Origin of the sequence: Vibrio sp. sp1 (assembly GCF_016920955.1) — a bacterium.
In the GTDB taxonomy this organism is placed as follows: domain Bacteria; phylum Pseudomonadota; class Gammaproteobacteria; order Enterobacterales; family Vibrionaceae; genus Vibrio; species Vibrio alginolyticus.
Map to the genome: position 1 here is coordinate 2,998,645 of NZ_CP060589.1, position 57,671 is coordinate 3,056,315.

Below are 57,671 nucleotides of genomic sequence, written 5' to 3' on the forward strand. Positions count from 1 at the left end.
GAGCAACCAAGTTTGAGCGCGCTTACATCGGTCGGTCAATCTATAAATGTTGTTGTTGCAGAAGATGGGTTGAGCTTACAAGGAACATCGACTGACGACCGATTAGTTTTCTCAGCAGAAGTCAATGATGATGGTACGGTTCAAATTACTTTTTATGAAGCGATTGATCATGGTGTAGGTCAAGATGAGCTGGTGACTAACGTATTGGTTGAAAGCATTCAAAGTGATGCTGACGGCACACAAGAGGCTGTTGTGGCACCGTTAACGATTACTATTTATGACTCTGATCCGGTGATTAGAGATGACACATACTCAGTCGTAGAAGAGCAAACAATTACGGGCAATGTACTTGAAAATGATATTGATCTTGATGGAACACTTTATGTGAAATTTGTAGAGGCTGGCGGGGAGCAGAAGTCAATTCTAGAGGGGGGATCCGTAAGTTTTAGTTTAGAAAAAGGCGAATTAACCGTATTTTCTGATGGCTCTTGGCAGTTTGATGCAGGTCGAAACCTAGATCATTCGGTCGAGCAAAGTGTTTCTTTCAGCTATTTAGCTGCAGATGACTCCCAAGACTATGGCTTGGCTAACGCGACGATTGATATTAGTGATGGACAAGCAGGTTACGTAGGCAATGCGACTATAGACGTAACAGAAGTCCCTTTGGATGGCCCAATATTGAACTCTGAAGGAACTGTTAATATTGTCGCGGGATCTGACAATCCGGATCCGAGTAGTTTGTATTTCGGTGGGTCATCTATTACTAAGTTAGAAGCATTAGGGCTTACAAGCTCAGTCTCTGATAATGAGCTTAGCTACACGTTAAGTTCCAGTGGAAAGCAAATTACAGCATTTGCGAATGGTGTCACTGTATTTACGTTAACATTGAGTGGCGTTGAGTCGGGTAACGATGTATTAGCATCAATTTCGCTTACTCTTGAGCACCCTATCGATCAATTCAATAGCAGTGATATGGTCACTTTCCCGTTGACCATTGGTGGCGTAGATTTAGATGCCACACCGCTTGTAGAGAATGAAATTGACTATGTTCTAAAGGATGGCGCAGACCCAACTTTAAATAATTTGAATGGGGTAGAAGTAAAAGAATCTGATCTCGCAAATGGAAGTGTGTTGAGCTCAGGGAATTTTCAAGTTGAGGTTGGCAGTGATTACCTCGAATCTTTGTCGTTCATCGTCTCTGAACAACCCTTGTTGACGAGTGGTGAACAAGTTGTGCTTTATCAAGTCTCTGCGGATGGCAAAACACTTGATGGTTATATTCTTGACGAAGATGGGCAAACTCAGATTCCCATCTTTCAAGCTACCCTCAATGCTTCATTACCTATTGATGCAAATAGCGACATTACCTACTCCTTTGAGCTTTTTCAGGCTCTCGACCAACAAGAAAATACTGATCCAAACGTGCCTCTCGTTGTTACTGCAATGGACTCAGACCAAGATAACACGTCGGTCGTTTTAGACATTAATGTGATAGATAACGACAATGAACAAGCGCTAATCAATAGTGGCAATGTCGAGTTAACCGAAACACCTGTCGATACAAACATTGCTCCTGATGGTGTTTCAGCCATAGCGAATACGGATGTGATAGTTACGTCATCATTCGATCCGATTGTGTATCTGGGTGTTGACATAAATGATGGAGATACTGTCAAAACTACGCTTGGTGATGCTGTTACTTATAACGGAGAGGCTGCCACTTGGTACGATAACAATGATGGAAGCTTTGACGCAATTTCAGACACTGGAGACGTTGTATTTAGGGTCACGTTACCTAGTGACTTCTCTTTGCCATCAAATGATACGTCTACCGTTAATGTAACTGTAGAGCTTTATCACTCGCTTGACCATGTTTTAGGTGATGGGACGCAATTGTCGATCTCTATGCCCATCGTGGCGAGAGATTCTGATGGAAGCGAGATCTCTACGGAGTCCAACATACTGGTCTATGATGGCTTGTTTCCGGAACTAGTAATTACAGAGGGAATCACAGTCAATGAAAGCGGGTTGAATGATGATTCGCTTGATTCTGGCATCGAGGGCTCGTCACCATCCATTACGCTATTACAAGGTTCAGACTCTATCGCCAGTGTGAGCGTGAATATCGATATGTTCAATGCGCTCGGCTATAAAACAAGTAGTGGTAGCCTGGTTTCGCTTGATTCACCGGACTCGAATGGTTGGTTATATGCAAGAGATGAAAGCGAGCAAGACGTCTTTAGAATTAGATTTAATACCGATGGGACTGCCGAGTTTGATCTATACCGTGCACTTGAACACGATGAACCTGACGGTGTTCCAGCGGACGAGAACACATTAGAACTCAGTTTTTCAATTTATGCCGTTGATAAGGATGGCGACCAGTCTGAAGCTGAGACATATACCGTTAGTGTAGTAGATGATATCCCTGAAGACACAAGCTCACCAATAGAAATTGAACTTACCGAGGGGGATGAGTTTTCGGGAAACTGGTTTAGCAATAATGCCGACTTAATCAGTTCAGATGGCACGTTGATTTCAAGTTTGACCTATGCAGGTGAAACATACGATACGGCGAGTTCGGTATTTAGCAATGATGCTTGGACCATCGATTTAATCAATAGTAGTGATGGTAACTTAAAATATGGAACGCTGACTATTGCTCAAGATGGGACATTTACGCTAACTACCGAGCTTATTGTTAATACGCCTGTAGGTGGTTTGCTTGATGATCTAACGATAACTGTGACGGATGCAGACGGTGACCAAGCAAGCAGTGAAGCTCAATTAATTCTTGATGATGCTAGGGGCTTTATTCGAACCGTTAATGTAGATACGTTAGAAGATAATGGCGCGAATAATAGTGGAGACCCTACGCCAGTCGCGTTACCGATTAGAGTTTCTCCTGGGGATACGGAGAATAATGAGCGTGTTGAAGCGATAAGGATCTCTGTTGAATCTCTACAAGGAGGGGCTCTGTTTTTAGACGGAGCGCGCCTTGAAGATGATGATAATGACGGATTTATTAGTCTTTCTGGTACAGAGCTAATGGGGGTGGGTATATTCACTGTTCCAAATGGTGATCTCACTTATCAACCAGCACTAAACCTGTCGGGCAACACTATCAAAGTTTCGTTAGCAGTGTCTGCATTAATCGTATCTGATGTCGAACCAGATGGTTTTGTATTACAAGGCAATAATACGTTAAATGTTAACGTTTTACCGGTTGCAGATTTGCCAGAGTGGTCTAATGATTCGGACTTTTCTTATCAAAGTGTTGAAGATTCCGCTGAATCACTTTCACTCAATATTGTCGCTGAAAAGTTTGACCAAGACGGTTCTGAAACGCTCCACTACCAAATTTCGAATATTCCAGATGGACTTATATTAACACTTAACGGAAGTGCTATTGAGGAAGGGAAAGCGTATAGCCAATCCGAGTTAGATCAAATTGAAATCACATCTAACGAAAACTTAGCCGGAAGATTTACTTTTGATGTAACGGCAGTAACGACTGAGTCGGGTAGTGTGTTTGCCGATGAGCAAGATAAAACAGCGGAGATCACTGAGCAAGTTGTTATCGATATATCTCCAGATGCCGATGTGCCTACGCTGACCGTTAAAAACATTCAGGGGCTTGAAGACCAAGCGATTGACTTAAAAGAGTACATCTTAGGGCGGCTCACTGACACAGATGGCTCGGAGTCTCTGTCTTATCGCATAGAAGTTCAAGATGGTTGGACATTGCCTGTCGGAGCTGGGATTACGCTTATCGGTATTAATACCTACCTAGTGACCTCCAATGCTCTAGCCAATTCGGAGGCGTTACTTCAACCAAAATCGGATATCAGCTCATTTACTGAATCTCTATCCCTTCAAGTAACCGCCATTTCAACAGAGTCGACTATTGATGGCTTAGCACCTATTAATGAAACCGCCGAGAGCCAATCTGCAACCATTGACATTAAGCTAAAAGGCGTGGTCGATGAACCAATTGTTCTAGATGGTGGACAGGGGAATTGGCAATATGATCAAGCGACTAAAGTAATTAGTAATCTCTCTACGTTAGACGAAGATAACCTGATACAACTGGATTTTATCATCCAGACATCAGACGACGATCTATCAGAAGAAATTAATATCTTGCTTCAGAACATCCCTGTGGGAACACAACTGACAGATGTAAATGGTGACCCTATTGTTCTTCCAATTGCTTACGTGGACCCAATAACGGGGCCAGTTTATCAGGTCTCAAACGCTGTTCTTGAAAACACTTACCTCAAAACAGAGCAAGATTTTAGTGGAACACTGAGCATGGATGTTATCGTCGTTTCAACAGAGCCGGATGGTGATTCTGCTGAAACCCCTCTTAAAGTGGAAATGGAAATCTCACCTATTGTTGATCAAACTGACGGTCAAGAATTACAAAGCAATGGTATTGAGGACAATTTCATCACACTAAATCTTGAGCCTGTCGTTAATCAAGATATAGATTCTAGTGAGTCCTTGACAGGATACACCATTGTATCCATTCCAGATGGCTTAACACTTTACTTTGATGGTAATGCAGTAGAGGAAAGTAATTTACCGTTAGAACTCAATGAACTACTCGATGGTAGCTCGGCAACATTATCTGAGTTGTTAAACAGTGGACGAATCACTGTAAAAGCTAATGAAGACCTAAGTGGGACGTTTAGCCTGGAAGTTCAGTACGAAGTGACAGACACGTCTCCTACGCTGGAGACTGATGTAAAGGCAATCAACGGTTCTTTGAGCGTCGTGGTTTCTGGAAAAGTGGATATTGGTAATGAAGATATTGACAAAACACGTTTAGAAGGTGCGACTGAAGTATTCACAAGTACCGATGGGTCTGCTGTCGACGTGAGTGGAGGCATTACATTTACAGAAGCGGATATTGATGGTTCAGAGTATCTCGATTACATCGTTTTACAGATACCGCAGGGTCAAGACCTCATTGTTACTCATCCGAACGGTGCTTCTCAAGATGCCGATGGGAACTGGCTGATTCCAATGGAAGGAATCACAAGTGATAGCGTGTTGGAAACCGCTCAAGATTTGCTTGCTAGCGCATCGATTTATAGCCCATCTAACACAGAGATACTTGATGTGAATGTGTTAGCGTATGTTCGAGATGGAACGGATGCTCAATACATCACTGGTCAGTTCCAAATTCAAATTACTGGCCATGAAGGAGATGGAGACCAGTGTGCTGATCCTGGTGAACCAGGAAGCGTTCAAAGTGGGGATATTGTAGGTAAAGAAGGTGAAGATGTCTCAATTGGGGCGTTTTTAAACCCTGATGTAGCGAGTAGTGACGGTAACTTAGTTTCCTTCTTTGTCGCCGCAGATTCTTTACCTGAAGGAGTCGAGCTTACTGGCGAAGGTGTGATACCTGCTTATGATAATGCGGGCAATCTGTTGGGTTATTCAATTTCTAGCGCTGGATTGTCTTCCTTGACGCTTACTGGCGTGGATGAGGACTTTGCTGGATGCATTACTTTCAATTTAGAAGTGACAGAAACGGCCCCATGCGATGGTGACTCGAAAACAACCGCTCAGACCATTACGGTACAAATCTCTCCTGTTGTCGATGATATCGCGATAGCACCAAGCCAAGTTACGGTTCAAGAAGATACTATAACCAACCTGAATCTTGCTCTTGTATTGGGCGATAGTGAAGGGCCAATGCAGTCCATTACTGGAGAAGGTGACGCAGCGACTGGCCTTGAAAGTGTCAATTGGGTTTCTTTATCTGTGTCTGACGAGAATGCGCGGTTTACTGCCGTGGACCCGAGCCTACTCATTGACAACGGTGATGGAACATGGGTAGTGACAGATGTTACGCGTCTAAACGAAATTCAGTTAATCCCACCTGAAAACTACAGTGGAGAGCTTGTTATTTCCGTTGACGCAAACATTACTGATGAAGTCACGGGAAGTTGTTTAAGTACTGACAGTGCGAAAGATACTCAAACTAAATCAACAGAAGTTACCGTTACCATTGCCCCAGTGGTTGATAAAGCGGTTCTGGAAACAGAAGACGTAGTTGGTAATGAAGATAATTATATTTATTTAGGAAACTTATCTGCATCATTAATCGATCAAGATGGTTCTGAGTCGATGTCTTTGGTCATGACAGGAGTGCCAGACGGAGCCGTGTTGGTTTGGGACAATAATGGGACGTTCGAATTACTCCCTGATAACGGTTCAACGGATGGTGAGAGCAAGGAGTGGCAGCTAACTCAAGCACAACTTGATAAGGTTTACTTTCTACCGCCACTAGATTTTAGTGGGGATATTTCATTAACACTGCAAGCTATTACCCAAGAGTCTGGATCAAACGACTATAACTATACCACTTCTCAGTTCAACGTCGGCGTAAAACCGATTGGCGATGATGTATCGTTGAATACAACCTCTAACACGTTCACTGGAGATGAAGGTGATTCCATTTCGATTGACTTTTTAGCGAGCGGTTTTGAAACAAATAGCAACGAATATATAGAAGTGTCGATGTTGATCAAAGCAAGCTCTGAACCCTCTGCATTGGAAGGCTTAGGTAGGATTCGTATTGGAACTCAATTCTCATCCTTTACCTTCGATGACGCGGGCAATGCCGTGGCGACGGTATTAGTGCGAGCAAATGAAGTGTCAGGTTTGGAGTTCATTCCGAAGGATGCATTTGGAACGATGGATGTTGCTCTCAATGTTAGAACGTTTGATCAAGCGATAGTGTCAGAGACACTCGAAACCGATTTTGGAGATGTGCAAACTACCGATCTAACCATTGTTGTTACCCCTGAAGCTGATGAGCCAACACTAACGGCCGATTATCAGTCTATTGTGTCTGAAGCGTCTGGGAGTATTCCTTTGGGGTTGAGCATGAATTTAGTCAATCCTGCACCCGAAGAGTTTGGAAGTGTGGAGATTCGCGGATTACCAACAGATCTAGAGTTGAGTCATGGTGAAAGATTGAACGGCATTTATACTGTTGATCAAGAGGATGCCGCTGATCTTTCCATCGTTGGCGGGTTTAGCGGTGCAAGTGATTTTACGTTGTCGATAAAACCGATTGCAACACTGGGTGCTACAGTCGCAGAAGGTGCTGCTCAGACAGTCAATGTTACCTTAGTGGAAGAAGGGGGCCAAACATTACTTGCGACAGATGCTAATGATTTGCTTATTGGAGGAAGTGGCAGCGATGTATTCCAGTTTGACAGTTCAGGGCTCGGTAACGAGTTAAAGCCCTCGTACGATGTGATCAACGATTTCCAAATATCCGTTATTGGTGATGATAATGACACAATTGACATCGCCTCGATAATCACCGCTACCTCGATAACAGAAGTCGATAATAAGCTCGATTTAACAGAGAATGATGATGGCGTAACGCTTCACATAAAACCAGAAGAGACGGGGACAAAACAACAGATTCTTATGCAGGGCGTCACTCTTGATCAGCTTTACAAAGGTGACTCGACTGGCGTAGCCGAAGAAAATGTCTTACAGAAGATGATTGATGACAACAACTTGCTAGTAGGTGGTATGTCATGAAGCATCACTCATCCTCATCAAGTGAGCTGACTAACGATCCTTGGGGGCAATCGTTAACTTGGTTGATGCGTTATTTTGAGGTTAGACACCATACAAAAAAGGTGCTTTCTGGATTACCTCTTGTTGAGGGTAGATTGGATAGTGACTTATTCATCAGAGCCGCTGAGCGAGCCGATCTTGAACTCACATTAATCGATTTAAAATCCACCGCAATGTTGAGCTTTCCATTGGTGGGAATCAATAGGAAGACGTTACAACCCGCTATTATATCTGAGCGACATAACAGCGATTATCAAGTCACGTTATTTAGTGAAGATCAAGGTGAAACGCAATACGTCACGAGCGAGGAGCTGCATAATCAATTCCAGCCTCAAGCATGGCAAGTTTCTATGCGTCCAGAGTTGGACAAACGGATAAGTTCTATTCAAGCGGATTATAATGAACATTGGCTTTTCGCCGTAGTGAAAGAAATGTCTCCGTGGTATCGAGATCTTTTGATTGCCTCTTTCCTTATCAATACGCTAGCGCTAGTTATTCCGCTTTTCACTATGAACGTTTACGATCGTGTAGTGCCTAATCAAGCTTTCAGTACATTATGGGTTTTGGTCGCTGGTGTCTCCGTCATCATTATTTTTGATTGGCTATTGCGTAAAGCAAGGGGAGTTGTCACTGATACCGCGGGTAAGTACATCGATAACAAGCTTTCTTCGATACTTTTTTCTAAAGTTATGGGGATGAAACTTGAACACCGTCCTGCATCAGTCGGTGCATTCGCTCGACAACTACAAGATTTTGATAGTGTTCGCGATTTTTTTACTTCTGCATCTCTTGTGACCTTAGTTGATCTCCCATTTACGTTGTTATTTTTAGTCTTAATAGGTTGGCTAGGTGGGGCAATGATGTTCATACCTATTGCCGTCATGTTTATCCTGCTGATCCTTGGCTTTGCGGTAAAAGCAAAAATAGAACAATCACATACGGAAAGTGCTGCACTATCCATGAAGCGACAAGCTCACTTGTTTGATTCATTGTCCTCTTTAAAAGAGATTAAGCAAAATAACGCTACGGGAGAAGCACAAAAGCGTTGGGAGCAGACGGTATCCATGCTTTCTGATTGGCAAAATCAATCGCGAAACTATTCGAATATCGTTGCTTACTCCATTCAATCTAGCCAGCAGATAATTACCGTAATGTTACTTGTAACAGGCGTGTACAGAATTTCTGAGGGATTGCTCAGCATGGGGGGGCTCATTGCTATTGTCATGCTTAGCGGTCGTGCTGCAGGGGCGATTAACCAGTTAGCTATGCTGTTACTTCGCTATCAACAGACAAAAACAGCGGTTGAAGGCTTAAATTCTATCATGTCTTTACCTCAGGAGGTGCAACGCAGTCAGGTCATTACGTCTGCCGAATTTACAGGGAATATACGTTTAGAAAACGTGAGCTTCCAATACCCAGATGTTGATATGCCATGTTTGAGAGATATTAATCTTACTATCAAGCAAGGCGAACGCGTTGGCGTTATTGGTAGTGCAGGAGCAGGAAAGTCTACACTCCTTTCTATTATTACCAATCAACTCAGTGCCTTACAGGGTAGCGTTTATTTTGATGACATTGACAGTCAGCTTTGGCCCGCCGAATTGATAAGAGAGAAAACGGGTTGGGTTGGCCAAGATTCGCATCTTATATACGGCAGCATTATGGAAAACATAGTATTAGGACATCATGTTATTGATCAAGAACGTTTACGCCGTGCGATAGAATTATCGGGTTTGAACCAGTACATGAGCCGCCTTCCTCATGGTCTAGAAACGCAAGTCGGAGAAGGAGGGCGTTATTTGTCGGGGGGGCAAAGGCAAGCTGTAGCGATTTCAAGAGCGTTTTATCGAAACCCTGCAGCATTAATTTTAGACGAGCCAACCAGTTCCTTAGACCAGCCAGCTGAGAATGCGTTGTTTAATGCTCTTAAATCGTTGCCGCACTCGACGACGATGATTATTAGCTCTCATAAACATTCCTTATTATCGCTTTGTGATCGAATTGTTGTGCTTGATAAAGGCACAATTTTGAGGGAAGGAGCGCCCCAAGAAATTTTTGCTAAACAACAGTCTAACGCGAAAACGAACAGAGTACGCGCAGTATCAATTGTACGCGAAGGAGGTCAATGATGAGCACAGTTCGTTGGAGTAATGCTCATTTAGCAAACCGTTCGAGAACGTTGATTTGGTTGTCTGCCGCGTTAGTGCTAAGTGTGATTATTTGGGCCTCGTGGGCGAGGTTAGACGAAGTGGTTGTCGGCGAAGGAAAGGTTGTTCCTACTTTGTCTGTTCAGACGATTCAGAGCTTAGAGGGAGGCATTCTAAAGGAGTTACTTGTCATGCCTGGTGAAAGCGTCACTAAGGGGCAAACCATCGCTATTCTGGATGATACAAGGTTTAAGTCGACCTATTCGGAGACCTCTGAACAAGTTGAATCTTTGCTCGCCAGAAAGCAGAGGCTTCAAATTGAATTAGAAACGGTAAAAGTGAATAGCCTCCAACTGGATTGGAAACAACAAGTGAGTATCGAGCCTCAGCCATTTGATATTTCGATGACCGGCCACTCTGCCTATCTGAATGCCAAAGCAAACTATCTTGAGCGGTTGAGCCAACTGGAGTCTGAGCTGGAGGAGGCTAAATTGCGAATTGAGCAACAATCGCAAGCTTATCTAGATACCTTGAATACCATTCAAACACTAAAAAGCAGTCTGGTTATTGTCTCGAAAGAGCGAGATATGTTGAGAGAGGTGGTTTCTAGTGGCGCGGTGGCTGAAGTGGAATTATTAAAACTGAATAGAGACGTTATAAAGCTCAAAGGAGACATCGCGAGTTCACAAGCTGCTGCCCAAAAGCAAAGGGCTGTGTATTCTGAATCCATCGCAGATTATCGTGGTACTGCGCTTGCTTTTAGGGCAGAGGCACAAGGGCAGCTCAATGAAGTTGTGACGCAACTAGCGCAGCTCAATGAAAGTCGTCAGGCGATTGCGGATCAGTTGAATCGAACGCAGTTACTTTCTCCGGTCGATGGAACCATCAAAGATGTTTTTGTCAGAACCATCGGAGGTGTGGTTAAGCCGGGTGAGCCTATTTTAGAAATAGTCCCTCGTAATAGCACGTTAATCGTTGAAGCGAGAATTTCTCCTCAGAATATCGCCTTCATAAGGCCTGGCCTGCCGGCAACGGTAAAGTTGTCTGCCTATGACTTTGTCATTTACGGAGGCCTAGAAGGAGAAGTGACCTACGTAAGCGCCGATGCACTTCAAAATGAAGAGGGCAATGCCTACTACCGTGCCAACGTTACTTTCAAGGTTGATGATAAGTTTACGATCATCCCGGGAATGCAGGTTGTGGTAGACATTCTTACAGGAGAAAAAACAGTACTGAATTATTGGTTAAAACCTATATTACGTGCGAAAGAGAATTCGCTCAGAGAAAGATAGACATAAGGATATAAGATGCGGCTTAAATCAACGTTATTGGTCTTGTTTGCAGTATCATCGTCGCCAAACGCTTTGACTTTAGAAGAGTCAGTTACGTTATCTCTCGATAGCTCCCCCAGTTTGCTTGCTCGCTATTCTCGCTATGAGTCGATGGTACGAGACCGAAATGCCATAAATGGTTCATTTCTTCCTCAGGTTAATTTGTATGCAGCAGCAGGGTACGAAGGTACTCGATATAACAACGGAAACTACATCGACAGTGAAGATAGAACATTAGAAAGAACGGAGATGGGCGTAAGAATCTCCCAACTGTTATTTGATGGATTTAAAACAAGTGCTGATGTTGATCGCCTATCTTACGAGGCTGAAGCTGAACGCTTGGACTTATTGGCATCTGCGGAAAATGTTGCATTAGATACTGTCAGAGCGTATGTGGATGTTTTACATGCCCGAGAGTTGATGAAACTGACAGAAAGAAACCTAAATGAACACCAAGAGATCTACCGTTTCATTCTAGATAAAAAAGAAAAAGGTTTAACCAGCAACTCCGACTTAGCGCAGGTTTCTTCGCGTGTCGCGACAACACAGTCCTCATTGATTGCCGCCCAAAACAATCTTTCCGATGCTAGAACAAGATTTGTACGTTTGGTTGGTCGAGCGCCGCAAAACTTAGTTGAACCTGTTTACCCGCAGGAGTTGCTTCCGAATAAGCTTGACGAAGCACTCAAACAAGCGGTTAGGTTGCACCCATCCATACAGTCAGCGATGAAAGATTTAGAGGCGGCTCGACATGAAGTAAAAAGAGAAAAGGGGGATTACTACCCAGAGCTCAAGCTTGAGCTGTCAGCCAACAAAACAGACAACGTGGATAATATTGAAGGCATTAACGAAGATGCAAAGGTTATGCTGACGGTCAACTACGATCTTTTTAACGGCTTTTCTACAGACTCCCGAGTGGAGTCATCCGCCTGGAGAGTAGAGGAGGCGAGGGCTATTCGAGCAAATGCAGAACTAGATGCGAATGAAGGTGTAAGGCTAGCATGGGACGCACATACATTGCTTCAACAGCAAATGGAGTATTTAAAAGTCAACGTTGATGCGGCGAAAGTAACTGAATTAGGGTACATCCAGCAGTTCAATGTAGGGCGACGCAGTTTGTTAGATGTATTAGATGCCAAAGTTGAAACGTTTGTTGCGAGACGGAACTATACCCGAACAAAGTACGATCATTTGGTTGCCACTTACCGTTTATTCAACTCGATGGGGATTCTGACTTATGCGTTGCGAGTTGAGTATCCAGAGAACTGGAAGGAGAACAATAATGGATAAATTCGCAGTGACGAGTCTTCTAGTTTTTATGTTAGCAGGCTGTGCTGAATCACCGAATACGACGTTGACCACTTACCAGTACAACGACCTTAAAGACAATGATAGTGATGGCGTGATAAACCAACGAGATAACTGCGCAGATACGCCAAAAGGTGTCGTTGTTGACAGTGAAGGCTGTGCGAATTGGGTCAACGACTCGCAGACACACCTGATCAGTTTTTTCTTTGCGATGGATGAGCATCAGGTAACGCCATTTCATGATATGCCGCTAAGCGAATTGAAAGCACTGCTTCAGAGTAACCCAAATGCGCAAGTCATACTGATAGGAGACACAAGCCCTGAAGCGTCACTCGAATACAACAAAGCGTTGGCAAAGAAAAGAACGGCAGCTATACGAAAATTGCTAGTGAGAAACGGCATTCAAGATAATCGAATTGAAGAGCAAGAGTTTTATCAGAATACGGCATTGACGGTACAACTAAAAAAACGGGAAAGGCGCACAATTGCTGTTGTAAACACGAAAGCTGAAAGTACTGAACAAGCGTGGACTATATTTAGTTCGGACAGCGAGTTGACACCTAATTCGAAGTTGGAGTTGAATTATGAAAATTAAAGTATTGCCTTTCTTTGCTCTAGCTTCATGTTTGATTTCACCGCTGGCATTTTCTGACTCTGAGGCTCGAACATCGATTTTTGTCGAGCCAGAGATACTAGAAACGATAGAAACATTGATAGATGAGCCAAGTGTAAATGTAGCGCTTGCATCTCAGTCTGGTGGTTTTAACGACATGCTAAATGACGGAACCTCTATTGCGATCACATCTAAGAAATGGTCAGATGAAAACATCTCCCGATTTCAACGAGAAAGAGGCCACAGGCCTACACGTTTGTTTTTAATGGCAAACGCTATTGTCGTAATCAATAGTCAAAAGAGTACGGTAGATAGTGTTTCCGTTAGTGAATTGAAACGCTGTGATGCAAATACGTATGCTTTCGGGGAGATGCGTTTAAGTAACCCAGGTGTGAGCTCTAATGGTTGTCAATCATCGATTCAAATGCTTGATGAAGACCGATTGAAACGGGCTTTAAGCGACGACTTGTCAGCCAAAGCTTATATGCGATACTCCGATTTTAAATACTCAGAACAGTGGTCGAGCTACAAGGCTCTCTCTGTTCATCATAACGATGACTCATGCTCTTTGAGCACAGATTGCATCTATTCTCTTCGCTATCCATTTTCCGTGGTCTATTACGTTTATATAAATAAACAATTCGACACTAATCAGAAGATCAAAAAATCAAAGCTATTTGAACTCCTTACAACCGACCACAATACACAACAGGTACGAAATGCTGGGTTTATTCCACTACCAAAAGCGCTTATTAAAAGAAATAGAGTGAAGTTAGGGCTAGATGAGCCAGTTGTTTTAAACGGGTATAAATAAACTTCATACGCCTAACTATGTGGGCTGAGTGAACGTACCGTCCTAGGAAGTTTTGCCTTGCTGCTCATTTATCTTTGGTTAACCTTTGGTCAATTGAGTTGGTTGTAAGTGGTTTTGTTGGTAATTTTTCTATTATTGTGGCAAATTCACTTAAAATCACTTAAGTGAATTTAAGTTATGACACAAGAAGAAAGACTCGTAGCACTCAGAGCGAAGCTGGAGCAGCAAAACAAAGTAACGTTGTCTGAAGTTTGTGAGTACTTTGGTATCTCGCGAGATTCAGCTCGCCGAGACTTAGTTAAGTTGAGTCAGCAACCTGGGTTACAAAGAATACGAGGTGGTGTCATGCTTGCGCCGATCTCTTCCCATACCGAGGCATACGCGAGTCGACCCGTGAGTGACGTTAAACATCGACTGGCTCAAGCTGCCGCAGCGTTGTTGGATGAGCGCGACCATCTTGTTATTGATACCAGCACCATTTTATCTCTGCTCCCACTCTATGCAGGAAAAGCACATTGTGGAGAAAACAAGCTCAACGTCGTTACTAACAGCATTGATGTGCTGACCGCTGCTGAGACAAACGACACAATGGACGTTTATTTCTTAGGCGGACACTTTGACCCTTATGCCAGAGCAGTTTTAGGGGCGCAAGCAGAGCAGCAAATGCAGCATTATCACGTGAACAAAGCGTTCATTGGCGTGTGTGCATTGTCATCCCGGGGGCTGACAACAAATAGTTTGTTAGAAGCAACAATGAAACAAGCGATGATTGCTCAAGCTCAGCAGGTCATCGTCGTTTGTGAATCCCGAAAAATTGGTAGCGACAATTTCCACCACGTATGTGATTTGTCAAAGATCGACATCATTATTACCGATCATCCTCCTCAATCAGATTTTCAACAACTCCTCGATCACAATGATATTGAATGTATTGTTGTGTCACCGAAATAAGGAATCTTAGAATGGCTTACGATCCCGTAAAAACCGCTGTGATTGGTTACGGATATTCAGCAAAAACGTTTCATTTACCCTTCATTAAAGCGCTACCAAATTTAACGCTGAGCGCGATAAGCTCGCGTCAACAGGAGGCGGTTCAAAATGATTGGCCAGATGCTAAGTGGTTTTCTGATGCGAATACTTTACTCGATGATAGTGATGCAGAGCTCGTAATCATTACTGCGCCAAATGACGTACATTACGAACTTGCAAAGCGTGCGTTGAACAATGGGAAACACGTCATCGTCGAAAAACCGTTTGTTACTCGGATAGAAGATGGTAATGAACTTATCGCCTTGGCGGAAGAGAAAGGTCTGGTGCTGAGCGTTTTTCACAATAGACGTTGGGATGGAGACTTTCTCACGGTTAAATCTCTTATCGAACAAGGTAAGTTAGGTGATATAAAGCTGTTCGAGTCACACTTTGACCGTTACCGCCCTGAAGTTCGTCAACGCTGGCGAGAGCTAGCTCAAGATGGTGGTGGTATTCTATTCGACCTTGCTCCTCATCTTCTCGATCAAGCATTGGTGTTGTTTGGCTTGCCAGATGCGATAGACGCACAATGTCGAATGATGCGTCCGGGCGCGACGACGATTGATTATTACAACTTGATACTTCATTACCCTGAGCATATTGTGCACTTGCATTCAAACTTGTATAGCCCAGAGCCGAATCTCCGCTACAAAGTATTGGGTACGGAAGCTAAATATGAAAAGTTCGGATTAGATCCTCAAGAGGGCTACTTAAAAGAAGGCCGTTTGCCGGAAAACGATGCTTGGTCGGAAGAAGATGAGGTGTTATACGGCGTCCGTTACGACGAAGACGGTGCGCAAACTATCAAAACGGAGAGAGGCGAGTACCAAGCTTACTTTGTTGGTGTGGCAGACGCCATTCGTTTGGGCACTGATAACCCGGTTCCTGCCGCTCAAGCAGTACAGAATATCGCTCTGATTGAGATGGCATTGGAAAGCAGTAAAACGGGTAAAACGATTCAGGTGAAACCATGAGTTTGACGCTTGAACTCGTGGCCCTGCAAGAGCATGAACTTCAGTTGGCGGAATTTAATCACCATATTGCGTGGTCTATCGGCCTCGCTCTAAAAGAAGAGGCTGAAGCTCGCGGCGCGGCTGTTGCTATTGAGGTTTACGGCTTTGGACAAACGCTATTTCAATACGCGATGGCAGGAACCTGCGCTGATCATGTAGATTGGGTCCGTAGGAAGCGAAACTCAGTGTTAAGGTATGGCCACAGCTCTTACTATCTTTCTCTGTACAACAAGCAAAAGCAACGTGATTTCGAAAACCAGCCTCATCTCGATGCTCGTGAGTACTGTGCTCATGGTGGCGCGTTCCCAATTCGGCTTTCTGGGTCTGGTTTGGTTGGGGTTGTGACGGTATCGGGTTTACCGCAGTTAGATGATCATCAGCTAGTTGTGGAGATATTAAAAACGATGACAGAGACAAAACCCTCTTAAACGCCAAATATGAAAGTAGCACGGTTTCTTTATCGTGCTACTGAATTCTCTTTTTAGCTCATAAAGTGTTCTTTAATGTGAGCAAATATTAACATTGATCCCAACTTACTACCTGAAAATCAAATCAATTTCATATAACCTATACGCTCATTCATATAGAAAGCCTTCAAAGTTGGCCATTGGCAATGTCTTTTAGAAGAAAAGAAAAACTCAATCTTAGAAATCTTATTGTCACCCTATGTGTGTTCAGTGTGCTTGTCACTTTGATCAACGCATTCTACTCGATTTATCGTGTTCAAAGGGATCTCATCATCAATAACACGTTAGAATCAAACCGTGTTTACGCCCAAAAAATGTCTGAAATGACAGACTCTTTCATAGAAAGCTCAATGTCGCAGCTAAAATACAGTGCGAACGTGCTAAAAGACAAGATGCATGACGCTCAGCTTCTTGATAAAGAGGCTGAGAGATTAAGAACGCAAACCAAATCATTTAACTCCGTGGTTGTCGTTAATGCAAAAGGGGTTATTATTTCTGTATCACCTGAAACACTTCAGGTGAAAGGTGTAAGGTTAGTGGGTGAAAGAAAACGCCAGTCTTTAAACGCTCAAGCACCGGTTGTTACTGAACCATTTATATCGCCCGCTGGAAATTACTTGTTAACCATCTCATACCCTATATTTTCTCAATCTAATGAATATTTAGGTTATATCGGCGGCACTATTTATCTAGAAAAAGAAAATATTCTCGCAGAGTTACTCAGCCAGCACGCATACAAAGATGGTTCTTTCCTTTACGTTGTCGATGAGAGTAACACTCTGATTTATCACCCAGATCAATCGAGAGTTGGTGAAGTAATCGACGATAATGAGGCAATCAAAGCGGTGACGATGGGGCAGAGCGGTAACAAAGAAATTGTTAACTCTCGCGGCGTCGAAATGCTTGCTGGTTATGCACCAGTAAAGTCATCAGGGTGGGGAATTGTTGCTCAGCGCCCGAAATCGATGACGTTATCTGTGCTAGATGAACAGATGTGGAATGTTTTCCTTAAGTCGATTCCAATTGGTTTATTAACTTTGCTGCTAATTTGGTTCTTGTCCCTTCTTATTTCTAGACCACTTTGGCAGTTAGCTGGTGCTGTGCGAGGTGTCGAAGAACATTCATCATCTATCGATGATCTCAAACTGGTTAAGTCTTGGTATTTTGAGGTCTCACATTTGAAGCTTAGCTTTCTTAAAGCATTTGGTATCGTGTCAAAAACCATTGATAAGCTGCAACTGGATACATTAACAGATTCGATGACTGGATTATTGAATCGACGTGGATTAGATAAAGTTCTTGGTTTGTTTAAGCAGGAAAATACCGCGTTCTCTGTTTTGGCGCTAGATATTGACCACTTTAAGAGCGTAAACGATAACTATGGCCATGACGTGGGTGACAATTTACTTAGAGAGTTTGCGCAGTTAATGAAAGACCAAGCTCGCTCTAATGATCACCTGTGTCGTTCTGGCGGTGAAGAATTTATGATGTTTTTGGAAAAAACAGACGTAAACCACGCTATGGATGTTGCAGAGCGTATTAGACACAACGTGGAACAACATGACTTCCAGGTGGTTGGTAAAGTCACGGTTTCGTTGGGCGTTTCTCACTGGAAAGGCAATGACACACCAATTGAAGCGGTAATGAAAGACGCCGATAATGCACTTTATAAAGCGAAACATAATGGAAGAAATAGAACGGAGTTGGGTGACGACGCACAATAGATATTGCGCTTTATGCTGAACATAAAACGAGCCAGTGACTAACCTTTGCTGTTAATCGCTGGCGTAACCACTACCAATTGCGCGAAACGGCAAGCTCAGCTCTAATTCTGGAATTTGTTTACCCACCCAAGCCGGAAATGTATTGCTATTTGGCCCTGGAAACAGCGTATATTCTTCAGCCCAAGGGTATTGGTTAATAACACTTTGTATTTTAGGGATAAGCTGGCGGGCCTTTTCACCTTGTATGGAGAGGATCTTTTCTGGTTTTGCACCATACCAATATCGATCTGGCGTCCCAGTTTGGTACTGATATAGAGCGGGTTGTCCGCGATTCACTCTCCAGCCGACTACTTCATACACTGTATATTCGTTCGCATTTTCAGGCTTTATTGCAAACCATGTATGAACGGCAAACCAGCCTCGCCAACCAAACGCGTCTGCGGCATAAAACTCAATCACAGCATGCTTGACATTGGAAGGATCGGGTGCGATACCCGCAGGTTCTCTGCTTGCGGTACGCCAATCTCCTTGAGTGCATCCACCCAGCATAACCGCGATTGACATGAGCCAAATTTTTACAAGGTGAGTAAAGTTGAGAGGGTCTTTCATTTATTGCTCCTAGACCAACCGATGCTGGTAACGCTCTATTGATTTTAGCTATAAAAACGTGGCAAGTCTGATAGTTGAAATCCTCTCCTTATTAAAAGAGAGAGGGAAGTTAGTGCCATAACTCCAGTTCATACGCAATAATAAGGTAAGCCGATTTGTAACATGTGGCATAGACGATGCCGTATTTCTCGAACGATTCGTCTAGTTGCGTATGAAAAAGTAAGAGGTTGTATGTATTCCTTACACGGCCACATGAATTAAAAACATTAAAAAAACAGAGGTTTACAGTGGATTTTGACTGATTGAGTGAGTTTGGGGCCCTCACATTGTCTCACATTTGCTTGTTTTGGGCGGAATTTTCATCGCTCATCTTTTTGCGCGTTTAGAGTCAGCGTTCAGCTATGGCACAATAGGCGCTCACAGAACAAGTGCTGTTTGGTCATGCAAATAGCAGAAAAATAACTAGAAATAGAATAATTAATGTTTAAATCAAAAAGTATACTCGCATTAAGCGTGTTCGCATTTGGCTGTTTTGCCAATCAAGATAGCGAACCAACGTCCGTTGTGCTGAACTATGGTGACTCCTCCATCAGTACTGATATTCAAGCCAATCGAAAATTTCATATTGTCCGAGACAATGAAAGTGAGCACGTAGAATTCTCCGGCGGAATCACAAAGGAGTATTCCGATTATATTGTGAATATTCATATCATAAGAAAAAGCAATATACGCAGATCAAGCCGAGAGCTGAATACAACCGTATTGATGAACAGTGATCAGATTGGGAAGCCTTTAGTGATTGGCATTGAAAATGATGAGTTCACTAGTATCACTTTGCGTTAATGCTTAGTATTTATTGAATAGGAATGAGGAAATTGATGCTCTCAATACGCTGCTATCGCACCGAGGATGCCCCAACACTGTGGGCACTCTTTTACCATACTGTGCGAATCATTAATCGTCGCGATTATACGGAATCACAAGTTTCCGCTTGGGCACCATCAGATTTTGACCTCGATGTGTGGCAACGAAAAATGGACGATATTCAACCCTACGTCGCGGAGATAGAAGGGCAGGTCGTTGGCTATTGTGATTTGCAAGGTGGCGGCTTGATTGATCATTTCTTTTGCCATCATGAATACCAAGGACAAGGTGTTGGTCGTGATTTGATGTCTTTTCTTTTTTCACAGGCGAAAGTACAGGGGATAAAACGACTGTATTCTGAAGTGAGTATTACCGCCCGACCTTTTTACGAGAAAATGGGTTTCACAGTTAAGTCTCGACAACATGTTGAGGTTAGGGGAGAAACCTTAACTAACTTTATGATGGAAAAGTATATTTAACTTAAATAGTGAGCATTTAGTGAGCTTGAACACAGATATAAAATGTTTTCCAATGTGAAAACGAGTTCATTGATCTCGCACCAACGTTTTGTTTGAAAACAGTGTACATAATCTTCTCTGGAACGCCATTACCGCATTTCGTCTCTGAAGGCTTAAAAACAGTCTGAAAGTTTTGGTTTTGCGGCGGGTAATAGCGTTCCAAACGCCAAATGTGTCTGGCTAACCATCTCAGGAAGAGAAGTAGTACTATGCGCCCTTATCTCAAATACGTTGTTCCAACATTGATACCATTGCTTGTTTGGTTAATGCCTCTCTCTGCGTTCCCATTTGATGGCATTACTATCGTCCAGCAAAGAGTGATTGCAATCTTCTTGCTTGCCGCACTTTGCTGGGTATTCGAGCCAATTCCAATCTACGCCACTTCGGTTGTGATCATTGTCCTAGAGCTATTGCTTGTATCAAATAAAGGTATTGTGCTCTTTCGTTTGCAAGAAGGGCAGCCACATTTTGGTGAGCTATTACAATACAACGAGATAATGGCGACCTTCGCTAGTCCGATTATCATGCTCTTCCTCGGCGGTTTCTTTTTGGCTATGGCGGCGACAAAGTACAGGTTAGATGTCAACTTAGCCCGAGTGTTACTCAAACCATTTGGACAAAAACCAAAGTTCGTTATGCTGGGGTTGATGCTGATCACCGCTGTTTTTTCCATGTTTATGTCAAACACCGCAACAACAGCGATGATGTTGTCCATTTTAACCCCTGTGATAGCGGTTTTCGGGCCTAAAGACCCAGGTCGAATTGCATTCGCCTTGTGTATTCCTGTTGCAGCCAACATTGGTGGCATTGGTACTCCAATCGGCACGCCACCGAATGCCATCGCCCTAAAATATTTGGTTGGTGACAACTTAATTACGTTTGGTGAATGGATGGTATTTGGTGTGCCATTCGTTATTGTGATGATGGCGTTAGCCTGGTTTCTGATTGGCTTTTTGTATAAAGCCGAACAAACCACCATCGATCTGAACATTAAAAGCAAGTTTTTGAAAACACCCAAAGCAATAATGGTTTACGTCACCTTTGCCGGCACGATTATTCTTTGGTTGATGGGTTCTGCACATGGAATGAATTCTTACACAGTAGCATTAATTCCGGTCGCAGTGTTCTCATTGACGGGCATCATCAACAAAGAAGACTTGAAGAAAATCTCTTGGGATGTGCTTTGGTTGGTGTCAGGCGGTATTGCTCTGGGTCTTGCTCTAGATAAAACCGGGCTTGCGAAGCTGGTGGTACACAGCATTCCGTTTGATCAGTTCTCGCCATATGTTGTCTTGTTTGGTGCGGCTTTCTTGTGCTTGTTAATGGCAAACTTTATGTCGCATACAGCCACAGCAAACTTGCTGATGCCGATTATGGCTGCGTTAGGTACCTCTATGGCTTCGTTAACGCCTCTCGGCGGTGAAGTTACTCTGATCTTGGTCGTGACATTTGCCGCTTCACTCGGTATGTCGTTACCAATCAGTACGCCACCAAACGCGTTAGCTCATGCAACAGGGCATGTCGAGAGCGGCCAAATGGCTCGTATCGGTGCCGTGCTAGGCGTGATTGGCGTATTACTCAGCTTTGTGATGGTGTGGATTTTACATACTGTTGGGCATATTGGATAACAGTATGTACGAAACGAAGTTAGACGCGTTAGTACAACGCTACTTTAATCACCTTGAACGCCGATTAACGGTTCTATCCGGGTCGGTGCTTATTGAGAAAGCTGGCTACAACGATCGCTTGTACTATGTGCTGTCGGGAGAACTGGCGGGCTATTACGCGGAAGATGACAAGAAACCGATTCAGGTATTTTCTGCGTCTCAAGGTGCGTTTATTGGCGTACATAGTTTCTTTTCTGGTACGTGGACTGCCTCTTCGACAGTGATTGCTCAAACCGATGTTGAATTGGCTTGGATACAGCGTGATACGCCCGCCGTGGAAGAGGCGACATACGGACCATTGACGACACAATTTATGCCTGTGATGGTTAACGAATTATCTCGTCGTCAACGGCGTGCAATGCAAGAGGCATTAGCTAAAGAAAAAGCGCTACAAAAGCTTCATACCGCAGAGCAAATGACAACGTTGGGGCAGCTTGCAGCGGGTATTGCTCATGAGTTGAACAATGCGATAGGCGTTGTAAGCAGTAAATCAGAACGGCTAGAGACAGTTATCATGGAACTGCTTGAAGAAGTTCATCCGGAAGCGAGTCAATTTTTTGATTTTGGTTTAATGCAAGGGCAGCAAGTCTCTTCTAGCGAAGCGAGAAAGCGGGGGCGCCACTTCGAAAAATACTACGGTTTAACCAAGGAGGTTGCTCGTGATCTTGCACGTGCCGTTCCAAATAATTTCCTTTCGGAACATTGGCTAAAAAGACCAGAAGAAGCGATACGTTTCTGGCAAATGGGGCGAGATCTCCATGACTTACGCATCGCTTCTAAACATACCGTTGGCATTGTGCGATCCGTAAAACAATTGGGGCGCACGGATATCGACTTGGATGAAGCGATTAACATCAATGATTCAATCAATCGCGCCTTGGCTCTATTGCAAAGTGACTTAAGACGAGTGAGTGTTCGTTTTAGCCCTGCGGATTTACCTGCTTTTATTGGTTCTCAAACCGAACTCGTCCAAGTTTGGGTAAATATATTAAAGAATGCGTGCGATGCACTTGGTGAAACGGAGAAACCCGGTATCGAAATACATACTCGGGAGAGTAAGGGTAAAATTTTGGTCACGATTGCTAACAATGGACCAGAAATTGATGAAGCGACACGTAGAAAAATTTTCCGGCCAAACTTCACCACTAAAAAGGGGGGATTGTCGTTTGGTTTAGGGTTAGGTCTGTCGATTGTGAAGCGCATTATCGCCGGATATAACGGCTCTATTGTGGTAAAGAGCGACAGTGAAAAAACGATTTTTAGAATCAAGTTACCAGTAGAGGGTGAACATGGAGAAGCTTAATGTAATTTGCGTTGATGACCAACGAGAGGTACTAAGCGCGGTTCTACAAGATTTAGAGCCGTTAAATCAATGGTTGAATGTCGAAGACTGCGAATCAGCAGGTGAGGCTCTAGAACTGATGGATGAATTTGATGCAGAAGGCGAGATGATCGCATTGATTATTTCCGATCATGTGATGCCAGGTAAAACGGGAGTAGAACTGCTGACCGATGTATCAAAAGACGGTCGTTTTGGCTTTACGAGGAAAGTGCTTCTTACCGGGCAAGCGACGCACACCGATACGATTAATGCGATCAACTCCGCAGGTATTGATCGCTACTTTGAAAAACCATGGCAAGCGAGCCAATTGATTGAGTGCGTTAGAAACTTGGTGACCCAATATATCTTTGATGTGGGCTTAGATTACACTCAGTATCACGAACATTTAGATCAGAGTGTGGTGTTTGAACGTCTACGTTAATCGGGAGACATTAAGCTTGTTTTCGTCACGGCCAGTTAGTGTCTGAAATCTATAGTGAATAGTTCAGCATGTTTAACGTGGCCGTGCGGAATATTGCTCTAGTATGCTTAACTCAACGAATAGCGGCTTGCACTGGCAACAGAAAGTGGCTTAGAGAACCAATAACCTTGCAGATAATCGACGCCCATTTCGGTAAAAAATTCACACATTTTGGCGTCTTCAATTCCCTCAATCACTACTTCAATATTATTTTCCTGGCACATAGTGATAAGAAACTTCAGATATTCTTGTGAAGAGCGGTTGGTTAGTGTTTTCCACGCCATCGACCTATCAATTTTGATTTGTGTCATCGGGAGGTCGAAGAAGCTATTTAATGAACTGTAACCCGATCCAAAGTCATCCAGAGAGAGTGCAAATCCTAGTTTCCTGAGGGTATTCAGAGGGGCAATGGCTGTCTGATTATTATCCAAAATAAACGTTTCTGTTAGTTCCAACACAATAGACTCAGGATCGACACCAACCTCATCCGCCATGGCTTTAATTCGCGCAGGGAATTCACTGTTCATTAACTGAAGTACAGAAACATTCACGTTTACACGAACTTGGTTTTGGTAACGCTCACGGTAGTTTTTGATAAATTCACACGCTTTGGCAAAGACTTGATATCCGAGTTCGACAATCAAACCTTTGTTCTCTGCGACGGGGATGAATTCGTCTGGATAAATTTCGCCAAACTCTTTGCTACGCCAGCGAACCAGAGATTCGAAGCTCACTACTTTAGAGCTTTTGGCGTCAATAATTGGCTGAAACTTAACGCTTAATGTCTGTTTTTCAAGTGCACTTTTTAGACCTTGCTCAATAAAGAAATAACGGTCTACGGCATGCTGAGTTTTCTCACTGTAAACCGCAACACGGTCTTTATTCTGCTCGCTTGCGTACTGACAAGTTCGTGCTGCTTTACGTAATATTTCCTCTGCTGAGTGACTTGGATCTATGCAAGGATACAAACCAATACTAATGTTACTTCCTAAGTATTGGCCCTCTTCAATCACTGCCTCGTGGTAGGTTTCCTTTAAACTTTCGGCGTAACTTTGCAGCGTTTCTACCGAGCATTCATCGTGAATCAAAATCGCAAAGTCATCATCATGTACGCGATATACAGAACTATTTGGAGAAGGTAGGTGACTGAGAGTTTGTAGCAATTTTTCCACTAACCCATCGACCAACTCGCTGCCATATTGATTTAAGTAAGATTTAATCTCTTCTATCTGAATGTAACAGATAGATGCACAAGAATCAGTGGCTCGCACACTATCTTCAATATCCAGCAAGAGATGGGCGCGATTAGCCATACCTGACGCATTGTCATGAAATGCGACTTGATGAATGTAGCTTTCCATCAGCTTGCGTTCAGAAATATCACGGTGGCTACCAACCATATAATGACCATGTTCTGTTTCTTTGGTCATGGCTACGCCTTCAATCCAGACGTACTGTCCATTGGGTTTACGCACGCGGTAGGTCGTTGTGACCCTCGTGTTGTTGGTAATGATGTGAGCATCGACCCGAGTGGAGAGTCTTTCTCGATCGAGAGGGTGAACAAGGTCTAACCATTGCTCTAAGCTGATTCGACCAGCGTTGATACCAAGCTGCTCATAAAAGCCCTTGTTATAAAATACCATGGTGCCAAACTCATCCATGTAAAAGAGGCCTTCGTTAAATACATCGAAGATATGAATGAATCGTTCTTCGACGATTTTTAGGAACTCTCGGTCACTATCTGAGACTTGTTGGTCAAATATGGTGGTCAAGATATTTCCTCCTCGAGCCTTTTAGCATCAGAGATGAGTGTTGGGGTTGATAACATAGAGTTGATCTGCTGGCGTACATTACAATCACAAAAGTGTCAGTTCAAATTGTTTGGCTATCATTTTATGCGCTACTAGGTTAATAACATACTAAGCTTAGGCGGCTAATCATCGACATTTATAAAAAATAGTCAACAGTAAAAATCATTTATAAAATACAGTTATTGATGCCGTCCGCAATCTATAAATATTTATGAATAATTATCCTAAAGTTATTTTCAGTTGTGTCGGTATCAATGTGCGGTTTTCTAACGTCATTTGTATATATGTTATCTTGGATAAAACCATAATAACAAAAAGGATTTAATGAGCGCGACCGATTATTAATTGACAGGATGCTCATTAATTGTAATCAATTCAAATTTATTATCACGCCAAGTAATCAAATCTCTTATAATGCGGACGTTAATATCGAGTAAGCCTTCTTTATATGCAGTACGATCCGAAAAATTCAATCAAAATTGCGCTCGCTGATATCGGCGTTGGTATGTTTGTCACCGCGATAGAGCACAACAAGCGCGTCAATTTAGCCAATGCGGGGCGAATATCTAGCCCTGAAGGCATTAAGAAGCTTGCTACAAGTGGCGTAAAGTATGTTTGGGTAGATCAAACATTATCTTCGCAGCAGTGTGTCTTCAAGCCTGTAGATGAATCAACTGATGCCACTAAAGAGACGCGAGAGCAGAAACACTCCGATTTTAAGAGGGGTCAACGAACTTATCGTTCGAGAGACATCCAACACAAGCGAGCCAAAAAGCTGATCGCCGAAGCAAAAGATTTGGCGCAGAAACTATTGAATCAAACTTTTGAAGGAAAAATCATTGAAGTTGATGAAGTAGAAGCTTGGGCTGACGATGTCATTGAAAGTGTTTTGATTGACTCAGATGCGTTGCAGTGTGTCTCTGCACTCCGAAAAAAAGACTCTTACTTATTGGAACACTCCGTCAATGTCGCTTGTCTTTTAGTGTCATTCGGTAAGTACTTGGGCTTGGATAAGCCAACGCTAAAACAGCTTGCTGTTGGTGGCATTATTCATGATGTAGGTAAAATTAAAGTCGATGATAAGATCTTGCACAAGCCAGCGAAGCTAACGCCTGAAGAATTTGAACATATGAAGCTACATCAAGTGTTCGCAGGTGAGATAATCCTTCACGTAAAAGGACTTAGTGACGTAAGCCGTGATGTTTGTTTGATGCACCACGAGAAGTTAGATGGCAATGGTTATCCTAGAGGCTTGAAGGGGGAGGAGATTCCAATTCACGGCCGTATGAGCTGTATTGTAGATATCTACGATGCGCTAACGGCTGATCGCTGTTACAAAAAAGGCATGAGTTCTGCGGAAGCGTTTAAAATCTTGTTGAGTCTAACGCCATTTCATTTAGACGCCGACTTAGTTTACAAATTCATTAATTGCATTGGGATGTACCCCGTCGGCTCCATTGTCGAGTTGAACGATGGGCGTGTTGGTATTGTTTGGTCTTCAAATGAATCTCAAGCATTAAAGCCAGAAGTGAAATGTTTCTACTCCCGCAAGTATAAACGATACATTGATGTCACGATGGTGGATTTAAAAACGAGTGCGTACAAAATTGAAAGAGCGATCGCGCCTTCATCGTTAGAGATCGATCCTAAGCCTTTTTATGATTAAGAGAAATAGATAAGCTTATACAACAGGCTTTACATCCTTGCATGTAGATCGTATTTTATTTGCATAACTATCTATTAATTTTTTCTAAGTTATTTAGATGCAAGATGGTTATTAAGACCTCGGCTTCATGGATAGAAACCGGGCGATAAAATAGTTCTATACACAATGGGCTATAAACCTCATTTTGCTGGAAGGGATGCCAATGCAAATAGATACATGGATTTTTTACACTCTTGCTATTCTCGTGCTCACAGCTTCACCAGGACCAAGCTCACTGTTGTGTTTAAGTAAAGGAGTGAGTAGTGGGTTTCGTATTGCTTTCATGACTGCGCTTGGCAGTTTGTCTGCGATTACGATCATCCTTACGCTCTCATTTACCGGGCTGGGAGTTGTCATTGCTTCATCTGAGTTAGTTTTTAATATTATCAAATGGTGTGGCGCCGCTTATTTAATCTGGTTAGGTATTCAAGCGTTGCGCTCATCTCAGACAGATTTTAATAAAACGGCAACGACTCAAAGTTCCGCGACAGCGTTCAGCGCGTTCACTAGTGGTTTCATTGTTGGCGCTAGTAACCCCAAAGCGATAGTCTTTTTCACCGCTTTGTTTCCTCAATTCATTGAACCTTCCGCACCGCTACTGGCTCAATACGCGATTTTCGCGTCTACATTTGTGGTTTTTGAGCTTAGCTGGCTAACATTTTATGCATTGTTAGGGGTAAAAGCCTCCGATTGGTTGTTTGTCGCTGGAAGGGCGAAGTTGTTCAATCGTTTGACTGGTGGAGTATTTATTGGTGCAGGCGTGATGTTGTCGACGGCAAACCGATAAATAAGACAGATTTCGGTACGCAGTTAGGTTTTCCCATATAGTAAGTTGGAATGCGCTAATTTAGCTTTGTCTTATTTCCAGAATGGAAATAGACGTTTTGTTTATTTTCATTAGTGGCAACAGCCAAGCAGGAGTAAAATCACGTTACTCTTTAGGGGTAGAGCTCGTATTTTGTCTTGTGGGCTTGTGGTTACTTTGTAGGAATATCTTAGATGACAAGCCTTTCTAAACTACAACAACGTTTTCTAGATATCGCGACCGACGTCCGTCTTTCTCCAAAACAGAAGTCGAGTTTTTTAGCTTTAGAGGCGGAAGCGTGCATTCCTTACATGACCGTATCTCCATCACTGAGACAAGCAATGGATGAAGGCATCATCTGCGATATGTTTGAAGGTCATGCACCGTTTAAACCTCGCTATGTGTTGCCTGATTACGCTAAATTTCTATCGCAAGGCTCAGACTATTTAGAGTTGTCTCCGGCTGATGATTTCGATGATGCGTTGAACATGCTGACCATCATTTACCATCATGTTCCTTCGGTAACGAACATTCCGGTTTACTTAGGCCAGTTAGATGATGTCTTGTTGCCTTACATAGGCGACCTAACAGAGAGCCAGATTTACAAAAAGTTAAAACATTTTTGGATCATGCTGGATCGCACATTGCCAGATGCGTTTATGCATGTGAATGTCGGACCGACAGACAACATTATTTGTCGCACTGTTTTAAAAGTAGATGCGGAGCTCAAGCAGATCGCACCGAATCTCACCTTTATGTACGACGAGACAGTTACACCTGATGATTTACTTCGTCAAGCGACACAGAACATTTGTGAATGCAGTAAACCGCATATCGCCAATTACCCAATGCACGCGAAAGCCTACAACGGCTCACGCTTTGGTATTGTAAGTTGCTACAACTCGCTTCCATTAGCAGGTGGATCGAACACATTGGTGCGAATGAATTTAAAAGAAGTTGCAAAACGAGCATCAGACTGTAACGACTTCTTAAACAGTGCGTTGCCTTCTTACCATCGATTAATGGTCGAGCTCATAAACGCAAGAAGCACGCACTTGCATGAAAAATCGAACTTCTTTCAAGGCTTTTTGACGCAAGAAGGGTTGATAAAAGAGTCCTATTTCGCGCCAATGTATGGCGTGTACGGCATGGCCGAAGCGGTAAACCTTCTATTTGAAAAAGAAGGGCAAATAGGGCGATACGGAAAAAATGATCGAGCAAATACTTTTGCTCATGATGTTTCAGCAACACTGGCTAAACTGGTAGACTCAACCCCGGTGAAATATGGTTTAGATGGCAAAGCGCTCTTACATGCACAAGGCGGCATTAGCTTAGATCATGATGCTACGCCAGGTGTACGTCTGCCTTATGGTGCAGAGCCAGACCCTGTCACTTATGTACAAGCAACGGCGAAGCATCATCAGTATTATCGTGCGGGTATCAGCGATATTTTGACGATTGATGAAACGGTGAAATCTAACCCAGAAGCGATGTTCAATTTATGTAAAGGGGCACTAAATGCTGGTTATCGTGAGTTTACCGCGAATGTCACTTCAAATGACTTAATTCGCGTGACAGGCTACATGATCAAACTTTCAGATGTCGCGAAATATGATAAAGAAGGTTCGAGAACCAACACGACGTTTCTAGGTGCGGAAGCAGCAAAAAATACCAAAATTTTAGAACGCTCACCACGTGTGGTGAGTCATGAAGTAACACCGACTTACACGCAGGCATAAGTTCGGTTTAGGAAAGAACAAGATGTCTAGACGAAGTGGAAGCCTTTTGGCAAAAGTCACTCATATCCTTCCTTTCTCTTGTGTTGATGGGCCAGGAAATCGTCTAGTCATCTTTCTACAGGGTTGTAACTATCAGTGTTTGAACTGCCACAATCCTCACACGATAAACCATTGTAATCATTGTGGTGAGTGTGTGAGTGAATGTTCAGCAGGCGCATTGAAGTTCGACGAAAACAACAACGTTGTTTGGCTTAAAGAGGAGTGCACCCACTGCGATCATTGTATAGAGATATGTCAGAACCAATCTAATCCAAAAATTACTGACTACTCTGTAGTAACAATGCTCGATTTGATACGCAAACATCGCTTTTTCATCAGTGGTGTTACTGTATCCGGTGGGGAATCTACCTTACAACTTCCTTTCATTATTGAGCTGTTTAAAGGGATAAAACAAGATCCTGAATTACGGCACCTCTCTTGTTTCATCGACAGTAACGGTTCTTTAGCGGTTGCTGGTTGGCAGCGTATTCTCCCTTTTCTGGATGGCGCAATGATCGATTTGAAAGCGTGGCAGACGGAGACGCATCAGTGGCTAACTGGGCGTGATAATCATCGTGTATTTAAAACCCTTCATTACCTAGCTGAACACGAAAAATTGTACGAGGTCCGCTTACTGCATATTCCCCAAAAAAGTGATTTAGATATAGAAATCGTAGCAATTGGACGTTACTTGAGTACTCTTCCTGAATCGGTGCTTATCCGTTTAAATGCCTTTCAACATCACGGAGTTGTGGGGGAGGCGTTAACTTGGGACATGTGCTCTCATCATGATATCGAACGCTTAAAATCAGAGCTTCGATGCTACGTGAGTAACCCTATCACAGTGCCGACAGTACTCACGTAGTACCGTTGTTTATCTATGCTTAAGCATCACAGGCATCTAACATGGCGCAAGCGTCGAGTAATTGTTGCTGTAACCATTTTAAAGCGGGATCGTTTAAGCTCGCTTTGTTCCAAACGAGGCTGTAGGCTACTTGCCCGTAATCGAATGGAAGAGCTTGCTCAACCAAACCTTTTGCTTGCATTGCCGCTCTTGCCCAAAGCTTGGAGCATGTGAACAAGTAATCCGAGTGCTGACACATCACCGCAGCTGAACCAAAGTCGGCTACACGCATGGCCAAGTTTCGCTTTGAATGCCTTTGGGTGAGATTTTGCTCAAAATAAGGTTGTGACAGATCTTTATCATGAATACCGATGTGTCTTGCACAAAGGTAACTTTCAACAGATAAGGGTTGCTCAGCGAGTGGGTTCGATGCTCTCATTAAGCAAACCATTTCGTCTTTCAAAATGGTTTTCCATACCAAGTCTTTATTTTGTGTGGGTGGTTGGCTGAGATCGTGAGGAAGCAACAAAAAATCCACTTGACCTCTTGCTAATGCATCGAAACTCATTTCCTCTTTCGCATGGACATTCAAGTGCGCGTGATTGCTCAGTTGTTGGGACAAGTGCTGTAGAACTGGCGCAAAGAGCTCAAACGAACTTTCACGCATTGCTAATGAAAAACTACCTTGATAGTAAGCCGGATTAAAAGAGCCTTGATGTAATAACCCATTCATACTGGAGAGTATGCCATGGATTGACGGGCCTATATGCAGCGCAAATGCTGTCGGCACTAAGCGAGTGCCATCACGGTAAAAAAGGTCATCCTTTAGCGTTTCGCGCAACTGTCCGAGCGTTTTACTGACGCTCGATGGTGTTACACACAAGCGTTCTGCCGCAAGTGTGACGCTGTGAGTGGTTAACAACATATGTAAAACAGTTAGATGTTTAAGGCTTATACGCGAAAGAGCAATGTAGTCCATAAATAGCATGGTTTCTTATGATTTTTGGCAGTATATCAGCATGAAACAAATTTTTACTATTGTTTATCTCGGAAACACGCCTGTTTCTCTTTGAGCTCAATGCATTTAATGGGTTGCATAAGGGTTGATGGTGCTTATAAGTCTAGAAATTTATCTTAGTTTTGTTGGACTTTAATGCTTTCATTTATTCAATTCTAAAGCTTCTATGTAATTTTAATCAATTTGGAGGAGTTGATTGATTTGTACACGAATTAAACTTGTTCCTTGTTAATTAAAATAGATATTGTTTTGTTGATTGTTTGGTGATTTACTCATGATCCCTCAGTAACAAAGGTATAAATAATTAATGGACGACCCCTTTAGTCGACAAAACCCTTCACCATATGTCTTCTTATTATTGGAGACATGCTCATGCTAGAACTTTTTATGCAACCAGAAGCTTGGGCTATTTTCGCCACTTTGTTTGCGCTTGAAGTTGTCTTAGGCGTTGATAACGTCGTTTTTATCTCTGTCTTATGTGAAAGACTGCCGCTGCACCAACGTAAGCTGGCAAGAAACCTTGGTATTGGTCTTGCTGTTATTGCTCGTATTGGTTTAGTGTTTTCAATCTCTTGGATCATGCAATTGACTCAACCGCTATTTTCTTTGGCGAACCATGCGTTTACCGGAAGAGACGTCATCATGATTGCGGGTGGTGCATTCCTCTTGGCTAAAAGCCTGAAAGAGTTGTGGAGTTGGTTAAATCACAACGAGTCGGCTCACTCAACTCACGCCCGTACTGGTTTAGCGGTAGTTCTGTTGCAGATTGTTGCCGTGGATGCTGTATTCTCGATGGACTCGGTGATAACCGCCGTTGGTTTGACAAGTGATGTCCCACTTATGGTCGCAGCGATTGTTTCGTCTGCTATCGTGATGGTCATGACAGCCGAAAAAATCAATAACCTGGTGTCGTGTTACCCTGGTTTTAAGACACTTGCTTTGTTATTCCTCGTTTTGTTAGGTGGTTTATTGATGGCAGAAGGCTTCGAAATTCATATCAACAAAGGTTATGTGTACTTTGCGATGGCATTCGGCTTAATTCTGGAACTTTGTCATATCCAGTTAAAAAACAAACAACGCCCGACTATTAAACGTCTTAGTCCGTTGCGAGTTCATCCAACCAGATTAGAAGCTCGTCAATAATAAAAGATATTGCCGCTCATATGAGCGGCATTTTTATATTCGTCATCACCTATTTTTACTCTCTTTTTATTTTGTTGTCGTTTCGACAAAAAATCGCATTTGTTGTGGGGTTGAAGATTTTTTATATAGACCGCCCAACTAATATGAGTGAACGACAATAATGGATAAAATGATCGATGCGTTAGCAACCCATGGCTACTACATCTGGGATGATTTTCTTTCTGAACAAGAAGTGGCTCAATTACGAGACTGCATTCCAAGTAACTGGAAAAAAGCGCGTATTGGTCGTAATGACGATGTGACACGTATTGAGTCAATTCGAAGTGACAAAATTCAATGGTTATCGCCCAATATGGGGCACGCGGTTACTTCTTACTTAGATAAGATGGAAGAAATACGCCAAGAAGTGAACCGTCACTTGTTTCTGGGACTTTTTGAGTATGAAGCTCACTTTGCCAAGTACGAGGAAGGGGATTTCTACCAAAAGCATCTAGATTGTTTTAAGGGCAATGAAAACCGTCGATTGACAACCGTTTTTTACATGAACGAATCTTGGACGGAAAAGGATGCAGGTGAATTGGTGGTTTACGATCTAAATGATAATAAGATAGCAACCATCCCTCCTCAATCAGGACGCTTACTTTTATTCTTATCTGAGCAATTCCCGCATGAGGTTTTACCGACCAATGCTGAGCGTTTCAGTATTGCAGGTTGGTTCAGAATCAATGGTGTGCGAGACAATGTACTTGATATTGCAAAATGATTGGTTTGCAACCAGCATAAAATCAGCAAAGGGCGTAGATACGCCCTTTATCGATTAAACATTAGTTGATAGCTCGTAACACTCGGTCATGTTTCGCTCTAGCACTGCATAGACGTCAGAACAAAGTTCTTGTTTAGCGACTTGCTCACCCATAATCGCGGCGATTTGTGCTTGAGCCATTCGTCCTCGGTAGGGCCGGTCCTGAGACAGAGCTTGAAAAACATCGGCAACCGCGACAATACGCGATGGTACATCGAGTTCGTCTCCTGTTTTATGATAAGGATAGCCAGAACCGTCCAAACGCTCGTGATGATTAGAAGCCCACTCCGCTATTTTAGCGTTGGGAAACACTTTGTGTAATGCGAGCTGAGTATCAATTGTATGGCGTTTAATACGCGTATACTCTTGTTTATTAAGAGAGCCTTCTTTATGAAGAATCTCATCTGGTGTTTTTAACTTTCCGATATCATGCACCAACCCAGCAATAAATAACATCTCTTGGTCGTGCTCACAAAACCCAAGCTTGATGGCTAGATACCGAGATAACTCCGCCACTTTTTGCGAATGTTGATAAGTAAATGGGCTTTTTGCGTCAACAATTCGAGCGATAAACATTCCCAAACTATTCATATCTTGGATGGTGAGCTGTTTTTGAAGCCAATCAATGCTTTTAAAGTTTAATCCGATGGTTTCTATATTTTCAGACTCCATCGCGAACCAAAATGCGTCGGTCATAACGAGCTTAACCATTGCCTTAGCCATGTCTGGATTAAACAAAGTTCCAGCGTTTGCCATGATGCATTCTGCAATTAGTTCTTCATGAAGTGTGACAATGTCACAGTGGCAGTTCATGACGTATTTGGAACGCATAAAATCGAGACGATCGGCTAAATAGAGTAGGGCAGCGACCTCTTTTTCAAAAGGCGGTAAATCAAGATATTTTAATTCACTCCAATGTGTATGGTGGTAAAGAACAGGTGTAGCAAACTGACGCAACAAACGACACTGCTTGAGGCTTCGGTATCCTCTTAAGCAATGTGTTTTTACATCTTGTGGCACCAACTCCTCAAGTAACATTTTATGTTCTTGTGTTTCGGAGACCCCACAATCGTGGATCATCCCTGCGAAGTAGCAAAACTCCGCTTTTTCTGGTTCCCAGTTCATGACCCGAGCACATTGGTAAGCGATGTAAGCGACACGATGGCTATGGTGCGTATCATCAACACCGACATAGTCGAGTGCTCGAGCAACCCAGATAAGTGCTTGTTTCAGATCGACTTCAAAGCCCATGTCCGTATGGGAATGGCAAGAATGATTCATGGTTTATACCGACATTGCTAATTAGCCCACGCTAAACCCAAATCAGAAGGTGATAGGAAAAATTGGGTACGACAGCGAATAGACCCCAAAAAGGTGGGCGTTTAGACATAGTTTTGATTATGGGCGGGATAATAATCCTAGTTGCATAATAATATCACCTGAAGCTCATGGTTAAGAGTCAGATATTTGAACTAAGTATAAGTTTTGAAAGATTATTGTTGCTCTTGTTGACTTATTTGAAAACGACAATAAATCATGATGTAACGCATTCTTATTTTTATTTTTGTAGATCGTGTTCGGGCTCAACCAGAGACACACGGTATTGATGTCTGATTAACAGAATTCATATTGTTGCTTTTGAAGGCAAAAAATAAGAAGACTTCTTCGAGGCTTGCTCTGTAACTAACAGAGTAATAGGGAAAGCAGCTTGTTAACTACATGACAATAGAGCGTCGTTGAAAAAATTTTCTCTGTAGCTCATGTCGTTGAGGGAAGATAATAAAATGGTACGGTTTCCCAGCGATGCTAGCCCTTTTAGTGAGATAAGTTTATTGAAAATGTGTGATTGCAAAGTAAGCATAGGTAGTAAAAGTAGCTAGAATGATAGCTCTAAATGAAAAGGATTTCGTATGTTGAAGCATCGTTTATATCGGACTTACACCGCAGGGTTAAAAATAGCAGCCCTTATCCTTCCTATGCCGAGACCAACCTTGTTTTCCGGCCCTGGTTCGATGAATGAGCTATTAGAATCGATGACCGAGCTGGGATTTAAACGCGTTTTGTTAGTTACCGACGAAGGGTTAGTCCAAGTCGGTATTGTAGATAAGGTGCTTGAGGCTGCAGCACAACTCGATTTACAGTTAGATGTTTTCTCGCAAGTTAAGCCCGATCCTACCTATGATCAGGTAGAGAGCGGTCTAGAGGCTTATCATCGTTTTCATTGTGAGGGCATATTAGCTTTGGGTGGCGGCTCTGCAATGGATTGTGCAAAAGTCATCGCTGCGAAAGTTACCAATAAACGGCCAATAAAAAAATTAGCTGGACTATTGAAGGTATGGCGAATGCCAGCGCCGCTTTTTGCTATTCCAACAACGGCTGGAACCGGAAGTGAAGTTACTATCGCTGCGGTCGTGTCAGATCCCTCCTCACACATTAAAACCCCTTTAATGGATCCAAAGTTGGTGCCACTAATGGCAGCTTTAGATGCGAATTTAATGATTGGTTTACCTCCTAAGATCACGGCTGATACTGGCGTTGATGCATTAACCCACGCTATTGAGGCCTATGTATCGAAAAACGCTACTCAAGAAACGATGGCTTATTCGGTTGCCGCTATTAAACTCATTTTTAAATATCTTCCTAGGGCTGTGATGCAAGGGGATGATGTCGAAGCTCGTCATAAAATGGCTATGGCATCCTATTACGCGGGTTTAGCATTTACCAAAGCGAGTTTGGGTTATGTTCATGCCTTTGCTCACACATTCGGTGCGAGATATGGAATACCTCATGGTATGGCAAACGGATTAGCCTTGTTGCCTGTGCTGCGCTTTTCATTATCAGAGATTGAGCCTCAACTAAGAAAGCTCGATGAGTTGACGGCCGAGGGGCAGTTAGGTAACGCAAGTGCTCAGCATTTTTTGGCGAATCTGGAGTCCTTGTTTTCAACTATTGATATTGAGCAAACCAGTGCGCTCATTCAACGTGAAGATGCTGATGCGCTTGTTGATTTAATTCTGAAAGAGGCGCACTGGAATTACCCTGTTCCCAAGTTCATGAACAGGGAAGAATGCACACAGTTATTGTTAAATATCAGCAAGGTGTAAATTATAGTTTACATGCGTGGTTTTTTATCCTTACACTTTGCTTGATCTTCTGCTAAAGATCCTACAATATCGACGGCAATACAAATATGGTGTTGGTTTCGGTCCGCCGTTGCCCGATCTAATACTGATAATTTCTAATAAAGTGTAAAGATTAATATACAATGAGTCGTTCTAAAGTATTCGGTAGTACGCTAATTATTGCGGGCACTACAATAGGCGCTGGTATGCTAGCGCTTCCACTTGCCTCTGCCGGCATTGGTTTTTCAACTTCTATTATCATCATGCTAGGCTTATGGGCTCTGATGGCTTTCACTGCCTTGCTTATGCTTGAGCTTCATCAACATGCGGAGAGTAGTGCTACACTTCATACTTTGGCGAAACAGATCCTAGGTCAAAAAGGCAAGTGGGTGGCAAGTTTTGCGATGTTGTTTCTTTTCTACTCATTATGTGCAGCGTATATCGCTGGCGGTGGTGCTCAGTTCGGAGACCGCCTTGCACAATGGTTTGACCTCGATATTTCAGGGCCTACATCAACGATAATCTTTACCTTGATTGTGACTTTAGTTGTGACAGTGGGTACCGGTACGGTCGATAAAGTAAACCGAGTCCTGTTCGCGATGAAGCTCATTGCGATGGTTGCGGTGCTTTCTTTTCTTGCTCCAAACGTTACGGAATCTTACTTGTTAAGTATGCCAATCGAACAAGGCCTTGTTGTAGCGGCGATTCCGGTGATCTTTACTTCGTTTGGTTTCCACGGAAGTATACCTGCAATTGTGAATTACTTAGACGGTGACACTTCTTCTTTACGCAAAGCCGTTATTATTGGTTCGACGATTCCACTCGTTATTTATATCTTTTGGCAAATCGTGACGTTGGGTGTGGTTAGCCAAAGTACGCTTGTTGAGAACGGAGGGTTGAGCGCACTGATTGGTCAACTATCTCAGACAGTACACCAATCAAATTTGGGTAGCATTGTTGGTGTGTTTGCTGACTTGGCATTGTTGACATCGTTCCTTGGCGTGAGTTTGGGTCTATTCGAATTTTTGGGTGATACCATCAAAGGAAGTAACGATAAGCCTAATCGTTTGATTGCGGCACTAGTGACGTTTACTCCACCGCTAGGCTTCGCACTTTTCTATCCTCAAGGCTTTATTATGGCTTTGGGCTATGCAGCGATTGCCTTAGCGATTTTAGCCATCTTTTTGCCTTTGGTTATGGTGATCAAGGTTCGTAAATCGGATGATTTTACTGGGGAGTACCGCGTCGCAGGTGGTCAAGGTGCGCTAGTGATAACGGGCATCGCTGGCACTGGCATCGTATTCGCTCAGGTGTTAATTACGCTGGGTGTGCTTCCTGCTCTAGGCTAGTTGTTCAGAACGTTCTTTGAATAACCTCTAGTTACTGAATCCATCGTAATCAATCAGTATTGTTAAGCCAACGAGTTTTGCTCGTTGGCTTTTTTAATCTGGATCAAATTACCGTAAGATATCCGGTGAAAAAATTGGTAGAAATGTGCTTTTATTTCGTACACTTAAGTTGTGGTATATCGATAGTTTAAGTGGAGAAAACCGCTCAAAATACCATTGAATTTGCAACACAATGAGCTTTTCTTGTTTCTCTGCTTTGGTGTGGAGGTGAAGCATGGCGCACCGGAGTTTTTACCCGTTTGCAAAACCGCTTAACGAGCAACTGCAAACGCTAAAAGGCAGGATGCAGGCGCACTTGCCATGTATTGATAGGGTGTCATTTGCAAAATATCACCCAGACCAAGATGTGCTCAAATCATTTGCAGAAAGTGAGTTCGACACTTGGTGTTTAGCCCATCACGAATCAGCATTCCGTAAACTCCACCACCTCAATATTGCCTCTAAAAACGCGGTTCCTCGTATCGTCGAAGACCTTCATGATATTAAGCACTGTCCTCGGGTTCAAATTTTACTCAAACACGGATATCAGTCGTCGGCTGCTATTCCTTGTTATGACAATAAAGCTTTTACTGGTTTTGTATTTTTGAACTCCACTCAACGTGATGCGTTTAGTTTAGAAGCGCTGAATGGTCTTAAACCTTATTTCGAAATGATTCGATTTGCGGTTGAATCAGAAACTCAAGTAGTCAATGCGATAGAAACGCTAGCGAACCGAATGCAATGTATGATGCCAGGATATTCACCTGAGTATTACGCGCATACCAAACGCATGAAGTACTACAGTCAAATTATCGCAACGCAGTTAGCGGATCGTTATCACCTGAATGACGAAATGGTCGAAGATATTGGTATTTTTGCTCAGTTCCATGCGCTCGGTGATAGTCAGCTGCCAGTTGAAATTGCTAGCCGCCGAACAAATTACTCTCAAGAACAAGAGGCGATATTGATTCAACATATTGAGCGTTGTATCGATTCAGCGGATGACATAGTTGCCCGTATCGGAAATCCGGTTCACCCGAGTGTGACTTTGTTTTTGCAGATGGTTACTTATCAGTACGAAAACTTAAATGGCACTGGTTATCCTTATGGTTTAACCAATGATGATATACCAATCGCCGCGCAAATTACGGCTGTCGCGAATGCCTTTGATTTTATGACGACGCACCATCCGTACAGACAAGCGTGGTCCATCCCATACGCATTGTTAGAACTTGAAAAATGGGTATATCAGGGATGGTTATCTCGAGAATGTGTTGATGCTCTGCGAGAGCATCAAGGTTATATAAAGCAAATCATCCACAAATATCCCGAGCACTATACAGGCTTGGGGTTAATGTGAAGAGCAGTAACAAAGTTGAAATGTTGACGAGGAGGAATATTTAAACAATACTGTTTTTATATACAGTAATAAGTTTGGAGGTGAAGTATGTTGTGGGAAACCCTTGAAAGAGTAAACCGCTTACGCCAACAAGCACTTGCAAATCCTGAGTTTGTTGAGTCAGCAAAAGAGCACGAACAAGCACTTCAGGAGCAAGAATACCATTATCAAACTAAGAAAAAGCGTTCAGCCAAAGACAAACAAGGTAAAAAGTCGCTGGCCGATATCTATAAAGAAGTAGAGTTTGGCGCTGACGCTCGTCATTAATGTATTCACTGCGGCATTTTTCATTTCTTCATACGCTGCAGTATTCGTTCAAATTTATGCGAGAGCAGTGGGAGACCGCTGCTCTCGTTGACCTGCCTATAATTTACTAATGAAGTTCAGCAGAGCAAATTATCACTAACACTTAGCAATTCTCTCAATGATCTTGTTGATGTAATGATAATGACAACGGTTTGCATTTGTATCTTTGTTGTTATATAAAACCTCCCTTATTAATCGTTCTGTTGAATAAGAACGGCAAACGTGATCAACGAATGAGAGCTCTGAATAACTGTTATTCGTAAATGGCTATTAGGTGAAGTAGGGATGTTGGAAGCTAAAGCACTCCAGTTTGAGATTGAAGGCAAGTCATTGCTAAAAGCGTTTGATGTGACATTTGAACCCGGAAAAACATACGCTCTTGTTGGACACAATGGTTCAGGAAAATCCACATTGTTAAAGTTGCTGGCACAGCAACAGCCATACACCGCTGGTGACGTGGTTCTGCATGGAACGAGCATTAACGATCTCTCAGCGAAAAAGTTTGCCCAACACATTGCCTACTTGCCTCAGCATCTTCCAGTGACCGACAGTATTTTAGGTCGAGATTTAGTCGGTTTTGGTCGTTATCCATGGCATGGTTTACTTGGACGTTTGAGTAAGAAAGATCACGACATTGTTGAAGAAGCAATGGCGATGACAGGCACACTAAAATACGCAGATCGCTTAGTGGACACGTTATCTGGAGGAGAGCGTCAACGTGTGTGGCTAGCTATGCTGTTAGCCCAAAAAACCGAGTATTTGCTTCTTGATGAGCCTTTGTCTGCGCTAGATATCAGCCATCAAGTCGATATGTTGAAGCTTATCTCTAAACTCAGTCAAGAACTGGGTTTGGGCGTTATTATCGTATTACACGACATCAACTTGGCTGCACGATTTTGCGACTACATCGTTGCATTACATCAAGGTGATTTGATTGCACAAGGCAATGTTGAACAGGTGTTTACTGAACCTAAGTTGAGGGACATATATGGGATAGAGATGATGATCTCTGACCACCCTGCGGGTTATCCGGTGGCGATGCCAAGCTAAAGGTTGGAATAATGAGCAGTACAAACACTCGACTTAAACATTTCTCTTTCGCTCTCTCACTTAGTGCGCTTTTGGTCAGTTCTTTTCAAGCACTAGCTGACGCATCACCTCGGGTGATGTCGGTTGATTGGACACAAACTGAAACGATGTTGGCTTTAGGGGTCGTACCTGTAGGCGTTGCTCAAGGGCAAGATTACGATGCTTGGGTAAAATCGCCACCGTTACCACCTCAAACTAAGGATGTAGGGTTAAGAACTCAACCCAATATAGAGCGTATTTACGAGCTCAGACCTGACCGTATTTTTATTGCCCCGTACTTCTCCTCAATGAAGCATCGCTTAGTCGATATTGCCCCCGTTACCACGATTGACTTATATGAAAGCGGGATTACGGATTGGTCGGTACTTACCAGTTTCACTCGGAGGTTTGGTGAAGAGCTGGGAAGAGAGGCGGAAGCAGAGGCGCTTATCCAACAATATGAAAAACGTTTGTCTTTATTAAAACAGCGTATAAATAAAGGCCAGCCGCCACTTCTAATGATTCAGTTTATGGATACAAAGCACGTACGTGTTTTTGGTCAAAATAGTCTTTACTCCCAGGCTATCGAAAAGATTGGGCTGAGTAATGCATGGAATGAAAAGACGAATAGCTGGGGCTTCAGCCTAGTTGGCATCGACAAGTTAGCTGGCATAAAAGCTCAAATCGTTATCGTAGAGCCATTACCTTATGGTGGAGCGGAGCAGCTCTCTCAAGACCCATTTTGGCAATATGTTGTTCAACAATCTGGTGAAAAGGTCATGCAAGTCGCGCCCGTTTGGAGTTTTGGTTCTATGCCTTCAGCCCTCCGTTTCGCAGAGTTAGTTACGGCGAGTAAGGTCGAGGAGTTAACACAATGAAAACGATGCCTTTAAGCTTTGTGGTGTTACTTTCGGCATTTACCTTTTCTATTGGTGCTTTCCAATTGTACCAAGTAAGCTCATTTTCGTTAGCTCTAAGCAGTTTATGGGAGCCTAACTTTCAATCTATCGATTCTGTTTTACTTCACTTTAGCTGGTGGCCTCGAGTCTTCACCACGATTATATCTGGTGCTGGATTAGCGGTTGCTGGGGTATTGATGCAGCAAGTGCTGCGTAACCCTCTCGCTTCACCCACGACACTTGGTGTGGCGAGTGGTTCAAGTTTTGCTTTGATGTTAGCTACGCTATTCGCACCTTGGATGTTGGATATCGCGCCTAATTTGGTTGCTCTCATCGGCGGTGTGATATCGATGGGGTTGGTGATGCTGTTGTCATGGCGACGAGCGTTATCTCCAACGGTTGTCGTCGTTTCTGGGTTAGTGATAAACCTGTACTTTGCATCATTAAGTACGGTTATTCTGATGATGAATACCGAAAAGCTGAATGGGTTAATGATATGGGGAGCCGGTTCGCTTGTTCAGAGTGGATGGGGAGATTTCTCGTATCTTGCACCTCGAATCGCACTTGCTACGGTCGTTGCATTTGTGATTGCAAAGCCGTTAAGTCTGTTGGAACTCTCCGAGCAAGGTGCCAAGAGTTTAGGTGTCTCGTTAGCTAAGTTGCGTTTTGTCTGTCTTGGGCTTGCGGTGTTAATCACTTCTTGGGTGGTTTCTGCCGTAGGAATCATCGGTTTCATCGGGTTAGCGGCGCCAGCGATTACTCGATTGATAGGTATCAATAAAATCCAGCATAAGCTTTGGGTATCAATGCTGATTGGTGCCATGTTATTGACTTTAACCGATTTGGTTATTCAGCAACTGCCAGGGCTAATGGCGAGTTTTATACCAACGGGAGCAGCAACGGCTGCATTGGGCGCTCCGTTACTGTTATGGCTGTTACCTCGTTTATCACAAAAGACGCAGAGCCATACTCAAACAGTGTTAACTCGACACCGTCAACATGTTTACAGGCTAAACCCTAAAGCGATCTCATTGGCGTTGATCGGCACGTTAATTTCTGTTGTTCTTTTTGCCACGGTTGCTGTGCAAAATGAAGGGTGGACAAATTTATTTGCTAGCCAAAATTGGATTTTTTTGGAATGGCGCGCACCTAGATTATTTGCAGCAGCAATTGCGGGGGCAATGTTAGCGATTGCTGGAACCATGATTCAACGCCTAAGTGGAAACCCAATGGCAAGTCCTGAAGTGATCGGTATCAGTTCAGGGACAGCGATGGGATTGATCATCGCGATGTTTACTGGGTTTGGTTCGTCAATTTTCACTCTTTCTCTAGGCGGGCTCGTAGGTGCATTAGCGACGGTATCAGTCATTGTGCTGCTAAACCGTAAGTCAGGCTTTCAGCCGGAGCGTATTTTGTTGACTGGTATTGCGATTACCGCACTGATGAATGCAATACAGAGCTTTATTCTAGCCACTGGTGACCCAAGAAGTTATCAAGCATTGGCTTGGTTGTCTGGGTCTACCTACTATGTCTCGGTTGAAACGTTACTCCCATTGTCTTTATCTGCGCTTGTCTTTATAGGGTTGAGTTTTCTCTGCGTAAGATGGCTAGATATTCTTCCTGTCGGTGCCGCTTCCTCTAAAGCACTTGGAATTCGAGTTGATCGTTCACGCGCAATACTGCTTCTTTTAGTTGCTTGTCTCACGGTCAGTGCGACATTGGTTGTTGGCCCGATTAGCTTTGTTGGGTTGTTGGCTCCGCATTTAGCTCGCTTATTTGGTTTTAACAAAGCGTCACAACACATGTTATGCGCCGCGATACTGGGGGCAGGGGTGATGTTGTTGGCTGACTGGTTGGGACGACAGGTCCTTTACCCGCAAGAAATACCAACAGGGCTTATGGCGTCTCTCATTGGCGGTTTGTATTTAATGTGGGGTTTACGCCGCTTATAGAAATGAGCTAAGCCTCAACCAAGAAAGTACTTATACAAATAAGCACTCGTAGTGGCATTCGTAACCTATGCGAGTGCTTTATGCAAAACCTCTGGTTTGTCTTTTACGGAAACAACTGGCGATGCCGTAACTCGCTTTTCTTTCAGCGGTCGCTGAAGTCATGAAGGGTTGGTTTGGCTGCCGACAAAAAGGAGAAGAATATGACTCGGCAGTTTATGCTGACACCAACGTCGATGGCGGTTGTATTAGCTTTATCAACGCCAAATGTCTTGGCTCAGGAAGATGAAAATATAGTTGTGATTGGACAGCAGCAAGACAGTGCAGTTGGTCCTGATTTTAGTTATCTTGGAGCGAAGAGTCGGGCAGCGACGAAAACTGATATTGCCATCAATGAGACTCCAAGAGCGGTGTCTGTTGTTACGCGAGAGCAAATGGATGATCGTGCCTCTATTAGCATTTCTGACGCGCTACAGTACACACCAAGCATTCAAACTAACTATTTTGGCGAAGATAACAAGCAAGATTGGTTTATTATTCGTGGTTTTAAACAGGCGAACAGCGGGTTGTATCAAGATGGTACCCGTTTATATTCTTCTGGCTTCTATAGTTGGCAAATAGATCCGTTTGCGTTAGAGAGGGTTGAAGTTTTACGTGGTGCAGCGTCTGTTCTTTATGGGCAAAACCCTCCAGGTGGGGTTATCAATGTTGTCAGTAAGCGACCTCAATTTGATGGGGGGTCAGGACTTGTATCTTTGGAGTACGGTTCTGAAGACCGTAAACAACTTTCTCTTGACGTAAACTCTGAGGTGAGTGAGCAGCTAGCTTTCCGCTTTCAAGGGTTAGCGAGAAAAAATGGGACGAGAATTAGTGGGGTAGAAGCAGAGCGCATTCTTCTCTCTCCATCGATGACGTACAAATTTAATGAGACGTCTGAAATTACCTTTCTAACGAGCTATCAAAAAGACGACTCAGATCCTTATCTGCAATTTTTGCCAGTTGAAGGAACGTTAACGCCAAACAAAAATGGAAAGATCAGTGATAGTTTAGCGATAGGCAATCCTAACTGGGAGACGTTTGAGCGTGAGCAGGTGTCTTTAGGCTATGAGTTTTCTCATGCATTTAATGATACCACTTCATTTGTTCAAGCAGCTCGTTACAGCGAAATGGATGTTAAGCTAAGACAAATGTATTCGTACGTTTACTCGGCTGACGTGCCTGCGTTGGGGCCGGCTTTGGACCCATCAAATGAACGCAAAACCATACTTCGGGGTGCTTCAACAGAAGATGGCTCATCTGATGCTTTTAATATCGATAATCGTTTGATGCACCAAGTAAATTGGGGAAGTGTTGAGCATAACTTGATGTTGGGCATAGATTTTCAAATGATCAGTATCGATGGTAAAGATTTTGCCAATGACCCTATCGTTGCTAATGGTAATGCATTATTAAACACACCAATGGGAGCTTTGCCCGATCCTAGGTTTAATGTATTTAATCCTACTTATTCGGATAACATAATGTTACTCGATCCGAATACGCTACAACCATTGAGCGAAACCGATAAGCAAAGAACGAAAATCGATAATCAGCAGCTCGGCGTCTACTTTCAAGATCATATGCTGATCAACGATAAATGGGCGATGTTATTGGGCGCACGTTACGACGATACAAGTAATGAAGTACATAATGTTACCACGGGTGCTCGCACGAAAGTCGATAATGGAGAGTGGACGTTTAGCGTGGGAACGGCTTATATTTCTGATTCTGGCTTCACGCCATACTTTAGTTACTCTCAGTACTTTGATCCAATTATTCAAGAAGACAGCAATGGTAAGCCAGCGAAGCCTGAAAGCGGTGATCAATTTGAAATCGGTATGAAATACCAACCGGATTCATTTGATGGCTATTTCAATATTGCAACGTATCGGGCAACAAAAGAAAACTTGGCTCGTATCTACTTGAGTGAATTAACGCAAATAGGAAAAATAGAAAATAACGGCGTTGAGTTTGAAGCTGTAGCTAATGTGACACCATCCTTAACATTGATCGGGAACATTGCGTACGTTGATGCAGAGATAAAAGAAGACATCAATAAGGCATGGGTTGGCAAAACACCTTCCCAAGTGGCGAATACCGTATCATCAGCTTGGGCACATTATCGTTTCTTTGATGGACCTCTTGATGGCTTTGCTGTTGGCTTAGGCGCGCGCTATACAGGTGAGTCATACGGAGACAATGAAGAGAGACTAAAAGTACCAAGTTATTTCTTAATGGATGCGACGGTCAGTTATCGAATCGGCGATTACAAGCTACAAGTCGCAGCTAAAAACATCGCGGATAAAAAGTACATAGCGACATGTGATGGCTTTTGTTGGTATGGCGACCGACAAAATGTTATTGCAAGTTTAACTTACGACTGGTGAGTTAACGTATAAATAAACACCCCTCACTTTAGGGGTGTTTATTTAGAAATCGGCTTTACGGACAAAGTGCGGGTTTTTGTACTTTTTCTGCGGGCCAAACGATGATACGACAAGTTTGTTCCATAATGTTTTGTCAAACTCACCCTTTGGAATCGAAGGGTAGAGGGTTTCCTCTTCTTCTCTTGCAAAGTTCATATATTGTTTCTTTTTAATTTGATTGTACTTTTTGGCGATCTGGTTATGTTTTCTTACCCACTCCAGCTTGTAATTGTGGAGCACTTTTTCACCATCTTCGAGACTCATCCGAGATAGGAACAGTCGCTTGTATGAGACCTTTCTGTCCAGCATTGTGCGCATAACGGTTTGGATATATTTACCGTGATGCGTAATGGTAATGTCGTTTTCATCAATAGGAGTGACACACCAGCCTTTAGGTAAAAAGTCTGGCTTCTTAAATTGCTTATTACGCTCCATTAGCGCCTGATGTAAAACTAAATCAGAGGTGCCGCGGAACGTCTTTTGCCATTTACCGATACGAATTTGAATCGAACCAGGCAAGCGATAGATGTTAGTAAACTTATCTTTGTCCATGGACTTGTGTCATGAGATTAATGTGCATAATTAGAAAGCGGAATTCAGCCCAATGCCACAGGCAGTAGACTTGAGTACCGTACGATTTTACAACGACCTTGCGTGATATAGCGAGGGGTTATGTCAATAATAGGTAAGAAATAGAAAATTAGTTCACATTATGAAGAAATTGGAAGCTAACAAGGCTAAATTTTGAAGTTACACCAATTATGCCCATACCAACTAAATAAAAAGAAGGCACGGGCATAAAATCACACCGCTTCTTCGAGTTGCTTGGTGTCTTCTTCAATCTGTTGTAGATGTCGGTTTGCTTGCTGTAACTGATACATTTGAGCATAACGACCATTTTGCGTTAAGAGTGCTTTGTGTGTGCCTTTCTCAACTAACTCCCCATGATGAAGAACAATGATTTGGTCTGCATCTAGGATAGTTGAAAGCCGATGAGCAATAACAACGAGCGTCATGTCTTGTCTGAGTACCGCCAAGCTCTTTTGGATTAAAGCCTCTGTTCCTGAGTCAATATTTGCGGTTGCTTCATCTAATATCAATATCTTAGGTTTTACCACAAGCACACGTGCTAACGCCAAAAGCTGTTTCTGACCCGCAGATAAATTAGTTTCGCCTTGACCTAACTGCGTGTCTAGCCCGTTAGGGTAACGATGAATTTGTTCTGCCAAACCTACCTTGTCTAACGCATCCCATATTTGATTGTCATCAACCGCCCGACTGAGAGAGATGTTTTCTCTGACTGAAGCAGGGAGAATATGTGGGTCTTGCTGTACCATCGCAACGTCTTTACGCAGCACGTCTTTGCCCAATGATTTTAATGGACGCCCGTCAATCCGCAGTTCACCGATTTCGGTTGGATAGAACCCCATGAGCAAAGAGGCAAGTGTACTTTTGCCGCTACCGGTGTGGCCAACAAGCGCAATAAAGTCTTGATGCGACGCTTTCAGCGAAATGTCTTTCAATACGTCTTGTTTGCCATCATAGCTGAAAGTCAGGTTACTAAGCTCAATCGCACCTGTTTGCAGTGGCTTATGGTCATCGCCGTATGTTTGCTCTTGCGCATCAATCAACTCGAATACACGCTCACTCGATACCAATGCTTGTTGAAGCAATGCCAACTGCTGTGTCATCTCAATCAAAGGCTCGGTCACGCGCGCTAGGTAACTGATGAAAGCGTACAGAACACCCACGCCAATCAGCTCGACACCATTGAAGCCAAAGATAGCGACAAGAGAGAGTAGGGCAAGGCCTGCGAGCAAATCCATCAGAGGGCGCAATAGGTAGCCATTCAAGCGAATCACTTTCTTCGAGGCAACCAGATGGTCGTCAGTAAGGCCGTTAAACTGTTTGTTGAAGCGCTCTTCTTGCAGCATTAACTGCACCACACTCATACCTTGAATGGATTCACTTAAATTGGCGTTAATGTCGGTCAGTAGGTCACGCATGTTTCGATAGCTTTCTGTACTGAGCTTTTTGAACAAGTACATAAAGCCGATCACGATTGGCAGAAGCACCAGCACGACGATGGTCAGCTTCCAGCTCATGTAAAACATAACGCCCAACATCACCAAGATCATCACTGCGTTTTTCACCATTGTGGCGATCAGTAACTCATAAAACTGTTGCAGCGATTCCGTATCGTTGGTGATACGAGAAACTAACTTACCCGCAGGAGTGTAATCAAATGCCGATAAAGGCTGCTTGATCACGCCAGAGAAAACCTGTTTACGAATCGTTTTGATCGTGTTGGTTGCCACAATACTAAATTGCAATGATTGGAAGTATTGAAACACCGCTGAGATAAGCTGCAATGCAATGTAACCTGCGGCAAGTGAGATCAATATGTCACGCGAGTAATCACCTTTCGCGATGTGTTCATCAATAAAATATTGAATCAGCCAAGGTCCGCCAGCACTGGCTAACGCCGCGATAAACAGTAGCGCCAAGCCTTTTAGCATCGGCTTTGGCTGTGACAATGGGTAAGACATTAACCGTTTAAACGTTGTCGATTGCTTCATGATTAGTCCTCCATTGCCTGTTCTAGTTTCTGGTACTCGTACATTTCCGCATACCAACCCTGACGTTCCAGAAGTGCCCCATGCTGGCCACGCTCTGCTATGTGCCCGTGATTCAATACCACAATCTCTTCTGCCGCTTCTAGAGCAGTGAGGCGGTGGGCAATAACAATCAATGATTGCTCTCGATAGTAAGTCTCTAAGTTCTTCAGAATCTGGTGCTCGGTACGTCCATCAACAGCGGATAGGGCATCGTCCAATACCAACACTTGGGCATTAAGCAGCATAGCGCGTGCAATGGCGATACGTTGTTTCTGACCTCCAGAGAGGGTAATGCCTTTTTCGCCCACTTCTGTTTGGTAGCCTTCAGGAAACTTCTCAATATCGTCGTGGATACAAGCCAGTTTCGCCGCTCGATAAACGTCTTCTTTTGAGGCGTTTGGGTTGCCCAGAGCGATATTGTCGAAGATAGATTTAGAGAACAAAAACGGGCTTTGGTTAACAACCGCAAAACGGTCTCGCCACTCTGGCAGGACTGCGTCCTTGATTTTGATATCACCAAACTGAATCGTACCGTTATCCATGTCATGTTGACGAAGTAGTAAGGTGAGTAAGGTTGATTTACCACTGCCAACTGGGCCTGCAATTCCCAGCATTTTTCCTGGCTCAAGGGTGATGTGAACATCAGTTAGTGCTGGTGGCAGATCTTTAGACCAATGGAACTCGTCAATTTTGATCTGCAAAGGCAAAGGTTGAGTGCCCAATGACGTTTCACCACTGACGATCTCAGGCTTTTCATCGAAGATTTCTTGCAGACGGTTCCACGCGGCAGAGCCTCTTTCCAAGATGTTAAATAGGAACGCGAATGCCAGCATAGGCCAGATCATAAGACCCAAATACATAGTAAATGCGGTCAAATCCCCAAGTGTGATATCACCTTGGTCAACTAAGTAGGCACCAGACGCCACGCTCAAAAAGAAAGACATACCAATAGTCAGCTGAATGGCTGGATCAAAGCGCGCATCGACACGGGCAACGGCAATGTTCTTCTCGCCTGTATCATCCACAACCTCTTCAAAACGTTGCTGCTCTTGGTTTTCTAACCCGAAAGCACGCAGCATACGTACGCCATTTAGTGACTCTTGAGTCATGTCTGACATAGTAGAGAAGGCTTCTTGTGCGATTTTGAATCGTTTATGCAGAATACGAACGATGAAGAAGATGATGATGGCAAGAAACGGCATCGGCAATAATGCCATTACTGTCAGCTTCCAACTGATTTGCGTCACCATGATGATCAGTACCGCGATGCCAGTGATCAGAGAATCGGCCGCAGTTAACACGCCTTCACCTGCGGTCATAACAATGTTGCGAACATCGTTCGTACCACGCGCCATCAGGTCGCCAGTTTTGTAGCGTTCAAAGAATCGAGGGGGCTGAGTAGAGACATGACGATAAAGGCGATTACGCAAAATGGTGCCTAGTTCCCAACTCGCGCCAAATAACCAGATCCGCCACAGTATTCGACAGCCATATATCGCAAAAAACAGCACAATAAGGCCCAATAACCACATCACTAAGGTACTGGTTTCGAGGGTATTATCGACCACACCATCGACAATAATACCGACCGCTTTGGGAGGAACAAGCTGAAGGGCGGAAATGACGGCAAATAGCAGGATGGACCCCACATATTGTTTCCATTTAAGTTGGAAATACCAACGCAGCTGCCAGAATATTCTCATTTCGCCTCCTGCTTAAATTATTGAATTTGTTATGGAACCATTATTGAGCGAATTGATGAGTTTACAAGCATAATTTTTGAGCGAAATGAAAAACAACACAATGTGTCGATTTTATAGAGGCTCGATGAATCGCCGCCTTATGTATTGCTGAAAGGGGAGGATGTAACAAGATATTGTGAAATTAATGTTAATTACAGTTTTGAGGGGTTCCGTCTCAAACAGAAAGGAAAGCTTCAAAAGTATCACTCTTGAAGCTTGTTTTTACCGGTTTTAGCAGTCTCTGGTTTGAATTCCGTACTTTATTTGACCACCCGCAGTTTTGGGATAATAGACTTCTACGTAGCAAAGGTTGAAGATGTCGACAGGCTTATTAGCAAAGCCAATTAAGAAATAGGGTTCATCTTCATCGTCCACTCCGTACCAACGATTGATAGTCAGTTTTGGGTCAAAACCGGCGAGCTCTTTTGCTGGAATCACATTCTTGATATATCCGTAGTAGCCAATCAGATCGTTGACGCCATCGTTATTCAAATCAATGTTCATCAGTTCACCAGCGTCGACGTTCTCTTGCGATTGGAGCACGGCTTTTGCGTAGACTTGATTGTTGGCTGTCATCAGCGCCTCACGGGCACCATACAAGACAGCAATGCGGGCATCCTTCTGGATACCAAGAAATTTTGGGAGCGCAACGACACTTACCACCCCAAGAATGACGATACAAACCACCAATTCTATCAGTGTAAAACCTTTGGTATTACGCACAGCCAACCTCCGAATATGTATTTTTATAGTCTGCTATTCTGGAGCAAAATTATGGCTGGAAAGGTATTGAAAAAGAATGAAGTTATGCGATGAATGATTCGGTTCTAATATATAAAACAAGTTGCTTAAAATTGCATTCGGAATTTATTCAATTTCACACAAAAAGTAAGTGTAATATCAATAAGAAAAAGCCCCAATCCTTTGAAGATATGGGGCTTTAAATCATCGCTTTATGAGGTGCTTGTGACTGCGTGTGAGCCTTGTTTGAAAACAAAACGCCAAATGAAAAGAACCACGGCTATGTAAGCTAGACCAACGCCAAGCGCTTGCCAGTGCATGCCGTTATACATCGCGATTGGCATCAAAGAGATGATGAAGATGTCAGTGATTGAGCCTGGGACATAAGCGATGGCGTAATCATCAAGTACCTTGCTACGCATCCTTGGATCAACGATACGAAGTAGAGCAATACCCATAGCTACCGTACCGGTCAACCAACCCCAAGAGAAGATGCCTTTCTCAAACCAATCTTCACCCATGATTCGCGGCGCTACCCAAAAGATTAACCAAAGTGTGAAACTTACACCGCCAATTGCTAGTACTACCATAGGCATTAAGTACTGGGCTAAGACGGTAATCTTGATGGCTGAGATACCAAAGATAATCAAATAATCGGTACTGATGCCCGCAGCGTGTTTGAATGCACCGTCACAAAGATAGCGTGAAGCTTTGGTTTGTTTCGCGATGATTCGCACAAGCATGCCACCAAGGAAGCCAGTTACAAACGTCGGGATCTGCACCTTATCGTGGAAAGAAGACAAATAGTTGGCAGCGACATAAGAGAAAGCGGTTACGACAACCACTAGCGCAGCGTGAATCGCGAAAGAATCAACCGATAGGGAAGACATGGTGTCTTTCATTACCGGTTCTTGATCATCAGGCTTAACAAGGCCTTTGCGCTCATGTTCATCCATGCTATCGAATGTCGTAAAGCTACGAATCCAACCCATCTTCAATGCGAATTGCAACATGAGCATGCCGACAGAAATCGAGATGAAGATACCCACGGTTGCGAAGGTTAAGCCTAGTGTGAAGCCATCTTCCCAGCCGAGTCCCGTGAAGATTTCACCAACCACAGAGGCAGAGCCGTGACCGCCCATAAAGCCTGCAGACATTGTTACACCAAAGCCGGGATTAATCTCTGGCCAGAAGAAGGTAGTGATCGCAAGACCAAACATTGCTGCAAATAACCACTGAGAAACAGAAGCGATTTGGTTGAATGCCCACAATGAGCCAGCGCGCTGTGCGACGGTTTTAGGTGATGGAACATCCGTTGCCAGACCTAACGCAGAAAAAAGTGCAGCAGTTAACAGGCTTGCGTTAGCGGTAAAGGTATCGGTCCAAGGCAGTACGTTTAGCAGGGCTGGTCCAAAAATTAGACCGAATAATCCCGCTAGAACCGCCGATGGAATGTACATACGTTGCAGTAATGGCATGTGAACGCGAATGACTTTTGCCAAAATCAATAGTAAGCCAGCAATGGCTAAGTCAGTCAGCATTAGACCTTTAGGCATTTTATCCTCCAGTAAATGCAGTCAAGGGGTAGCGTCCTTGTGACCAACCTTGATTGAAAAATCACTCCCAACGAAAAAAGTCACATACGTGACCAAAAGTGTTGAGAAATCAATGTCGTTTTCATAAGCAAAGGAATGTGCTTATGCAGTTTGAAATGAGTGCAAATGTCGTGATTGCGCACGAAATTGAAGAGAAATTAGATTAAATTTCTCGATGTTATTTTGATAGTTCACTCAGGAAAGGCGGCAATCCTAGTTACTTTGTCAGAGCAATGCAATTGATGGTAATCAATAAATGATGTTCACTAAATGAGCGTTCTTTACTAACGGCATGAAAAATAAAGACAATTAACGAGAAATAATATTTGTCATATCGACAATAAAAGTTGATTGAATGGCTAAATTATCGCCGCTTTATGAGGTGGCGTTACGGATTCACATGCGAAAGAACAAAATCAACCAAGGTGCGGTTTTTAAGGGAAAGCTGTTTTGAACGGTAAAGCAGGTGGATCGGTTTTGGCTTGGGAGCATGTTGCTGGAGAATTTCTACCAAGGCACCAGATTGGATTTCCTGTTCAACTAAGATCTTTGGTTGCAGAAGAACACCAGAGCCTTTTAACGCGGCAAACTTAAGTACATCGCCATTATTAGACGTTAATCGGGTGTTGCTGTTTCCAAAGGTATTAGATGGCATGTTCACCACTTGTTGGCTTTCTCCTTGGTGATACTGAAACCCCAAACAATGATGGTGTTCAAGGTCATCAAGCGATTGGATAGGGGCATGTTGCTCAAGGTAAGAGGGTGAGGCGCAGTAAGTCATGTGGTATTCACCCAATTTTCTCGCGACTAACGACGAATCGACCAATTCACCGATTCGAATAATCACGTCAGCTTCGCTTCGATATGGGTCAATCAAATTGTTATCCAACATCAGCTCAACGTTCAAATCGGGAAATTCAGCTAAGAAGTCAGCCACGATAGGAGCAATGACCTTTTTGCCATACGTGACAGGGCAGTTAACTTTTACTGTTCCGGTTGGACGGTTGATCAGCGTCTGGATCAGGTTCTCTGCGTTGGTGATGTCTTCAATAATGCGGTGGCATTCTTGATAGTAGAGTCTGCCAGCTTCGGTTAAGGACTGTTTACGCGTGGTGCGATGAATCAGCTGTGTACCTAAGCTTTGCTCAAGAAAGCTCACGTGTTTGCCAACCATGGTCGGTGAAATATCAAAGTGGTGTGCTGCATTACGAAAGCTACCGTGTTCGACCACGTAAGCGAAAACTTTCATGCTTGTTAATTTATCCATTGCACACCCATAGTTGATAAAGAAATAACTAAAGCAGAGTTTATCAATCAAATGAGGTTAATTACAGTGGGCGTATGATTAAGAATGGAGAAAGAGAGCCATCATGAGCGAGACGATTTTTGTTACCGCCGAACTGAAAATGAATGCCGATAAGCCAAGACAACAAGTGGTTGAAGCCATTGAACTATTTTGCCTTGATATGCAAAGCGAAGCGGGGTGCTTGCAAGCGAATGCGACCTACGATTCTACAGATCCACAACGTGTGATTCTTTGGGAGCGATATGAAAACCGCGCCGCGATTGAAGCGCATTTTGCTATGCCGCATACACAAGCGTTTATTGCGGCTGAAATGGCAGAGTTAGTTCAAGCATTCGAAACCCAAGCTCAATAGGAGACGTGAACATGAAATGGGGCATTTTAGGCACAAGCTTTATCTCAGGAGTCATGGCTGAGGCAATCCAAGGCGATGACAAGAGTGAACTGTACGCGGTTGCTGGGCGTTCGAAACAAAACTTAAAGGCATTTGCTGAGCAATATGGCATCGAGAATACGTTCACCGATTACGATGCGTTGATTGCCGATGAGCAAGTCGACATTATTTACATCGCATTGCCAAATCACCTTCATCATGACTTTATCGTTAAAGCGGCTGAGCAGGGCAAAGCGATTCTGTGTGAAAAGTCACTCTCGGTAGATATGGAAAAAACCGAGTTGGCACTAAAAGCAGTCGAAACGCACAAGGTATTCTTTGCTGAAGGTTTGATGTACTTGCATCACCCGTTGATCAGCGAGTTGGTTTCGGTGCTTAAATCGGGAGAGATTGGTGAACTTCGCTCGATGCATACTTCTTACATTGCATCGATTGCGCAGTTTGTTAATCCAGACAGTAAAGGTGCTTTGTATAATTTAGGTTGTTACCCAATGTCATTGGTGCATTTGGTGGTGAAAACCATGTTGGGTGAACAAACCTTTGAGAACCGTTCAATGACGGCGATCGGTCGACGAGGTAACGATGGGAATATCTGTGAATCGAGTTTGATGATGCAATTCGGTGAGCAACAAACGGCGAGCGTACACACTGCCGAAGATCACGGATTGAAACACCAATTCACCATTCTGGGTAGCAAAGGCTGTATTACGTTAGATTCAAACCCATGGCTACCAACGCAAGAAAACCAGTTTAGTGTGGAAATTTACGAGACGTCGAAGCGGGAAGTGTTTGTTCCGGCAGCTGGGGACGCTTTCTTCTATCAAGTGCGCAATATCCGCCAAGCGGTTGAAGCTGGGCGTACCTCGTTAGAAAACCCTTGTGCAGCATGGGAAGACTCTCACCGTATTATGCAGCTACTGACTGAGTGGGAATCACTGGCTTCAAAGTAAGTCTGTACTTGAACTGATGAACATAAAAACGGCGTACTAAATCTAATGATCAGTGCGCCGTTTCTATTTTGTGTTCAATCTGGATTAAATGCGATTATCGCCGGTACTGAACGCAATGATTTGGCTGATCTCAGACAGGCTTCTGCCACTTTCTTGCTGCCATTGAACAAACGCTTTGTTGGTTGCATCGAGCGATTTTTTCGTATCTTTGCCACCTTCAATGATCTTGCAATTACGCAGGTAAGCTTCAACGTCGCTAGACAAGATGAAGGTATCAACGCCCATTTGACGCAGTGTGTAAGGACCGGTATTGCCACCGAGGCGATTGCCGCGTTTCTTCAAATACGCCCATAGGTCGGTGATTTTCTCTTGCGGCCAATCGGCAACCATTTTGCCAAACGAGCCGTATTCGATTTTTGCTTCGTGGATCATACGCGCGTTGGCAGGAATCGACATGACTTTAGTGAGGTGGCGAATGATGCGTTTGTCGGTTGCTTTGGTTTCCCATTGCTCGTCTGACAGCATCAACAGCGGCTCAATCTTAAATCCGAAGAACACTTCTTCGAAGTTCGGCCATTTGTTGCGAACCACGCTCCACGAAATCCCACTTTGGAATACCTTCATTGAAAAAGCGGCCAGCCAACGGTCGTCGGGAATCGCTGCCAGCTCTTCTTTGCTTAGTGGATGAGACAAAAGCGCTTCAAGTTGATCTTCACCACCTTTACGCTCGGCAGCGCGCTGGTAAATCGAGTCAAATTTTTCGATACTCATAAAAGAAGTTAGTCCTAGTTTATGTCGATATTTGCGAAACATACTACGCTTAAGTGGCTGAATCGTAAATTGATGGAGTGTCACAAATGAAGAAGGTCACATTAACGTTTGTCGGAGAAGGTTCGGATCGTATTGCGGAAAAATTCTATGCGTGGATGACGGACGGTGGGTTAGAAGACAGCATGATTGAGAATTTATCTGACCGTGAAATCTCAGTTGTTGGCATCAGTGATATGGATAATGAAACGCGTGATGTGGTGATCAATACGGAAATGAACTAACGAGTCGTCTTTCGTCAGCTATTAGAATCAGATAAAACAAAGCCCTTCACGAGAAGGGCTTTGTTGCGTTTATAAGCGTGAGAGCCTAGTTATTTACCAGCGTCAGACCGCTTGGCAGTGCATCACCGAAGATACGCTTCGATTCGCTCTCAGATAGCTCTTTGACTTCTTCAACCAATGATACCCAAGATTCAGGTACCTTGCTTTGCTTCAACTTAGACAGTACCTGTTCACGGTAGTCGTCTGAGATATCGAATAGGCGGTCACCCGTCTTACGACAAATCATTACAGCTGCAAACGCGATCATTGGCTCTTTCTGCCAGTTCTGCTCTAACAGCTTAGGCAACCACTGTTCCGCTTGTTCACGAGGAACGACGTTATGCTGACTGCCATACAAAGGCGTACGTGATGCCAAGCGCCCCATTGCCCACCAGTGTGCTTGTTCAAACTGGTTATGGTTGATGGCTTTGCTCAAGAACCACGTTGCCAATAGAACTTTGTCTTCGACTTCTAGATGCTCCAGAGAGGCTGACAAACGTACCATCGACTCGTAACCCATATCTTGTGCCGCTTTGGCGGATTGTGGGTTTTTCATCGCACCAGGATGTAGGTATTTCGCGATGTCCGCCAAGATGGTCTCTTGTTGCTCTTGGCTCAAGCCACCTGCGATACGACGCCAGAACACCCACCAGTCGGTCCAACCTTGATGGTTCTTAAACTGAATGTTTTGCTGGTAGAGACCCCAAACTTGCTCAATGCGCCATGAGTCGGTTGGATCGCCAAAGCCAGGACGCAGTGCAAAACCTGCCAAACGAAGCCAGTTTTTCTCGTGCTGTTCAGAACGACGGCGACGCTTACGACCTTGTGCAAAGGTATCAAACAGTTGACGTAGGGTAGTGAAATCCCATTCGTCACGTTTGCCAAGTTTCTTCTCAAGATCTTTGGCTAAGGTTTTGATCTCTTTGCTTTCTGCGCTTTTCTTGTTACCGCTGTAAAGACGAGCGATCAGCTCCTTACATTCGTTCAGTTTAGGGTGAAGCTTAACTTGCTCGCTGTCGTCGGTTTGCTTGTTACGAACTTCGAACTCCAGCTCCCAACGTTTGTTATCGTCTTCTGCGCTGACACATTCCATCTTAAGCGTGCCGACTTCAGTCAACTGACACGCCAATTGTACTTCTACGCGCTCTTTTTGGTTGGCTTGCAGTTCGGCGCCTTCACCTTCAAGAGTGGTGATATAAGGTGGCAGAGGAGCAA

44 protein-coding genes (2 of these 44 only partly in view) are annotated in these 57,671 nt (G+C 43.5%); 32 read left to right on the forward strand and 12 right to left on the reverse strand.

What is annotated here, in order from left to right; translation table 11 throughout:
* The 10 genes from H9L11_RS14030 to H9L11_RS14075 all read left to right on the forward strand — a co-directional run.
* Window positions 1-7,575, forward strand: the 3' portion of a protein-coding gene (locus H9L11_RS14030; protein WP_205390851.1) for an RTX toxin. The gene continues 4,566 nt to the left of window position 1, outside the view; the window shows 7,575 of its 12,141 coding nt (coding positions 4,567-12,141); its start codon lies off the left edge, out of view; it ends in the stop codon at window positions 7,573-7,575.
* Window positions 7,572-9,743 (forward strand): type I secretion system permease/ATPase, encoded by a 2,172-nt coding sequence (locus H9L11_RS14035; RefSeq protein WP_050550048.1) that lies wholly within the window; start codon window positions 7,572-7,574, stop codon window positions 9,741-9,743. Before H9L11_RS14030 ends, H9L11_RS14035 begins: the two co-directional genes overlap by 4 nt.
* On the forward strand, window positions 9,740-11,053 hold the full coding sequence (locus H9L11_RS14040) for an HlyD family type I secretion periplasmic adaptor subunit (RefSeq protein WP_021033865.1): 1,314 nt from the start codon (window positions 9,740-9,742) through the stop codon (window positions 11,051-11,053). The genes H9L11_RS14035 and H9L11_RS14040 overlap by 4 nt, the downstream gene beginning before the upstream one ends.
* A 15-nt stretch (window positions 11,054-11,068) precedes the next feature.
* Window positions 11,069-12,382, forward strand: a complete 1,314-nt coding sequence (locus tag H9L11_RS14045) for a TolC family outer membrane protein (RefSeq protein WP_033905223.1) — start codon at window positions 11,069-11,071, stop codon at window positions 12,380-12,382.
* On the forward strand, window positions 12,375-12,995 hold the full coding sequence (locus H9L11_RS14050; protein ID WP_033905224.1) for an OmpA family protein: 621 nt from the start codon (window positions 12,375-12,377) through the stop codon (window positions 12,993-12,995). The genes H9L11_RS14045 and H9L11_RS14050 overlap by 8 nt, the downstream gene beginning before the upstream one ends.
* Window positions 12,985-13,827: a hypothetical protein gene (locus tag H9L11_RS14055; protein ID WP_033905225.1), complete on the forward strand. Its 843-nt coding sequence runs from the start codon at window positions 12,985-12,987 to the stop codon at window positions 13,825-13,827. The genes H9L11_RS14050 and H9L11_RS14055 overlap by 11 nt, the downstream gene beginning before the upstream one ends.
* A 177-nt stretch (window positions 13,828-14,004) precedes the next feature.
* Entirely contained in the window at window positions 14,005-14,778 is a 774-nt protein-coding gene (locus H9L11_RS14060) for a DeoR/GlpR family DNA-binding transcription regulator (protein ID WP_033905226.1), read from the forward strand.
* A gap of 11 nt (window positions 14,779-14,789) precedes the next feature.
* A complete protein-coding gene (locus H9L11_RS14065; RefSeq protein WP_033905227.1) occupies window positions 14,790-15,830 on the forward strand; it encodes an oxidoreductase in 1,041 nt (346 codons plus the stop codon).
* Entirely contained in the window at window positions 15,827-16,297 is a 471-nt protein-coding gene (locus H9L11_RS14070; RefSeq protein WP_005377751.1) for a heme-degrading domain-containing protein, read from the forward strand. Before H9L11_RS14065 ends, H9L11_RS14070 begins: the two co-directional genes overlap by 4 nt.
* Window positions 16,298-16,482: 185 nt before the next feature.
* Window positions 16,483-18,060, forward strand: coding sequence for a sensor domain-containing diguanylate cyclase (locus tag H9L11_RS14075; RefSeq protein WP_005389121.1), 1,578 nt, complete (start codon window positions 16,483-16,485; stop codon window positions 18,058-18,060).
* Between the two features lie 51 nt (window positions 18,061-18,111).
* Here H9L11_RS14075 and H9L11_RS14080 read toward each other — a convergent pair whose 3' ends face one another.
* Window positions 18,112-18,669: a DUF3750 domain-containing protein gene (locus H9L11_RS14080; protein ID WP_132936634.1), complete on the reverse strand. Its 558-nt coding sequence runs from the start codon at window positions 18,667-18,669 to the stop codon at window positions 18,112-18,114.
* Window positions 18,670-19,149: 480 nt separating this feature from the next.
* Between H9L11_RS14080 and H9L11_RS14085 the strand changes: the two genes are divergently transcribed.
* From H9L11_RS14085 to H9L11_RS14105, 5 genes are all read left to right on the forward strand, one after another.
* Window positions 19,150-19,512 (forward strand): hypothetical protein, encoded by a 363-nt coding sequence (locus tag H9L11_RS14085; protein WP_132936635.1) that lies wholly within the window; start codon window positions 19,150-19,152, stop codon window positions 19,510-19,512.
* Window positions 19,513-19,547: 35 nt separating this feature from the next.
* On the forward strand, window positions 19,548-20,012 hold the full coding sequence (locus H9L11_RS14090) for a GNAT family N-acetyltransferase (RefSeq protein WP_132936636.1): 465 nt from the start codon (window positions 19,548-19,550) through the stop codon (window positions 20,010-20,012).
* Window positions 20,013-20,260: 248 nt separating this feature from the next.
* Window positions 20,261-21,679 carry an SLC13 family permease gene (locus H9L11_RS14095; RefSeq protein ID WP_017634015.1) on the forward strand — a complete coding sequence of 473 codons (1,419 nt, stop codon included), beginning with the start codon at window positions 20,261-20,263 and terminating at the stop codon, window positions 21,677-21,679.
* Window positions 21,680-21,683: 4 nt separating this feature from the next.
* On the forward strand, window positions 21,684-23,021 hold the full coding sequence (locus H9L11_RS14100; RefSeq protein ID WP_132936637.1) for an ATP-binding protein: 1,338 nt from the start codon (window positions 21,684-21,686) through the stop codon (window positions 23,019-23,021).
* On the forward strand, window positions 23,008-23,481 hold the full coding sequence (locus H9L11_RS14105) for a response regulator (protein WP_005377744.1): 474 nt from the start codon (window positions 23,008-23,010) through the stop codon (window positions 23,479-23,481). Before H9L11_RS14100 ends, H9L11_RS14105 begins: the two co-directional genes overlap by 14 nt.
* A 107-nt stretch (window positions 23,482-23,588) precedes the next feature.
* Here H9L11_RS14105 and H9L11_RS14110 read toward each other — a convergent pair whose 3' ends face one another.
* Entirely contained in the window at window positions 23,589-25,292 is a 1,704-nt protein-coding gene (locus H9L11_RS14110) for an EAL domain-containing protein (protein WP_205390852.1), read from the reverse strand.
* Between the two features lie 487 nt (window positions 25,293-25,779).
* On the opposite strand from H9L11_RS14110, the gene H9L11_RS14115 reads away from it, so the two are divergent.
* From H9L11_RS14115 to H9L11_RS14130, 4 genes are all read left to right on the forward strand, one after another.
* On the forward strand, window positions 25,780-26,997 hold the full coding sequence (locus H9L11_RS14115) for an HD-GYP domain-containing protein (protein ID WP_025766705.1): 1,218 nt from the start codon (window positions 25,780-25,782) through the stop codon (window positions 26,995-26,997).
* A 202-nt stretch (window positions 26,998-27,199) separates the two neighbouring features.
* Window positions 27,200-27,823, forward strand: coding sequence for a LysE family translocator (locus H9L11_RS14120; RefSeq protein ID WP_005377741.1), 624 nt, complete (start codon window positions 27,200-27,202; stop codon window positions 27,821-27,823).
* Between the two features lie 212 nt (window positions 27,824-28,035).
* A complete protein-coding gene (locus tag H9L11_RS14125) occupies window positions 28,036-29,580 on the forward strand; it encodes a YjjI family glycine radical enzyme (protein ID WP_033905232.1) in 1,545 nt (514 codons plus the stop codon).
* A 22-nt stretch (window positions 29,581-29,602) separates the two neighbouring features.
* On the forward strand, window positions 29,603-30,484 hold the full coding sequence (locus tag H9L11_RS14130; protein ID WP_033905234.1) for a YjjW family glycine radical enzyme activase: 882 nt from the start codon (window positions 29,603-29,605) through the stop codon (window positions 30,482-30,484).
* Between the two features lie 19 nt (window positions 30,485-30,503).
* On the opposite strand, the gene H9L11_RS14135 is transcribed toward H9L11_RS14130, so the two are convergent.
* Window positions 30,504-31,442, reverse strand: a complete 939-nt coding sequence (locus H9L11_RS14135; RefSeq protein ID WP_005377737.1) for a LysR family transcriptional regulator — start codon at window positions 31,440-31,442, stop codon at window positions 30,504-30,506.
* A 411-nt stretch (window positions 31,443-31,853) separates the two neighbouring features.
* Between H9L11_RS14135 and H9L11_RS14140 the strand changes: the two genes are divergently transcribed.
* Both H9L11_RS14140 and H9L11_RS14145 read left to right on the forward strand, forming a co-directional pair.
* Entirely contained in the window at window positions 31,854-32,624 is a 771-nt protein-coding gene (locus H9L11_RS14140) for a TerC family protein (RefSeq protein ID WP_017820626.1), read from the forward strand.
* Window positions 32,625-32,784: 160 nt separating this feature from the next.
* Window positions 32,785-33,387 carry a 2OG-Fe(II) oxygenase gene (locus tag H9L11_RS14145; RefSeq protein ID WP_005377733.1) on the forward strand — a complete coding sequence of 201 codons (603 nt, stop codon included), beginning with the start codon at window positions 32,785-32,787 and terminating at the stop codon, window positions 33,385-33,387.
* 54 nt (window positions 33,388-33,441) lie between these two features.
* On the opposite strand, the gene H9L11_RS14150 is transcribed toward H9L11_RS14145, so the two are convergent.
* On the reverse strand, window positions 33,442-34,707 hold the full coding sequence (locus tag H9L11_RS14150; RefSeq protein WP_025766702.1) for an HD domain-containing phosphohydrolase: 1,266 nt from the start codon (window positions 34,705-34,707) through the stop codon (window positions 33,442-33,444).
* 629 nt (window positions 34,708-35,336) lie between these two features.
* Here H9L11_RS14150 and H9L11_RS14155 point away from each other — a divergent pair.
* From H9L11_RS14155 to H9L11_RS14190, 8 genes are all read left to right on the forward strand, one after another.
* On the forward strand, window positions 35,337-36,530 hold the full coding sequence (locus H9L11_RS14155; protein WP_025766701.1) for an iron-containing alcohol dehydrogenase: 1,194 nt from the start codon (window positions 35,337-35,339) through the stop codon (window positions 36,528-36,530).
* Between the two features lie 161 nt (window positions 36,531-36,691).
* Complete coding sequence (locus H9L11_RS14160; RefSeq protein ID WP_033905238.1) at window positions 36,692-37,897, forward strand: aromatic amino acid transport family protein; 1,206 nt, start codon at window positions 36,692-36,694, stop codon at window positions 37,895-37,897.
* 274 nt (window positions 37,898-38,171) lie between these two features.
* Window positions 38,172-39,296, forward strand: a complete 1,125-nt coding sequence (locus H9L11_RS14165) for an HD domain-containing phosphohydrolase (protein WP_053303104.1) — start codon at window positions 38,172-38,174, stop codon at window positions 39,294-39,296.
* An 87-nt stretch (window positions 39,297-39,383) separates the two neighbouring features.
* Complete coding sequence (locus tag H9L11_RS14170; RefSeq protein ID WP_005377723.1) at window positions 39,384-39,602, forward strand: hypothetical protein; 219 nt, start codon at window positions 39,384-39,386, stop codon at window positions 39,600-39,602.
* Between the two features lie 324 nt (window positions 39,603-39,926).
* On the forward strand, window positions 39,927-40,691 hold the full coding sequence (locus tag H9L11_RS14175) for an ABC transporter ATP-binding protein (RefSeq protein WP_005377721.1): 765 nt from the start codon (window positions 39,927-39,929) through the stop codon (window positions 40,689-40,691).
* A gap of 11 nt (window positions 40,692-40,702) precedes the next feature.
* Window positions 40,703-41,587 carry an iron-siderophore ABC transporter substrate-binding protein gene (locus H9L11_RS14180; RefSeq protein ID WP_005377718.1) on the forward strand — a complete coding sequence of 295 codons (885 nt, stop codon included), beginning with the start codon at window positions 40,703-40,705 and terminating at the stop codon, window positions 41,585-41,587.
* A complete protein-coding gene (fhuB, locus tag H9L11_RS14185; protein WP_205390853.1) occupies window positions 41,584-43,560 on the forward strand; it encodes a Fe(3+)-hydroxamate ABC transporter permease FhuB in 1,977 nt (658 codons plus the stop codon). The genes H9L11_RS14180 and fhuB overlap by 4 nt, the downstream gene beginning before the upstream one ends.
* Before the next feature lie 200 nt (window positions 43,561-43,760).
* The gene (locus H9L11_RS14190; protein WP_205390854.1) at window positions 43,761-45,983 is read left to right on the forward strand and encodes a TonB-dependent siderophore receptor; all 2,223 of its coding nucleotides are present in this window, start codon (window positions 43,761-43,763) and stop codon (window positions 45,981-45,983) included.
* Window positions 45,984-46,025: 42 nt separating this feature from the next.
* Here the strand turns inward: H9L11_RS14190 and H9L11_RS14195 are convergent, their stop codons facing one another.
* The 6 genes from H9L11_RS14195 to H9L11_RS14220 form a co-directional block, all read right to left on the reverse strand.
* Window positions 46,026-46,574: a hypothetical protein gene (locus tag H9L11_RS14195; protein ID WP_005377712.1), complete on the reverse strand. Its 549-nt coding sequence runs from the start codon at window positions 46,572-46,574 to the stop codon at window positions 46,026-46,028.
* Between the two features lie 251 nt (window positions 46,575-46,825).
* A complete protein-coding gene (locus H9L11_RS14200) occupies window positions 46,826-48,601 on the reverse strand; it encodes an ABC transporter transmembrane domain-containing protein (protein ID WP_205390855.1) in 1,776 nt (591 codons plus the stop codon).
* Between the two features lie 2 nt (window positions 48,602-48,603).
* Window positions 48,604-50,343 carry an ABC transporter transmembrane domain-containing protein gene (locus tag H9L11_RS14205; protein ID WP_205390856.1) on the reverse strand — a complete coding sequence of 580 codons (1,740 nt, stop codon included), beginning with the start codon at window positions 50,341-50,343 and terminating at the stop codon, window positions 48,604-48,606.
* 270 nt (window positions 50,344-50,613) lie between these two features.
* Window positions 50,614-51,105 carry a type II secretion system protein gene (locus H9L11_RS14210; RefSeq protein ID WP_009704256.1) on the reverse strand — a complete coding sequence of 164 codons (492 nt, stop codon included), beginning with the start codon at window positions 51,103-51,105 and terminating at the stop codon, window positions 50,614-50,616.
* Window positions 51,106-51,335: 230 nt separating this feature from the next.
* Window positions 51,336-52,679: a sodium/glutamate symporter gene (locus tag H9L11_RS14215; protein ID WP_205390857.1), complete on the reverse strand. Its 1,344-nt coding sequence runs from the start codon at window positions 52,677-52,679 to the stop codon at window positions 51,336-51,338.
* 427 nt (window positions 52,680-53,106) lie between these two features.
* Complete coding sequence (locus tag H9L11_RS14220) at window positions 53,107-53,985, reverse strand: LysR family transcriptional regulator (protein ID WP_005389067.1); 879 nt, start codon at window positions 53,983-53,985, stop codon at window positions 53,107-53,109.
* Window positions 53,986-54,088: 103 nt separating this feature from the next.
* Between H9L11_RS14220 and H9L11_RS14225 the strand changes: the two genes are divergently transcribed.
* A complete protein-coding gene (locus tag H9L11_RS14225; RefSeq protein WP_205390858.1) occupies window positions 54,089-54,376 on the forward strand; it encodes an antibiotic biosynthesis monooxygenase in 288 nt (95 codons plus the stop codon).
* 11 nt (window positions 54,377-54,387) lie between these two features.
* A complete protein-coding gene (locus tag H9L11_RS14230) occupies window positions 54,388-55,365 on the forward strand; it encodes a Gfo/Idh/MocA family oxidoreductase (protein ID WP_205390859.1) in 978 nt (325 codons plus the stop codon).
* A gap of 84 nt (window positions 55,366-55,449) precedes the next feature.
* Here the strand turns inward: H9L11_RS14230 and H9L11_RS14235 are convergent, their stop codons facing one another.
* Window positions 55,450-56,136: a DNA-3-methyladenine glycosylase I gene (locus H9L11_RS14235; protein WP_205390860.1), complete on the reverse strand. Its 687-nt coding sequence runs from the start codon at window positions 56,134-56,136 to the stop codon at window positions 55,450-55,452.
* 86 nt (window positions 56,137-56,222) lie between these two features.
* Here H9L11_RS14235 and H9L11_RS14240 point away from each other — a divergent pair, with 86 nt between their 5' ends.
* Complete coding sequence (locus tag H9L11_RS14240) at window positions 56,223-56,417, forward strand: hypothetical protein (RefSeq protein ID WP_005377692.1); 195 nt, start codon at window positions 56,223-56,225, stop codon at window positions 56,415-56,417.
* Window positions 56,418-56,502: 85 nt separating this feature from the next.
* Here the strand turns inward: H9L11_RS14240 and H9L11_RS14245 are convergent, their stop codons facing one another.
* Window positions 56,503-57,671: the end of an Hsp70 family protein gene (locus H9L11_RS14245; protein ID WP_205390861.1), read on the reverse strand. The gene runs 1,642 nt beyond the window's last position; 1,169 of the gene's 2,811 nt are visible here — the last part of the coding sequence; its start codon lies off the right edge, out of view — the gene reads right to left on this strand; it ends in the stop codon at window positions 56,503-56,505.

What these genes read in the sequence shown, in the direction of transcription:
- H9L11_RS14155 (WP_025766701.1), top strand. Translation starts at nt 35,337, where the DNA reads ATGTTGAAGCATCGTTTATATCGGACTTACACCGCAGGGTTAAAAATA.
- H9L11_RS14095 (WP_017634015.1), top strand. Translation starts at nt 20,261, where the DNA reads ATGCGCCCTTATCTCAAATACGTTGTTCCAACATTGATACCATTGCTT.
- H9L11_RS14235 (WP_205390860.1), bottom strand. Translation starts at nt 56,136, where the DNA reads ATGAGTATCGAAAAATTTGACTCGATTTACCAGCGCGCTGCCGAGCGT.
- H9L11_RS14160 (WP_033905238.1), top strand. Translation starts at nt 36,692, where the DNA reads ATGAGTCGTTCTAAAGTATTCGGTAGTACGCTAATTATTGCGGGCACT.
- H9L11_RS14150 (WP_025766702.1), bottom strand. Translation starts at nt 34,707, where the DNA reads ATGAATCATTCTTGCCATTCCCATACGGACATGGGCTTTGAAGTCGAT.
- H9L11_RS14050 (WP_033905224.1), top strand. Translation starts at nt 12,375, where the DNA reads ATGGATAAATTCGCAGTGACGAGTCTTCTAGTTTTTATGTTAGCAGGC.
- H9L11_RS14115 (WP_025766705.1), top strand. Translation starts at nt 25,780, where the DNA reads ATGCAGTACGATCCGAAAAATTCAATCAAAATTGCGCTCGCTGATATC.
- H9L11_RS14145 (WP_005377733.1), top strand. Translation starts at nt 32,785, where the DNA reads ATGGATAAAATGATCGATGCGTTAGCAACCCATGGCTACTACATCTGG.
- H9L11_RS14190 (WP_205390854.1), top strand. Translation starts at nt 43,761, where the DNA reads ATGACTCGGCAGTTTATGCTGACACCAACGTCGATGGCGGTTGTATTA.
- H9L11_RS14175 (WP_005377721.1), top strand. Translation starts at nt 39,927, where the DNA reads ATGTTGGAAGCTAAAGCACTCCAGTTTGAGATTGAAGGCAAGTCATTG.
- H9L11_RS14195 (WP_005377712.1), bottom strand. Translation starts at nt 46,574, where the DNA reads ATGGACAAAGATAAGTTTACTAACATCTATCGCTTGCCTGGTTCGATT.
- H9L11_RS14090 (WP_132936636.1), top strand. Translation starts at nt 19,548, where the DNA reads ATGCTCTCAATACGCTGCTATCGCACCGAGGATGCCCCAACACTGTGG.
- H9L11_RS14105 (WP_005377744.1), top strand. Translation starts at nt 23,008, where the DNA reads ATGGAGAAGCTTAATGTAATTTGCGTTGATGACCAACGAGAGGTACTA.
- H9L11_RS14140 (WP_017820626.1), top strand. Translation starts at nt 31,854, where the DNA reads ATGCTAGAACTTTTTATGCAACCAGAAGCTTGGGCTATTTTCGCCACT.
- H9L11_RS14045 (WP_033905223.1), top strand. Translation starts at nt 11,069, where the DNA reads ATGCGGCTTAAATCAACGTTATTGGTCTTGTTTGCAGTATCATCGTCG.
- H9L11_RS14215 (WP_205390857.1), bottom strand. Translation starts at nt 52,679, where the DNA reads ATGCCTAAAGGTCTAATGCTGACTGACTTAGCCATTGCTGGCTTACTA.
- H9L11_RS14170 (WP_005377723.1), top strand. Translation starts at nt 39,384, where the DNA reads ATGTTGTGGGAAACCCTTGAAAGAGTAAACCGCTTACGCCAACAAGCA.
- H9L11_RS14070 (WP_005377751.1), top strand. Translation starts at nt 15,827, where the DNA reads ATGAGTTTGACGCTTGAACTCGTGGCCCTGCAAGAGCATGAACTTCAG.
- H9L11_RS14240 (WP_005377692.1), top strand. Translation starts at nt 56,223, where the DNA reads ATGAAGAAGGTCACATTAACGTTTGTCGGAGAAGGTTCGGATCGTATT.
- H9L11_RS14130 (WP_033905234.1), top strand. Translation starts at nt 29,603, where the DNA reads ATGTCTAGACGAAGTGGAAGCCTTTTGGCAAAAGTCACTCATATCCTT.
- fhuB (WP_205390853.1), top strand. Translation starts at nt 41,584, where the DNA reads ATGAAAACGATGCCTTTAAGCTTTGTGGTGTTACTTTCGGCATTTACC.
- H9L11_RS14220 (WP_005389067.1), bottom strand. Translation starts at nt 53,985, where the DNA reads ATGGATAAATTAACAAGCATGAAAGTTTTCGCTTACGTGGTCGAACAC.
- H9L11_RS14035 (WP_050550048.1), top strand. Translation starts at nt 7,572, where the DNA reads ATGAAGCATCACTCATCCTCATCAAGTGAGCTGACTAACGATCCTTGG.
- H9L11_RS14230 (WP_205390859.1), top strand. Translation starts at nt 54,388, where the DNA reads ATGAAATGGGGCATTTTAGGCACAAGCTTTATCTCAGGAGTCATGGCT.
- H9L11_RS14085 (WP_132936635.1), top strand. Translation starts at nt 19,150, where the DNA reads ATGTTTAAATCAAAAAGTATACTCGCATTAAGCGTGTTCGCATTTGGC.
- H9L11_RS14180 (WP_005377718.1), top strand. Translation starts at nt 40,703, where the DNA reads ATGAGCAGTACAAACACTCGACTTAAACATTTCTCTTTCGCTCTCTCA.
- H9L11_RS14080 (WP_132936634.1), bottom strand. Translation starts at nt 18,669, where the DNA reads ATGAAAGACCCTCTCAACTTTACTCACCTTGTAAAAATTTGGCTCATG.
- H9L11_RS14055 (WP_033905225.1), top strand. Translation starts at nt 12,985, where the DNA reads ATGAAAATTAAAGTATTGCCTTTCTTTGCTCTAGCTTCATGTTTGATT.
- H9L11_RS14135 (WP_005377737.1), bottom strand. Translation starts at nt 31,442, where the DNA reads ATGGACTACATTGCTCTTTCGCGTATAAGCCTTAAACATCTAACTGTT.
- H9L11_RS14065 (WP_033905227.1), top strand. Translation starts at nt 14,790, where the DNA reads ATGGCTTACGATCCCGTAAAAACCGCTGTGATTGGTTACGGATATTCA.
- H9L11_RS14225 (WP_205390858.1), top strand. Translation starts at nt 54,089, where the DNA reads ATGAGCGAGACGATTTTTGTTACCGCCGAACTGAAAATGAATGCCGAT.
- H9L11_RS14040 (WP_021033865.1), top strand. Translation starts at nt 9,740, where the DNA reads ATGATGAGCACAGTTCGTTGGAGTAATGCTCATTTAGCAAACCGTTCG.
- H9L11_RS14100 (WP_132936637.1), top strand. Translation starts at nt 21,684, where the DNA reads ATGTACGAAACGAAGTTAGACGCGTTAGTACAACGCTACTTTAATCAC.
- H9L11_RS14200 (WP_205390855.1), bottom strand. Translation starts at nt 48,601, where the DNA reads ATGAAGCAATCGACAACGTTTAAACGGTTAATGTCTTACCCATTGTCA.
- H9L11_RS14120 (WP_005377741.1), top strand. Translation starts at nt 27,200, where the DNA reads ATGCAAATAGATACATGGATTTTTTACACTCTTGCTATTCTCGTGCTC.
- H9L11_RS14165 (WP_053303104.1), top strand. Translation starts at nt 38,172, where the DNA reads ATGGCGCACCGGAGTTTTTACCCGTTTGCAAAACCGCTTAACGAGCAA.
- H9L11_RS14060 (WP_033905226.1), top strand. Translation starts at nt 14,005, where the DNA reads ATGACACAAGAAGAAAGACTCGTAGCACTCAGAGCGAAGCTGGAGCAG.
- H9L11_RS14205 (WP_205390856.1), bottom strand. Translation starts at nt 50,343, where the DNA reads ATGAGAATATTCTGGCAGCTGCGTTGGTATTTCCAACTTAAATGGAAA.
- H9L11_RS14125 (WP_033905232.1), top strand. Translation starts at nt 28,036, where the DNA reads ATGACAAGCCTTTCTAAACTACAACAACGTTTTCTAGATATCGCGACC.
- H9L11_RS14075 (WP_005389121.1), top strand. Translation starts at nt 16,483, where the DNA reads ATGTCTTTTAGAAGAAAAGAAAAACTCAATCTTAGAAATCTTATTGTC.